Here is a 54,238-nt window from a genome sequence, read left to right as displayed (position 1 = left end):
ACAGAAGTGACGGATACGTTGATTTTTCGTTCGTTGTATCCGAGCCGACACGTTTGCCGATTTTCTCTTCACTGCCTTCTACATCTAAAATGTCGTCTCTGATTTGAAAACCGATTCCAATGTGGCTGCTGAAGGCGCGCAATGTTTCAATTTCTTCCTCAGGCGCATCCGCCAAAATAGCGCCGGCGATGACGCCAAAACCGAGCAGTTTGGCTGTTTTCCGTTCATGAATAGATTCAAGTTCTTCAAGCGTGACCTGACGGTTTTCTGCTTCCATATCAGCGATCTGCCCCCCGACCATGCCCTCGGTTCCCGCTGCTGAAATCAGTTCATTCACAAGACGAAGTCGCTTCTCTGCAGATACCTCGTCTGATACATGGGACGTAATCAGCTTAAAGCTTTCCGTAAGCAGCCCGTCTCCCGCTAAAACAGCCGTGGCTTCACCAAATACTTTATGGTTTGTCGGTTTTCCGCGGCGCAGATCATCATCGTCCATGCAAGGCAGATCATCATGAATTAAGGAATACGTGTGAATCATTTCAACAGCGCACCCGACTGGGATACCGTCTTTTTCACTTTTTCCGTATGCATTCAAAACCGCCAGCACGATGAGAGGCCGCAGCCGCTTTCCTCCGGCCTCAAGGGAATACAGCATAGATTTCTTTAATGAATCCGGGATATTAAGGTTTTCTGTATATACAAAGAGCTGCTCTTCAACCGCTTTTTTACGCTCCGCCAGAAAGCTAGCTAATTTATTTGTCACCTTCGTCTTCCTCCTGAACACTAAAAGGTGCCAGTTCGCCGTCTTCTTTTAAAATGAAGTCCATTTGCTTCTCTACTTTTTGAAGCTTTTCATGGCACATTTTTGAAAGGGCCATTCCTTCTTGAAAGTAGTTAATTGCTTGCTCCAGAGGCACATCGCCTTCTTCAAGCTTTGATACAATGCTTTCTAAGCCTTTCATCGCTTCTTCAAACGTCATGTTTTCATTTTTTTTCATGTCTGTCATTATTCTTCCCCTCTCTTATTTAATACTTCACAGGTCAGCACGCCATCCTTCAGCTTTACCTCCAGCTGGTCTTTCTCTTCTACCTGACTGACGCTTTTTATGAGTTCATCTTCCTTATAAGCCAAGCTGTATCCTCTTTCCATAATTTGAAGGGGACTTAACGCGTTCAGCTTGCCCAGAACGGTTTGAAACTGAGAATGCAGCTGCTTCATTTGGATATTCATATTTTTTTTAAGCTGATTCGTTTGATCCTCATACCGCTTTCTGGCCTGCTTCAGCTGTTCATGGGGATGCAGCGCCTCTAATCTGTAAGTTTCTCGCTCAAGCTGTCTGCTTTTCCGGTCCAAAAGAGCGGTAAGCTGAGCTTGAAACTGCTGGTAAGCAAGGTCAAACTGCTGCTCTTTTTGCTCAAACAGCCGCTTAGGAAAGCGAAATGCATATGAGGATTGAAGTGTTTGAACCCGTTCTTTTTTTCGGTTGAGATGCAGCTGCATCGCTCTTGACATCCTGACTTCCGCCGTTTTCGCCCGTTCCATTAAATCAGTTGTATGCGGCACTGCAATCTCAGCTGCCCCTGTAGGTGTCGCCGCTCTGATATCCGCAACAAAATCACTGATGGTAAAATCCGTCTCATGGCCGACAGCTGATATGATCGGTATGTTGGAAGCAAAGATCGCACGCGCTACGATTTCTTCGTTAAACGCCCACAGTTCTTCAATTGATCCGCCGCCTCTTCCGACAATTAATACGTCGCACATCTGTTTTTCATTCGCCTCTTCAATGCGCCTAACGATGGATCTGCTCGCATGTTCGCCCTGAACGAGCGCTGGAAGTACAATGACTTTTACAAGGGGATATCTTCTTTTTAGAGTTGTAATGACATCTCTGACAGCAGCACCTGTGGGTGATGTCACAACCCCGATTGTGGCTGGAAATGCGGGGATTTGTTTTTTGTAGCGTTCGTCAAATAAACCTTCTCCGGCTAGCTTCTTTTTTAATTCTTCATACGCTAAATAAAGCGCTCCGACCCCGTCAGGCTGCATTTCTTTTGCATATAATTGATAGTTTCCGCTCGGTTCGTATACGGAAATTCCGCCTCTCACCAGCACTTTCATCCCATTTTCCGGTTTAAAAGGAAGACGCTCGCTCTGTCTGGCGAACATGACCGACTGCATCCGGGCGTTTTCATCTTTTAATGTGAAATAAATATGGCCTCTCGTGTGTATTTTTACATTCGATAATTCGCCTTTAATCCAAATATTTTCAAGGTGAGGATCTACATCGAATTTTCGTTTTATATACTTTGTCAGCGCTGAGACAGTAACATACGCTGTTTCACCCATGTCTCAAACTCCTCTCGTAAGCATTCCTGCACCATAACTAAAGAAAACCCGCCCTGGCTTAAGGAGCCTGAAGAAGCGGGTATCGTGCTCATTATCCAGAGGCAGTGCTTTGTTCCATCTCTGAATATCTCCAAAGATCTATAATAACGTACGTTTCGCAGATTTAACAGTATTATGCGCAAGCATCGTGATGGTCATAGGACCGACTCCGCCTGGAACAGGTGTAATAAAGGATGCTTTTTCCTTCGCTCCTTCAAACTCTACGTCTCCGCAAAGCTTTCCGCTTTCCAAACGGTTAACGCCGACGTCAATTACGATGGCGCCTTCTTTTATCTGGTCAGCAGTGATAAAGTTGGCTTTACCGACCGCCACCACCAGGATGTCCGCTTTTTTCGTATGTTCAGATATATCTTTTGTTCTTGAATGACAGTATGTCACTGTCGCGTTTTCATTTAATAAAAGCTGGCCGACAGGTTTACCGACAATATTGCTTCGGCCGACTACAACAACCTCTTTACCGGAAAGGTCAATATTGGTTTTCTTCAAAAGCTCAACAATTCCGTGCGGCGTGCAAGGAAGAAATGTATCTTCACCTAATAGCATTTTCCCTACATTTAACGGATGAAAACCGTCTACATCCTTATCAGGAGAAATACGTTCAATCACCGCTTTTTCAGAAATATGGTCTGGAAGCGGAAGCTGTACGAGAATTCCGTGAAACTCAGGGTCTTCATTGTATTTGTCAATAATCGAAAGCAGCTCAGCTTCTGTGAGGCTGCTGTCGAATTGATCAAGCTTAAAATTCATGCCCATTGTTTCTGCCGCTTTTTTCTTTCCCCGCACGTAAGAATGAGAAGCTGGGTCATCTCCAATCAGAATAACCGCCAGGCCGGGAGTGACGCCTTGCTTTTTAAGCTCTTCTACCTCTTTTGCCAATTGTTCGCGTTTTTCTTTTGCCGTTTCTTTTCCGTCGATGATTGTTGCAGTCATTTTCTTTCCTCCTATGATTGTTCAATATCAGATTTAATGTTAGAAAGAACCCCGTTTACAAATTTTGTCGCTTTGTCATCACCAAACCGTTTCGCCAGCTCAATCGCTTCGTTCATGGAGACATTTACCGGAATGTCTTCGGCATATGCCATTTCGTATGCTGCCAGACGCAAAATCGCACGGTCAACATTGGCAATCCGATCAAGCTTCCAATTTACCAGATGTTTCGAAATCATTTCATCCAGCTGAATCTGGTGTTCCAATACCCCGTGTACAAGCTGTTCAAAGAAAGGATCTGTCTTTTCTTCATCTAATGCGTGTTCAATGGCTTCATTCACTGCAATATCGCTGACATCAATTTGAAATAGTGCCTGCAAAGCTTTTTCTCTTGCTGTTCTTCTTTTCATTTTCTTTCTCCTTTGATCCTCTTTATCTGCTTGTCGTTAAGCCATAAAGAGATCATAACATATTTTTTTCGTATCCGCATATTGAAATCAAGGTTTTTTGACCCTATTACCGAATATTTTTACAAACCTTTATATGATCATTCGGATTTCACGATCATGAAGAAACTCGGCTGACTTGAGCCGGCTTTCTTCATGCTTTGAAATAAAGGGTAACGTGTAAAAAAACCAAAGGGCCGCCCTCCCCTTGGTTTCTTGTTAAGCCATTTTACATTTCTTCGTCGATTTCGACTTCCTGGGCTTTTGTGTCAAATTGAATGCCGACGATGTGAATATTGATCTCGTTAATTGAAAGAGACGTCATATTTAATAAGGTTTGACGAATGTTTTCCTGAACGGCCGCTGCGACTTTCGGAATAGAAACGCCGAATGCGACAACACAGTAGACATCAATCGTAATTCCGTCATCCGCCAAGTCGACTTTTACACCTTTGCCATGGTTTACTTTGCCGAAGCGCTCGACGACGCCTGTCGCAAAGTTTCCGCGCATTTCAGCAACGCCGTCAACTTCAGAAGCCGCAATACCGGCAATCACCTCAATGACTTCCGGCGCGATCTCAACCTTACCTAAATGCGTGTCTTCATGATCCATCTTAAGCAAGCTGTTGTCTTTCATTCAATTCACCTCCGTAAAAATTATGAGCCCATTACATCATATGTTTCTAAAAATTTCGTATTAAACTCTCCACTAACAAATGTTTCGTGTTCAAGCAGTTTGATGTGGAACGGGATTGTTGTTTCTATGCCTTCGATGACGAATTCGCTTAGTGCGCGCTTCATACGGGCAACCGCTTCATCTCTGGTTTTTCCATATGTGATTACTTTCGCAATCATGCTGTCGTAGTACGGAGGGATGGTATAGCCCGGATACGCGGCTGAATCTACACGGACACCTAAACCGCCCGGCGGCAGATACATTTTAATTTCACCAGGTGACGGCATGAAGTTTTTGCTTGGGTTTTCCGCATTAATTCGGCATTCGATGGCCCAGCCTTCAAATACAACATCTTCTTGCTTGAGGCTGAGTTCCATTCCTGATGCGACTCTGATTTGTTCCTTAATCAGGTCTGTTCCTGTCACCATTTCTGTAACTGGGTGCTCTACTTGAATTCTTGTGTTCATTTCCATGAAGTAGTAGCGCTGTTCTCTGTAGTCATAAATAAATTCAACTGTTCCCGCGCCTGTGTAGCCAACTGCTTTTGCAGCCTTAACCGCCGCTTCACCCATCTGCTCTCTGATTTCTGAATCAAGCGCAGGAGATGGTGATTCTTCCAAAAGCTTTTGAAGGCGTCTTTGAATCGAGCAGTCACGTTCGCCCAAATGAATGGTATTTCCATAATTATCGGCAAGCACTTGGATCTCAACATGACGAAAATCCTCTATGTATTTTTCGATGTAAACACCAGGATTTCCAAATGCAGTTGCAGCTTCCTGCTGAGTAATCTTAATGCCGTTAATCAGTTCCTCTTCGGTGCGCGCAACCCTGATTCCTTTTCCGCCTCCGCCTGCGGTGGCTTTTATAATTACAGGATACCCAATTTCATTAGCTAGCGAAACCGCTTCTTCCACATTTTCTATAATTCCTTGTGAACCTGGAACAATCGGCACGCCCGCCTGTTTCATCGTCTCCCGCGCAACGTCTTTTGTTCCCATTTTTGAAATGGCCTCAGCGCTAGGTCCGACAAACGTGACATTCACTTCTTCACATAATTCCGCGAAGTCGGCGTTTTCAGCTAGAAAACCGTAGCCCGGGTGAATAGCGTCTGTACCAGTCAGCTTGGCGACACTTACGATATTTGTAACGTTTAGATAGCTGTCTTTTGAAGCTTTCGGTCCGATACAAAAAGCCTCATCAGCCATTTGTACATGCAGGGCATCTTTATCAGCTTCTGAATAAACGGCGACAGTCTCAATACCGAGCTCTTTGCAGGCTCTAATGATTCTGACAGCAATTTCTCCTCTGTTGGCGATCAATAGCTTTTTTATCATGTTAAGTCTCCTTACTCTGCTTTTACAAGAAATAGAGGTTGTCCATACTCAACCAGCTGGCCGTTTTCAACTAACACTTCAACGATTTCGCCTTTTACTTCCGCTTCGATTTCGTTAAATAGCTTCATTGCTTCTACAATGCAGACAACAGTGTTTTCATTTACTTTAGAGCCTGCTGTTACATAAGGACCGGCTTCCGGTGATGAAGAAGCATAAAATGTTCCCACCATCGGTGATTTGATTTGATGCAGGTTTTCATCTTGTTTCGGCGCCTCTTGTGCAGGTGCCGGCGCTGCTTGCTGCGCTTGCGGAGCTGCTGCTTGTACAGGTGCTGACGGCGCTTGCTGCATCACTTGTACAGTACCCGCTTCGTGTTTTTTCAGTTTTAGGGAAACACCTTCATTTTCATATACGAATTCATCAATTGAAGATTCGTCAATTGTTTTAATCAGTTCGTGGATTTCTTTAATATTTAACATTCAATCGCACTCCTATGTATGAAATTTCTTTTTTATAGGTTACTACTAAAAGTACATACTATGTTTATCTTACAGGAGCGGACTTTTGAATTCAACTCTAATATGACTGGCATGCAAAAAGCCCGCGTTTCGGCGGGCGGTTGTTCATTACCTATTTGGAAGGCTCAAATGTGACTGCAACGTCTTTCATCGTTTTAATTTCTTTGGCAACAAGGTCTATGATGGCTGTAGCTTTAGATTTAGAGTGTTTGTCAGATTTGACCGTGATGTTAATTTTGTCTCCTTCCGCATTTACGAGGGCATCTTCATAGCCTTGTGTTTTAATTAGTGTTTCAAGCTGTTTTTCTGTTCCTTCCGCTTCACTGAGGGCTGTCATTTTATCATATGCTTCGCTCTTTTCCTTTGCTGTTGCATCGTCGCTGGATACGATCGCATTCAGTTCTTCCCGTTCTTTGCTTCTGGCATCTTCCAAATCAAGGCGGTATGTTGTGAAAAGATCATCGTCGGCGGTTTCGGTCACAACCGTTCCTTTTTCACTCGCTTCAGCGGAAGTTTCTTTGTCTGAAGAAGAATCTTTCGTACCCTTAGTTCCGTCTTCTTTTTCTGTTTCAGTACCATTTTTTTCCTTTGCGTCTTCCTTGGCAGGTGTTTTTTCAGTTGCTACTTCACCGCTGTCTGACGGGCTTTTTTCACTTTGCATCTGCACCGCGTTTTTACTTTCAGGCGACATGATATAATAAACACTTAACACCACAACAAGACTGAGCATTGTTAACAGCCAAACAGTTTGTTTTTTGAGCATTTATGAATCCTCCTTTATTTTTTTAGGGGCAACCGCAACCCGGTGGCTTGGAACATCCAGGACCCGTGTCACCGCTTCAATAATGGTTTGTTTTATTTGAACGTTGTCCACTCCTTGAGCAACAACGAGTACACCGCGTATATCCGGTTTTTTCGTTTGAACGACAACAGGTGTTTCTTTATCCCCATTCCTGATCATAACGATTTCTTCCTCTGATGTTTGATCCGTCACGCTTCTAGTTCCGCCTTCTTTGTCTGTTTCTTCAGTTGTTGTATTTTTGCTTGATTTGTTTTTTTCATACACCTTCAGTGACGTTGCGTCCACATTAACCACAACCGAGACATCCTCCACGCCGATAATGGTTTCAAGAATTTCCTTCAGCTGATTTTCATATTCTTTTTCATAATCGCCAATAGAGTTTTTAGGATCATCAGATTTTGAGGCCTTAAACACTTCAGCTGTTTTCTCTTTGCTGTCCGCCGAATCAGCTGATGCCGGTGCTGTTATGGTCTGGGCGTTTTCCGTTTTCTCCGGTGAAGAAAAGAGCTGGCTGACAAGCATAAAGGAGACGCCGAGAACAAAAACGAACAGAAAGTAATGATATTTGGTCAGCTTCGGTTTTTCGCCGTCCTTCGATTGCCCCGGAAGAAACTGCTTTTTCAATACGTTCCATAATCCGTTTTTATTCATTGCCGATCCTCTCCCCGCCTTCCATATGAACCGTAATTTTCTCACTGCCGATTTCCCAGATGTCTGCAAGCTTTCCCTGAATCTGTTTAGCTTCTTTTTGTGCCGCTGTATCTTTTGTGACGTATGCATGATCCGTATTAATGTCGACCGGCGCGACCGTTTGGACCGTTTTTTCAGAAGACGGGGCCATATACACGCTGATTGTTTTGATATCCTCTTCTGAATCTACTTTTTCTCCTGCCGTGATCTTGATTTGGTCTACTTTATATTCGTCATGACTGAACATCTCCTCCGCTTTCTTTTTTAGTTGGACAGCCATTTCTTCTAAAATATATGCGCGCTGGGAAGCTTGTATTTCTATTTTTTTTGAATTGATCTGATTTTTTATTTCGGCAGATTCCGATTGCCCGTTTTTGGTTAGGTATTCAAAGATGACTTCGGGGTCTGCTTTGAAAAGCTTAAAAATTGGAGTAAGCATGACGACGATCAGCAGCAGGCTGATGACCATTTTTGCGTACTTTTGCATGCTGGAGCTCGGCAGCAGCATATCAATGACGATTGCAAATAGGATAAATAAGACGATGCTGGTAAGCCATTCAGTTAGAAAACTCATCCGTCGGCCTCCTTTACTTCATCATCATCGTGAGGTTTCCGGCTGTAATAATGACGGTAAGGCTTAAAAAAAACATGAGAGACACAATGGCGAGAGCCGCAAAAATATAAATGACGCTTTTGCTGATGACATCGAGACAGGTAATGACCGGACCGCCGCCGAGCGGCTGGAGAATCGCTGCTGCCAGCTTGTAAATAAAAGCGAGAGAAAGCACTTTGATTGCCGGGAAAGCCGCAATACAAATCAAAATGGCGACACCTAGGATTCCTACCGTATTTTTCAGCAATAAGGAAGCGCTGATCACTGTATCCGTTGCGTCAGTAAACATTCTTCCAAGAACAGGGATGAAGTTGCCGGTAATAAACTTAGCCGTCCTGAGCGTAATGCCGTCTGTCACTGCCGCCGAGGCCCCCTGCACAGAAATGACGCCGAGAAACACAGTGAGAAAGACTGCCAGCGCTCCGATGGCGATATTCCTGAGAAGGTTGGCCAGCTGCGTCACTTTGTACTGTTCTGTCATTGTACTGACAATGCTCAGAATCGCTGATAAGAAAATCAGCGGCATGACGATGTTTTGAATCAGCAGACCGCTCGTATTCATAAGAAAGAGTATAACAGGATGAAAGAAGGCCGCAGATACAGCTCCTCCAGAGGAAGCCAAAAGCGCCAGCAGGAGAGGAATGAGAGCCAAAATAAAACTGGTCATCGTCTGAATCGCCTCTGTCGCATAATTGATCGCTACATGAAAGCTGTTCAGCGCGAGGATAATCAGCACCATATAGACAATTGCGTAGGCAACCTTGCTGACTGTGCTTTGCTGAAAAGCATTTTGCAGAAGCTGAAGAATGACGCAGAAAATCGTCAGCAAAATCAACGTGCCGAGAAGCTTTCCATTGGCAAGCACTTCATGAAACAAATAAGAAAAGAGAGCCTTCAGCCATTCTTGCGGTGAAAAGGATTTATCGCCGTTTATAAACTCAAGCAAACTTCCTTTTTGACTTTCCGGCAGCAGGCCGCCGTATTCCGTCATTATGTCATTCCAAAATTCACCGATCTTGTCTGTTTCAAGCGACTCTGCCGTTTTTTCAGCCAATTGCTTCGGCGTTTCGGTATGTTCTTCTGTTTGGACCGAATCGTCTGCTGCTTGTACAGTTTCTGCGCACCCTAATACGAGCAGCACCGCAAGAACCAACGCCCATTGAAAACGCTTCAATCTGCCGCCTCCTTTCGGTTATGACATGGAAGGTATAAGTCCGAGAATCGTTTCAATAATCACGGTTAAAATAGGAACAGCCATAACGAGAATCAGAATTTTTCCCGCCAATTCTATTTTCGAGGCAATGGCTCCTTGACCGGCATCCTTGGTGAGCTGCGCCCCGAATTCAGCAATATAGGCGATTCCGATAATCTTTAAAATCGTTTCAACATATACCATGTTGACATTGGCGTTGACGGCTATTTTTTCAATCATTCTGATAATGTCGTAGATTTGATCTACCAGATAAAGAAAAATAACACATCCGGCAAATACGATAATTAAAAAGGCAAATGTCGGCTTTTGTTCTTTCACGATCAAAGAAAGGAAGGTGGCGATCAGCCCTAAACCTACAATTTGAACAATGTCAATCTGCAAGCCCCCCTATCCTTGAAATAAAAACACAGCTTTTATCTTTTTAAAGAGGTCATCCACAATGGTGGCGACCATAAATAAAATATAGATAAAACCTAACAGCGTCACCCACTGGGCGTACTCTTTTTTTCCCATCTGATCCAAAATCGTGTGTAAAAACGCGACCACGATTCCCACTCCGGCGATTTGAAAAATGACATTCACGTCTACTCCCATTTTATTTTTGCTCCCCTCACGTTTACATCAATAGAAGAATGAGTAACAAGCCCGCTAAAAAGCCTAAACTTTTTATCATCTTTTCATTTTTCGCTTGTGCCTGCGCAGCATCCGCTTCCGAGGCCTCTAAGTGTGTAAGTGCCAGCTTGATATGTTTTTGTTGTGAGATTCGATCGTGAATCCCAAGCGTCTCGCCGAATTGCTTCAGCACATCATATTCAGCTTTTTTCAGTGACATGTTGTCCCACACTTTCTTTAAGCTTTGCTCCCATGCCGTTTTAGCGGAATCACTGCCTTTTTCCAGCTGTTCGCTAAAACTGAGAAATAGAGCCGAAACAGGCTGCGCAAGCTGTTTTGCGATCTGCTGCGAAGCTGTATGAAGCGGTGTATGGCCGTACATGATTTCTGCCTCAAGGGATTGGAGCGCCGCACGCAGCTGACGGATTTGCCTCGGCCGTTCTGTATAAATTTTCGCCGTCTCGAAACCTGTCCATGTTGTCGCAGCTACTATGAATACAGCGCCTAACAGCTTCAGCATGTCTTCACGTCCCTCGTTCCCGAAAGCACGTTTCCATCTTTGTCATAAATACGGCTTATCGTGCCCGGCCCCTTCGTTCTGGATAATTCCAAATAGCGGTCAAAGGCTTTTTCTTCCCACAGACGCTTTAATGAAGGCCGCTTCATTAGATCAGAAATACTCCAGCCATGCGCGGATACGATGACCGAGACACCGGCATGCAGCGCCTCGAGAAGTGCGTCTGTATCCTCCGCTCTTCCGATTTCATCGACAATTATCACCTCGGGACTCATGGAACGGATCATCATCATCAGCCCCTCTGCCTTCGGGCAGGCATCTAACACGTCAATTCTCTGTCCGAATTGATGCTGCGGAATGCCGCGCAGGCACCCGGCAATTTCTGAGCGTTCATCGACGATGCCAGTCTTTACGGGCGCAATGCGGTTCTTGCCGCTGCTCGCAAGTCTGGCAAGATCCCGAAGCAGGGTTGTTTTACCGGTTTGCGGCGGACCGATAATCAATGTATTCAACCAGCCGTTTTGATGCAGATAAGGCAGCAGCGGCTCTGCAATTCCGAGCTTTTGCCGGGCAATTCTTATATTAAAAGACGCAATGTCACGGAGACCCTTCACTCCTCCGTTTTCTGTAATGACTCTGCCTGCAAGTCCGACTCTGTGACCGCCCCTAATGGTGACATACCCTTTCTTCAGCTCTTCTTCGAGCGTATACATACTATAATTGCTCAGCCGGCTAAGGATCAGATGGGCATCCTCGGCCGTACACGCATAGGACAAAAAAAGAGGTTGTCCTTTTCGTATCAGTTCAACAGGGCGGTTAACCCGAATTCTGATTTCTTCGATTTCCAGCCATTGATGTTCCGGTATTTCAGAAAGGGCGTTTTTCATGGATTCAGGGAGAACGTCAGCAATTTCATTCAACAGAGTCTCCTCCTTTCTACCGATCGGCTTCTTTAAAATGTATGATGTGAGGCAGACTTTATGACAAGCCTCTCTTTATTTATGGACACCCGCTAAAATCAACACGACACCCGTAAAAATCAAGATCAGCTTTGCGTATGACAGCTGCCCGGCAATTTGGTAGATTCCCACAGTCATGGTAATGATAAAAATCAGCGGACCGACAATAGCAAGAATGCTGTTGACCACAACCGCTTTGCGGACATCATTTGTCACAAGCATCACAATCGCGGCCGTCAGCTCAATCATGGAGGATAAAACTCGCAATCCAGCCATTGTCAAAACAGTAGAATTGATATTTCCAAGAAAAAATTTCATAGCACTCTCCCAACCTCCCATTTTTTTATATGATATGCTCTAGCTTGTGGAAGTAGTCTTGCCATTTTCGTATAAAAGAAAGATTCTGTTTTTGCGTACAAAAAAAGCCTGCTCCCAATTGGGAACAGGCCTCTTTTTTCTCCTTACGCTCTTGAAACGTAAGAACCATCTGATGTGTTGACTACAAGTGTGTCGCCTTCATTGACAAAGAACGGCACGTTTACAACAAGACCAGTTTCGGTTTTCGCTGGTTTTGTACCGCCTGATGCTGTATCACCTTTAATACCAGGTTCAGTCTCTACCACTTTCAGCTCAACCGTGTTCGGTAGTTCGATACCGAGTGTTTCATCTTGGTACATCATGATGTGTACAGACATATTTTCAAGCAGATATTTTAATTCCTCTTCAATTTGAGTTTCACTCAGTTCAAGCTGTTCATAAGAACTTGTATCCATGAACACGTGCTGGTCTCCGTTCGCATATAAGTATTGCATTGTTTTTGTTTCGATTTGCGCTTTTGCCACTTTTTCACCAGCACGGAATGTTTTTTCCTGAATGGCACCGGTACGCAGGTTGCGAAGTTTAGAACGAACAAATGCCGCGCCTTTACCCGGTTTTACGTGCTGGAAGTCAACAACGCGCCAAATGCCGCCATCCACTTCAATTGTTAATCCTGTACGGAAATCGTTTACTGAAATCATGTTTAATGTCCTCCTATATTCCAATCACAAAATAATGAGTTCTTTTGGGGAATGGGTAATTGTCCGGTTGCCGTTTTCTGTAATTACGATGTCATCTTCAATTCGGACACCGCCTGTTTCTGGTATGTAAATGCCCGGCTCCACTGTAACCACCATGCCCGGTTCAAGGATAGCTGAAGATCTGACGGACAGCCCCGGCGACTCATGAACTTCCATGCCGAGCCCATGCCCGGTTGAATGGCCGAAGTACTCACCGTAGCCTTTTGCAGCGATATGATCCCTTGTCAGGGCGTCAGCCTCTTTGCCTGTCATGCCCGGCTTAATTTGTTCGACGCCACGTGCCTGAGCATCAAATACGACCTGATAAATTTCTTTCAATTGATCACTTGGCTGGCCTACAGCGACCGTACGGGTAATGTCAGAACAATATCCTTTATAGTAAGCGCCAAAATCCAGCGTAACAAGATCCCCGCTTTCAATCAGTTTGTCACTCGCCACCCCATGGGGAAGGCTTGACCGAAGGCCTGAGGCAACAATCATATCAAAAGAAGAGCTGTCCGCTCCTTGGTTTCTCATATAAAATTCCAATTCATTGGCAACAGCTATTTCAGAAATGCCGGGTTTCATAAACGTCAAGATATGGCTGAAAGCATCATCTGCAATCTTCGCAGCTTCCTCTAATATCTTAATCTCTTCATTAGACTTAATCAAGCGCAACTTTTCCACGGATTCAGCTACAGGCACTAATTCAGCCTCACTGATAACCGCGTTATATGACGCGTATGTACCGTAGGTCATACTGTTTTGTTCAAAACCAAGGCGTTTGATGCCGAATTTTTCAATTGTGTCGGCAGTTGTTTGAATCAGGCTGCCGCCGTGCTCGATGATTTCAAAGCCCTTTACCTGAACCTTCGCCTGCTCCGTATAACGGAAATCTGTAATAAACGCAGCCCTGTCCCCGGATATGACAGCTAAGCCCGCTGACCCTGTAAAACCGGTCATATAGCGCAAATTGATGCTGCTTGTAATCAGCATTCCGTCTATCCCCAGCTGTTCGAACAAGTTTCTTAATTTCTCAAGTTTCATCTTTATTCTCCCCCTTGCTGGCTTAATAAATAGCGAACAGCAAGCTTGTAGCCTTCAGATCCAAGGCCGACAATCTGCCCTTTCGCAACAGGAGCGATCACTGACTGATGTCTGAATTCTTCTCTGGCGTATAAGTTTGATAAATGCACCTCTACCACAGGAAGACTGATGCTTGAAACAGCATCCCTGATGGCATAGCTGTAATGGCTCAGCGCGCCCGGGTTCAAAACAATTCCATCATATTGTTCCTCAGCCTCGTGTATGGCGTCTATCAAATCGCCTTCATGATTAGACTGGAAGAAAGTAAGCTGAATATGTAAGGCTTCAGCAAATTGAAAAAGATCTGTTTCAATATCTGTCAGGGTGTGACGGCCAAATACATCCGGCTCACGCTTCCCCAGCCGATTGACATTCGGGCCGTTCAAAATCAAAAAATGAGGCACACGGCTCTCTCCTTTTCGCTAGGGTTTCTCATGTAAAAAATGTTCACTTCTCGTGAACATTTTATCATAACAGAAAAGGATAATACACTATTCTCTCTGTGTTCCCAGCGCACGTGCCAGCTTTTCCGAGTTCAGCTCATTGTATTCAAATGAAATGGAATAGCCGACAAACAGCCCGTAAAGCAGATAGATGCAAATCGTTGTAATAATCGTATCTGATTTCAATTCAGTTACGGCACGCACATCTTGGAAAATCGGGTTAAACACAAAAAACACGAGCAGCCAAAGCAGCAAGCCGTATAAAATACCAGGCCACATCGTTTTCAGGCGTTTCAAGAGAAGATAATAAAGAAACGCCCCGCCAATCGAAATGATGCCAATCACAATAATGCTGATAATCGTTCCTAAACCATGTTTTTTCCACTCTCCGAGCACGAACGGCTGCAATATCATATTGGGGCTGATTTCGGAAAAATGAAATAAGTAGGCGATATAACCGACGAAACTCCATAATACGCCTCCGCAAAAACCCGTCGCCGCTACCCTGCCGCCCATTGGCACAGGCGGTCCCTGATCCTCTTTTGTTTGTTTGTTTTGATCTGTATTTTTTTCACTTGTCATAACGGCACCTCCTTGTTAAAGTGTGCCCAAAAAATGAAATGTCAATAAAAAAGCTCACACATTTTGACAGAAGCGAGTAAAATTTGAAATTAACGGGTATACTGCATGTAGAAAAAGCTAGGCGCTGGTAAATTTTGAGCCTGTCAATCTAGAGGTTTAGCGCTGTTTCCTGTACAATAGAGTGAAAGGAAATGGTTAGCAATCCTAAAGAAATAGGCAGGTTGATGAATATGTCAAAACATAAAATCCCGCCCGCTTACGGCGGGCAGGCGGTTGTGGAAGGCGTTATGTTTGGCGGAAAACACCATTACGTTACGGCCATCAGAAGAACAGACGGAAGCATTGATTTCTTCAAGCTTCCCCGGAAACACAATCCGAAGCTGAACATGGTAAAAAAAATACCATTTATAAGAGGGATCGCAGCTATTATTGAAGCGAGCGCTAACGGCACAAAGCATTTGAATTTTTCGAGTGAGCGCTACGGACTTGATCCGTCTGAGGACGAGACGCTTAAGGAAGAAAAAAAATCCTCGGGACTGTCAATGTATCTCAGCCTCGCAGTGATCGGCGTCTTATCATTTTTGTTCAGTAAATTCGTATTTACATTGGTTCCTGTTTTCTTAGCTGAACTGACAAGACCGGTTTTTCCATCGGACACAGCGCAAATCGCAGTTGAAAGTCTGTTCAAATTGATTTTGCTGCTCGGTTATATTTATTTTTTATCCCTGACACCGCTGATTAAAAGAGTGTTTCAATATCATGGAGCCGAACATAAGGTCATAAACTGTTACGAACAGAATTTGCCAATTACTGTAGAGAACGTTCAAAATCAATCACGGCTTCATTACCGCTGCGGGTCCAGCTTTATTTTATTTACCATTATTGTCGGTATGTTTGTATACTTGCTTGTTCCGACAGATCCGCTTTGGTTGCGTGTTATAGATCGTGTCGCGCTCATACCGGTTGTACTTGGGATTTCCTTTGAAGTTCTGCAGCTGACAAATAAAGTGCGTGATATACCCGGTTTGAAATGTCTCGGATACCCGGGCCTCTGGCTTCAGCTGTTAACGACTAAAGAACCTAAGGATGACCAAGTTGAAGTTGCAATCGAAAGCTTTAACGAGCTTCTCAGACTCGAAGAAAGATCTGAACAAAAAAAGCAGCCTTCTCACAACGTCATCTAATATCCGTTGCCCTGCTATTACTTTCGGAGGTGGACAGTTATGAATCATCGTGTACAACCTATTATTGCTGTATTAATTGCGCTGGGAGCGTTCGGTTTTCTCTATGTGCTGGTAACCAATCCCGGAGAAATGGCCAAAATGGCGATAACCGTCATCCTGGCAGGTATCATTATTTATTTTATTGTGAAATATGTAATGAATCGAAATACTGGCAGTGAAGGAGCGGCTTTTAAAAAAGCGGCCAAACAATCGCAGCGTCGGCTGAAAGAACAAAAAGCAAAGCACCGCGCCGGGCATAAGGGACGGGTGAGCCACCTGCGAAGCGTTCCAAGCGCCAGCAAGCCTAAGCCGATGATTCTCAAGAAAAAAAGCCAGACGCAGCTGACTGTCATAGAAGGGAAAAAAAATAAAAAGAAAAACAGAGCGCTTTTTTAATAGGTCCACTGCTTTAAAAACTGCTCTGTCCGACTTTTACCTAGCTCAATCAGGGCTAGTTTTTTTTGTTGTGTTAAATGAAATTCGGTCGCCATCACGTTGTCAACGGGAAGAAAAATGATATTTTGCTCATAGCGTGACGCGATGTGTCTTGCGTCATGCGCATCCTTCATCGTTTCAAACAGTGCGCCAAACAGTTCAAAAGCGTTCCGGATATTTTTTTTCGGCCGTTCCCTTTCATTCGGCGCTAGCGTCACCCCGATGACAGGTCGTTTTCTTTCTTTGGAAAACAGCCATATGGGAAAATTGCTTAAAACGCCCCCATCCACAACTGTGGCGATTCCTGTATCTGTTTTTAATTTTATTGGTTCAAAAAAATAGGGAATGCTGCAGCTCATTCTTACCGCTCTGGCAACCGGAAACATATCCGGATTTAACCCGTAGCGGACCAAGTCGTCGGGCAGCACGATCATTGTGCCGTTAGTCAGATCCGAAGCGATGAGACGCAAAGAGCCTTTTTTCAAATCGCCAAAAACCCGCACGCCTTTCACTCTTAAAAGGTCAGCAATCCACTTTTCTAACATGTCTCCTTTAAACAAGCCCAGACGCCAATAAATGGACACCCATTGAAGCATTTTTAAGGGGAGAAATGAGTATCGCTGGTCCAGCAGGCTCTCTCCGTCCGCTTCTTCAATCAAAGCGTGAATTTCCTTACTTGAATAACCTGATGCAATAAAAGCGGCAATAACGGCGCCGGCGCTTGTGCCGGCAAGCCGTGCAAAGCGGAAGCCTTTTTCTTCAAGCGCTTCATACGCGCCGGCAAGCGCCACGCCTTTTACCCCTCCGCCAGAAAACACACCGTCAATATACATCCCATACCCTCCCCCTCCATCCGATGGTTTACTATCATTTTAAGAAAAAACACGAAGAAATAGACCAATGAATGAAGCAGGGCGCATTTCATCAAAAAAAGGCGGCCTCCTTTGAGACCCGCCTTTTTACTGATTATGATGTTCTGTTTTCTTTTGAATTGATTTTAGCTCTTTTTTACGCGCATCGTCTTCTTCAAAATATTGAACAAGATCACCGATGCGATCAATGCTGTTCCAGCTTAAATGATGCTCAATTCCTTCAACATCGTTATATATTTTCTCTTCATCAACACCAATGATTCTTAAAAACTGCTCAAGCAATTCATGTCTGTATACTAACCGTTTGCCTATTTTCTTTCCTTTAGACGTTAGCACGAGACCGCGATATTTTTCATAAATTAAATATTCGTCTTTATCTAGTTTTTGAACCATTTTTGTTACAGAGGAGGGATGGACTGCCAATGCTTCCGCGATATCAGAAACCCTTGCATATCCTTTTTCTTCAATCAGCATATAAATCTGTTCAATGTAATCTTCCATACTTGGTGTCGTCATCGAAACCCTCCCAAAAAGCACCTTAACTTTATAAATCATTACAAGTTTACACTAATGAACTTGAAAAAACAAGGATGCTCTGCAGGCCCAAAAGCCCTTTTTACCGCTTATAATTCCATTCATCAGAAGCATATTTTGTTTCTGCCAAGTCCTGAACAAAATCAAGTTCTTCTTGAGATAGTTCGTATGGCTCCAAGTGAATATTCAAACCTTTTTCAAATCCGGATTTAAAAGCCTTGCGTGCATCGTCCATCGTCACCGGGTGATCGGTGAGTTCATTAATCGCAACCGCTTTATTTTTAAAATTGCGCTGCATCCGCTCTCTGACTCTTTCACTCGGATACAAAAATAGATCGAACAGCTTATCCTCATCCAAATCAAGCAGAATGGATCCGTGCTGAAGGATGACGCCTTTTTGTCTCGTTTGCGCGCTTCCCGCCACCTTACGTCCCTCGACAACGAGCTCATACCAGGACGGCGCATCAAAACAAACGGATGACCGCGGGTTCTTTAAGCTTTCTTTTTCTTTTTCGGTTCTCGGAATGGCAAAATAAGCGTCAAGACCAAGATTTCTAAAGCCTTGAAGTATGCCTTCCGAAATAACCCGATATGCCTCGGTTACAGTCGCCGGCATTTCCGGATGATCCTCAGAAACGATTACACTGTATGTCAATTCCTGATCGTGGAGCACCCCTCTTCCTCCGGTCGGGCGTCTGACAAATCCAAGATTATACTTATGTACTGCTTCAAAATTGATTTCCTTTTTAATATTTTGAAAATATCCCACAGAAAGTGTCGCCGGATTCCAGCCGTAAAAACGGATGACCGGAGGAATTTTCTTCTCACTGTGCCAATATAAAAGCGCTTCATCAAGCGCCATATTGAAAGCCGGGCTTGCATTTCCTGAGTCTATAAACCGCCAAGTTTCTTTTTCCATTTTGAGACCTTCCTTACCGTTTTAATAGAATCAGTTTAACAAACTGCCGGGAAAATGAAAATATTTTAATTCCATTATGGATGACAATCGCGCCGGGCTTTACTATAATAGTATTTGTCGAAAACGTCTCTATGCCTTGTTTAAAGAAGCAGGGTTTTGATTTTATACGTTAAAGGAGTAGAATCACATTGTCTAATATGATCGTTTTAATTATTTTTGCTGCGTTTATCGTCTATATGATTGCTTCATATGTCTATCAGCAGCGAATTATGAAAACACTTACGGAAGAAGAATTCCGCGCAGGTTACCGCAAAGCGCAGCTTATCGACGTTCGTGAACCGAATGAATTTGATGGCGGACATATTTTAGGCGCCCGTAACATCCCGCTTTCTCAGCTGAAACAGAGAAAAAATGAAATCCGTCCGGACAAGCCTGTCTATCTGTACTGCCAGAACAGTGTCCGCAGCGGACGCGCGGCACAAACCCTGCGCAAAAACGGCTGCACTGAGATTTATAATCTTAAGGGCGGCTTTAAAAAATGGGGCGGAAAAATTAAAGCCAAAAATTAAAAAAACAGCTGTCTGATATCAGACAGCTGTTTTTTAATTTACAAGTTCACTGCTTACGTTTTTCTCATATCTGAGTACAGGCTGCCTGGCTGCTTTCGTTTCATCCATTCTTTTGACGATTGTTGTATGCGGTGCCTCCTGTACGAGCTCCGGAGTTTCCTCTGCTTCTTTCGCAATTTGGATCATAGCATCAATAAACGCATCCAGCGTTTCCTTGGATTCTGTCTCTGTCGGCTCAATCATGATGCATTCCTCAACATTCAGCGGGAAATAAATCGTAGGCGGATGATACCCAAAATCGAGCAGCCGTTTTGCAATATCCAGCGTGCGCACCCCAAGCTTTTTCTGGCGTTTCCCTGACAAAACAAATTCGTGCTTACAATGGCGGTCAAACGGCAGATCGTAATAAGGGGCAAGCTTTCTCATCATATAGTTGGCGTTCAGCACCGCGTTTTCAGTAACGGCTTTTAATCCGTCTGGGCCCATAGAACGGATATACGTATACGCTCTGACATTGATGCCGAAGTTGCCGTAGTAAGGCTTAACACGGCCGATCGCATGAGGGCGGTCATAATCAAAAGTAAACCGGCCTTCTTTTTTGATTAAAACAGGTTTTGGCAGATAAGGAATCAGATCTTCTTTTACGCCAACCGGACCTGAACCCGGACCGCCTCCGCCGTGAGGCCCTGTGAAGGTTTTATGCAAATTAAGATGCACCACATCAAATCCCATATCACCGGGTCTCGCTTTACTTAACACGGCATTTAAATTAGCACCGTCATAATACAGCTTTCCTCCGGCTTGGTGAACGATCTCCGCCATCTCAGTGATCTGCTCCTCAAATAATCCGAGTGTATTCGGATTCGTCAGCATAAGAGCTGCGGTTTCTTCATTCACCGCTCTTTTTAAATCCTCTAAATCAACAAGTCCGTTTTCATTCGATTTCACCGTAACCGTTTCAAAACCGGCAACTGTTGCAGAAGCAGGATTTGTCCCATGAGCTGAATCGGGGACAATGACCTTTGTCCGTTTCATATCTCCGCGCGCCTCATGATAAGCGCGGATCATCATCAGTCCCGTCCATTCACCATGCGCACCCGCCGCGGGCTGAAGCGTGACCTCATCCATTCCCGTAATTTCTTCGAGATGCTTGCTTAAGTCATATAAAAGCTCCAAAGCGCCTTGCACTGTGTCTTCGTCCTGAAGAGGATGAATCGCGGCAAAACCGGAAATCCGCGCGATTTTTTCATTCAGTTTCGGATTGTATTTCATTGTACAGGAACCGAGCGGATAAAAGCCCGAATCAACCCCGTGGTTCCGTCTGGACAACGCTGTGTAATGCCGCATAATATCCAGCTCAGAAACCTCCGGCAGCTCTGCGTCCTCATCACGGATATAGCTGTCTGACAAGAGGTCCTCCACTTTCATTTCCGGTACGTCAAGCTCCGGCAGACTGTAGCCGACACGGCCTTCTCTTGAAAGCTCAAAAATAAGTGCCTGATCCTGATTATTCATGGCGATCCCCCAATTCCTGAATGAGTGCGTCAATTTCTTCTTTTGTTCTCAGCTCTGTTACGGCAATAAGCATATGGCGGTCAAGCTCCGGATACGTCAGACCCAAATCGTAGCCGCCGATGATCCCATTTGTCAGCAATCTTTGGTTTACCGATTTCACAGGTTCATCAAGTTTGATGACGAATTCGTTAAACATGGGCCCATCAAACATTACGGTGAGCCCTGCTTTTTTCGCTTCTTGCTTAGCATAATTGGCTTTGAAGAGATTTTGGCGGGCGATTTCTTTTACGCCGTTTTTCCCGAGAGCCGTCATGGCGACGGAAGCAGCCAGTGCGTTTAATGCCTGGTTCGAGCAGATGTTTGAGGTCGCCTTATCCCTGCGAATATGCTGCTCTCTGGCTTGCAAGGTAAGCACAAAACCTCTTTTTCCGTTTTCATCCTCCGTTTGTCCGACGAGGCGGCCCGGCACCTTTCTCATTAATTTTTTCGTGACGGCAAAAAATCCGCAATGGGGTCCGCCGTATGCTGAAGGAATCCCGAATGGCTGTGCGTCGCCAACCACAATATCAGCCTGAAAAGCGCCCGGCGGGGTCAGAAGTCCCAATGCAAGCGGATTGGCTGAGACAATAAACATGGATTTCCCCTGATGAGCGATCGGCTCAATATCCTTCAACGGCTCAACCCGCCCAAAAAAGTTTGGGTACTGCACAATGACTGCTGCCGTATCGTCACAAACAGTTTCGCGTAAAGCATCAAGATTAGTCACTCCATTGGCAGCAGGGACTTCAACAACTTCAATATATTGTCCTTTTGCATAGGTTTTCAGCACTTCTCTCGATTCAGGGTGCACGGTTGTGGACACCACGATTTTTTTCTTTTTCGTATGTCCGGAGGCAAGCATCGCAGCTTCCGCCAAAGCTGTGCCACCATCATACATAGAAGAGTTGCTGATATCCATTCCTGTTAATTCACAAATCATCGTTTGAAACTCGAAAATTGCCTGAAGCTCCCCTTGAGAAATTTCCGGCTGATATGGCGTATATGCTGTATAAAACTCAGACCTTGAAATGACATGATCCACAATAATCGGCTGATAATGATCATATACACCGGCGCCTAAGAAAGATGCGTATTGAACGGTATCACAGTTTTTAGATGCCAGCTTTGTCAGTTCTTTTGTTAATTCCGTTTCTGATTTTGCCTTTTTGATTTGATACTCTTTTTTAAATCTGACGTTCTCCGGTATATCAGCGAATAAATCATCGATCGTGTTTGCGCCGATGGCATCAAGCATTTCCTGTTTATCATTTTCTGTCGCGGGCAAATAGCGGTGCTTCATGTGTTGACCCCTCTCCAAAGAAAAATTTTAGCGTTTATAAAAAGGTGTTTTAACTACCTTTGCTTTTACTAATTTTTTGCGAATCTCCACTTCTACAACAGTTCCGATCTCACTCGCTTCAGCATCCACCAAGGCAAGGCCGACGTTTTTCCCCAATGTCGGTGACTGGGTGCCTGTGGTTACCTTTCCGACGGACTTGCCGCTTTGAAACACTTCATATCCGTGTCTCGGTATTCCTTTTTCAATCATTTCAAGACCCACGAGCTTTCGTTTCGCCCCATTTTCTTTCTGTTCACTCAATACAGACTTACCGAAAAAATCAGACTCTTTTTTGTGTTTTACGGCAAAGCCTATACCTGCTTCAACCGGCGTGATGTCCCGAGTCAGCTCCTGGCCATAGAGCGGGAGCTTCGCTTCAAATCTGAGTGTATCACGTGCGCCTAGACCGCATGGCACAAGCCCGTGTTCTTCACCTGCTTCAATGATTTGTTTCCAAATTCGGACGGCGTCATCAGCGCGGCAGTAAATTTCAAACCCGTCTTCACCCGTATAGCCGGTGCGCGAAATCAGTGCTTTGCAACCGCTGATATCAGCTTCATCAATAAATGCAAATGGTTTTAAAGCAGACACTTCTGCAGCTGTCATATGTTTCAAGATTGTTTCTGCTTTCGGACCCTGCACGGCCAGAAGCGCGATCTGATCTGACAAATTGTCAATCTGGACATCTCCTGCTGCGTGTTCTTTGAGCCAAGCAAGATCTTTATCTATATTAGAAGCATTTATGACAAGCAAATAGCGGTTTTCAGATTTTTGATAGATGAGTAAATCATCAACGGTGCCGCCATCCGGGTAGCACATCGCGGTATATTGCGCACGGCCGGTTTTTAACGCGGATACATCATTTGTCATCAGCTTTTGTAAAAAAGACAGACTGTCATTCCCTTTGATTTCGACTTCACCCATATGAGAAACATCAAACAGCCCGGCTGCTGTTCGGACAGCCTCGTGTTCTTTTTTGATAGAAGAAAATTGAACGGGAAGCTCCCAGCCTCCAAAATCAATCGTCTTCCCTCCATATTCCTTATACAATTCAAATAACGGCGTTCTTTTCAGCATCAAATTCCTCCCCTTTTTCAACGGCGCAGCTAAAAACACATACAAAAAAGGACAGAGAAACACCTCATATTAAATGAAGGTTCTCTGTCCTGGCACCTGAAAGTTTACTTTGCAATAGCAAAGACGTCCCCTTTGGTGGCTTGCGCATTTCACACAAACACTCTCCAGAGTTGCGTCGAGCAAGAGTTCTTTTGCCTGAGAGATTCACTCCGCAGCTTGCTCCTTCGGCGCCTGTATCCCGGTTTTCTCGGTCAGGTCTCTCCCCTTGCTGTCATTCGCTCATATTTTCATGCTGTTATGGACATACTATAGCAATATCTTACATCAAATACATACTCATATCCTACCATCATCACTATATGCGGGGCAACAGCAATTTGGGCGGATTTTTCTTATATTGTACATTTTAAAAATTGAAGAATATGAAAGGCGGTTTCACAGCAATGAATGCAGAAATAACATATGATACAAAATGGCCTGAAGAATTTGCCGATAGACTGAATAACGACGGTCCGTGGTCAAACTGGGAGCTGTACAAGCTTTCATCAGAAATTCAGAAAACATTGGCGATTCCTGAATTTGAAGGCTTGCGGGCTCCATTATATCTCCCTTCCTTTACGCCGCTTCCCCATCAGCTTGAGGTTGCGCAGAAGGTCGTTGAAAAAATGAACGGAAAAGCGATTTTAGCAGATGAAGTGGGGCTCGGCAAAACTGTTGAGGCTGGACTGATTCTAAAAGAATATATGATTCGCGGCTTAGCCAAAAAAATTCTGATCCTTGTGCCAGCTTCTCTTGTTTCGCAATGGGTAAATGAGCTTCAGGAAAAATTTTTGATCCCGGCTGTTGAGCAAAAGAAAAGCTATGTGTGGGAGCAGTGCGATATCGTCGTGTCCTCCATCGATACTGCAAAGCGTTCGCCCCACCGGGAAATTGTGCTGTCAATCCCATATGATCTCGTCATTATTGATGAGGCCCACAAGCTGAAAAATAGCAAAACCAAGAACTATGAATTTGTCCGGAATCTTGTAAAAAAATACTGCCTGTTGCTGACCGCGACGCCAATCCAAAACCGTGTTGAAGAAATTTTCAATTTGGTTTCCTTATTAAAGCCTGGTCATTTAGGCAATCAGAATCACTTTCAAGAAATGTTTTCTAAAAAGAAATCCAGCTTAGAAGCGCATGATCACTTAAAAGACCTAGTGAATAAAGTCATGATTCGCAACAGGCGGCATGACACCGGGCTGAATTGGAAGCAGCGCCGCGTCGAAACAGTGCCGATTGAATTTTCTCCATCAGAGCAGGCGCTTTACGATGAAATTTCCCGTCTGAAAGAAAGCATTAACAAACCGGCCAGCATGTTCTCCATTATGACACTCCAAAGAGAATGCTGTTCAAGCAGGGAAGCTGTGTACATGACACTGAAAAAAATGCTCGACCAAAAAGATAAACAGGCACCAGCCATTGATGAACACACCATTTCTATATTAATGGACCGCATCAATCAAGTGACGCAAAATTCGAAAGCCAATCAAGTCGTTGATCTGATTAAAAAGATAGACGATAAAGTCATTATTTTTACAGAATACCGTGCCACTCAAATTTATCTGCAGTGGTTTCTTCAGCAACACGGCATCAGCTCTGTGCCGTTCAGAGGCGGATTTAAACGCGGAAAAAAAGACTGGATGAAGGATCTTTTCCGCGGGAAAATTCAAGTGCTGATTGCAACTGAAGCAGGCGGCGAAGGGATCAACCTGCAGTTTTGCAATCACATGATTAACTATGACCTGCCATGGAATCCGATGCGGCTTGAACAAAGAATCGGAAGAATCCACAGGCTCGGGCAGGAGCGTGATGTTCATATTTATAACATGGCTACCAAACATACAGTTGAAGAGCATATTTTAAAGCTTTTATATGAAAAAATTCATTTATTTGAAAAAGTGGTCGGCGAGCTTGATGACATTTTAACAAAAATTCAAGTCAACAATTTTGAAGAGCACCTGCATGATATTTTGTACCATTCGGCAACCGAAGAAGAAATGAAAATTAAAATGGACAACTTAACCTCATTTTTGTCATATAAAAAACAGCAGCCCGCTGAAAAAAGAGGTTCTTAGCCGAAAAGGAGGTTTTACAAGTGAGACAGCAAGAGGTTCATCAATTTCTGCTTCGTTTTTTCCAGGCAAACAGCTGTCCGATCATCGACCAAGGCCCCGGTTACATGACGGTGCAGCTTACCGTTGAAATGGACAAACAGATCATGAATCGGCCTTTTTACTGGCACTGGCGCGAGAAGACCGGGGGTGACCCGAATCCGATGAAAATAACGTTCATTACAGATAAAGAGACTGCTCCAAAAGACCTAGATGGCGAATTTATTTATTTCGGGGCGCCACGTCTATTTCAAATATTTAAAGCTGTTAAACAAAATGGGAGATTTACCAGAATGTATGAGAAAATTGAATCAGGCGGAGCGAAAATTCCGCTTCAGCCTTGGCTTGGTATAAATGTCATGATTTCATACCAGTCCGACATGAAAAAGGATAAGCTATTGTCACTAGGTCTTCACCTTGTCTCTGGAACCATGATTGAAGATTTTCAAAGCAAGCTCATACAGCTTTCATTGACATCACAAATATGTGACTATTGTTTCACCATATCGCCTATGATTAAACCTGAAAGCGGTCTTAAGCGGATGGAGAGCTATATTACCCAGGCCGCTATGCAAGAACCGTCAGACTGGGCAGAGCAGGCGGTAAACAGGTGGCAAAACGATATGAAATTGCTTGATCAGTTTTATGAGCATACAGAAGAAAAACCAGAAGAGTACCACCTTGAAAAACAGGCGTTAAAAGCCTTGTATCAACCAAAGATATCAGTTCAGATCGAGAATGGCGGATTATTTTTTCTGCAAAATAATATTTCGAGCTAACTTTTTTCATATTCGACATCGTTCTCGTTTTTTTTGGAAAAATGCTATTATAATAAAGGTATATTGGAAAAAAATTCTGGCTATACAATTGGAAAATGACTTCCAGAGATCACAGAAGGCGTACATCATGGCCGGACTGGCTGAAATACATAAACAAGTATTTTAGGAGGAGAAACTGCATGAAAAATGCAAAACAAGAGCACTTCGAATTGGATCAAGAATGGGTTGAATTAATGATGGAAGCCAGAGAAGCAAATATCAGCCCTGAGGAAATACGCAAATATTTACTTTTAAACAAAAAGTCTGCTTATCCTGGTCCGGCAGCCAGAAGTCATACCGTAAATCCTTTCTGAATGTGCTATAATATCACAAGGAAGGTGATGACATTGATTGGCCAGCGTATTAAACAATACCGTAAAGAAAAAGGCTACTCACTATCAGAACTAGCAGAAAAAGCTGGGGTAGCGAAGTCTTATTTAAGCTCAATAGAACGAAATCTACAAACGAACCCCTCCATTCAATTTCTCGAAAAAGTCTCCGCTGTTCTGGACGTCTCGGTTCATACTTTGCTCGATGAAAAACATGAAACCGAATACGATGGTCAATTAGATAGTGAATGGGAGAAATTGGTTCGCGATGCAATGACATCTGGGGTATCGAAAAAACAATTTCGTGAATTTTTAGATTATCAAAAATGGAGAAAATCTCAAAAAGAGGAGTAGTGTCTGAGAAGAGGCACTTACTCCTCTTTTGTCAATGAACATAAGGAATGGCTCAGTACGCATGTACTGAGCCACCTCTTTTTTCTATTAATGTTTATCCTCGCTATGCGCTTTTTCATTTTCTTTAATGTAACCGTCTTTATCAGTATGTTCCTTTTTGATTGTCAAGCCATTCCACTGTGTAGCTTCGAATGAGAATTGAAGCTGTAAAGAGTTGCCTTGATATTTATTTTGAACCATTTGTCCCTTTTCATCTTTTGTTTTATCGTCTTTAAATTGAATTTCCATTTTAACCTGGTCAAAATCGGTTGGTGTTTTTGGAACACCATCATATTCAGGAGCGGTTTTACCGTCAATTGTCGCTATATTGACTTTTCCGCTTGCGTTTAAGAATTTAGGATCAATTTGTTTTTTAATTTTTTCAGTCGCCGTAGCATCATGCTTAGAGGACATTAAATATAAGTCTTTGAGGTTGGCATCATCCAAAATGATGTTTTTCGGATAGCCGTTGCCTCCCTCTTTGCCGACTGTCAATAATGTAACCTCAAACTGGCTGAGAAAATCTTCTGGAGATGTATTACTTCCGCCGTTGGCTTTAAATTCCCCATAATTCAGGGCCATTAATACCTCTTTGATCGCAAGTGAGCCGTTATTTTCAAATTGGAAATCTTTCGTCAATTTGTCTCCCGGCTTTAGATTTGATAAGTTGACACTTGCAGAATTTTCTTTAGCTGCTAAGTCAAGCGTACCAGATGCAAATGTAGCATCTGTTGATTTAATATCGTTAAATGCTGCCCATGTTCCTCCTCCTACTAATGCTAATCCTAGTGCTGCTGATGCAACTCCTAAACTTAATTTCTTTTTCATACCCATGGTAAACTCCCCTTTTATTGAATGATTATATTATCGAAACCTGTTGCCAGGTTTACAACTGATGTTAAGTGGACATCGTATTGTCCTTTGTCTCTGTTTCCAATGCTTTCGTCTTTCTTTCAATCTCTCTGATCGCACTGCTGATTGTCACAAAGGAGTAGATCAGCAGCATAACGCCTGGAACAATCAGTAAAATAGCAGTGCCGATCGGCTGACTGGCAAAATGAAGCATGTAGCCGGCATAAGGAAGCTGAAAACCTGTATATTGCGCGCGGACATTCTCATCCGACACAGGCGCAGAATCCGCTGCAGCATTATTATCCCCTTTTGTTTGGAATAACAAATGATCGCCTTGCTTTGTAATATCAATAATTCTATGGGTTACCGCAGTGTCTGCATCCTGCATAAATGTGATTACGTCTCCCTTTTGGAGCTTTTTCACATCTGTGATTTCTTTCACGAGAATTAATGAGCCTGTTTTAAATTCAGGGTCCATTGAGCCAGACAGTACTGATTTCAGCGTGTATCCGAATACTGCCGGCTCTCCCCCGGATGAACGTGTTGATATCACAACAAGCGTTAGCACAATAATCAGAGTAAAGATGATAACGTAAAGGATATTACTGATCAGCTTTAATGCTTTTTTCATCCTCTTCCCCGCTTTCCTTCTGAACTTGTTGATTTTCTTTGTCTTCAGTTACGTCTTTGTCAGCTGTTTTTTCTTTATCTGCTTCTTCTCTTCTGTCACTTTCTGCTTGATTGTGCTGAGTTTTCGCAGCCTGCTGACTTTCCTTTTTCGGTGCTGTCGGTTTTTCGTCACACTTCCCAATTGTCATTGGTTCAGACCACTCATACTTGCTGCCGTCCGCCGGATAGCCGGCCGGTTTATATACTTTAAACGCATAAATGCCAGATTTCACTTTTTTCTTTGTTTCAATGTTGTAAAGTGATTCGCCTATTTGGTTGGAAACGTATCCTTTATCTATTACGTTCCCGTCTTTTAGCGGTTTGCTGGTGTTTGCCAGTTTATGAAGCTCCCACTTCCATTTCGATTTCTTAAGTTTCTCGCCTCTGTTTTCCAGCTCGGCAAATAGACTGACAGGTGAACAGACAGTACCTTTTGTATCTGTTTGATTCACCACGTGTAAATCACTTTGGTCCCACCGTTTATCATAATGACAGTTTTTATCTGTATGCTGAAAGTTCTCACACGTTTGAAGCGAAACATCCAAGTTTTCAATATCATGAAAAGCAGCGCTTGTATCTCCGGTAAATTGTAAGCATATCGCGGCTGTCAGACTGAATATGGCTGAAAGCTGAAAAACAAGCAGCAATCTCAGTTTCATCTTAGCCTTATGCTGATTGCGGAACAATCGAAACATACCTTACCTCCTGTAAAACACTGTAACTAGATGTGACAATCGTTCTCTTTTAAGAACCGCACAAATTGAGTATAATCAACGAGTGACGGATTGAAAAACACCAAAATCCGCCATTTTGTTCGTTTAAGAGAATGTTTTCATCATATTGCATAGCCTTACTCAATATTGCTCACATTTTTAATTTTTTTGAATTTTTTGGGATTGTTATGTGAGAAATTAAACGCATATCAGGTTAACAATTGGCAATAATAAACAACAAAGAAAGGGTGACGGCTTATGATCAAACAATGTGTAATTTGTCTGTCTCTTCTAGGTTTCAGCACCGCTGCCGCTCAAGCAGAAGAAGGGCCGCTTGTATCCGCCCGCCACATGTCAAAATGGGAAGAGCTTGCTGTAAAAGAAGCAAAAAAAAGGTACCCGCTCGCACAGGTACTGGTTAAACAAAAAGTTTGGGACCGCAAAAGAAAAGACGAAGCTGTGAAGCAATATCATTTAACCCTGAGAGAAGGCTCAAAGGAATTCGGCGTGTTTGTCACGATTTCATTCGATCCTTATAGTCAAAAGGTGAATAAAATTGCAATTTTAGAAGAATATCAATAAGGTCCTCCATGTGAAGGACCTTGTTCGTTATATTGGTGCAATTTATTTTTTTCTTTTCAGCCATAGCCTAAAACCATAAGGCAAAATTCCAAACCAATGCTGAGAAGCCGGCGTTTTTGTTTCTTTTCGAACCTCTTTTCGTTCTTTTCGCTCATCTTTCGGAGTGTCTATATATTTTACAAATTGCTGAGTCATATATTTGACATAATCATTCGTTTTCACGTGATCACCTCATCATTCAGTTATTATGAAGTGTTGGCTCACACGACTTTTTTTATACACATCCCCCTGGTTTATTCTGTCCAGCTCAGCAGTTTTTTCTGATTTTGATCGAACAGCAGCTTGGCGCTTTTTTCTGTTCCCGACTCTGTGATGGCTTTGAGGGTGATTTCTTGCTGTTCTTTTATGGTTGTTTCGCGAATGTCATAAGAAACCTGTCCATATGGAAGCTGCTGTGAACCCTTTTGGCCTTGTCTGTGCTCAAGAATATGCCTGATGGATAGAAGCGCACCATTTTGCAGCAGATTTTCTCCTGTGTAATACTCTTTTGTTTCCTTCTCAAACATATGGCGGGAAACAAATTGAGAGGCGGTGTAATTCACAACCAGCATCACAAGGGCAAATGTAAAAAGAACGGCTGGATAGATAAACCCTTTTGAGCAGTGCATTCACCCACCACCTAATGACGTATATACCGGAACAGCGGTTTGATACTCTTTATCATTCTCACTCTTGACTTTCAGCCAAAGCATCCCTTTTCTAACCTCTGCTTTCATTGTTTTAATATGGCCAAGAATCGGAACATGCCCTTTCCCGTCTACTCTTTTCCTGATCATTGAATAGTAGATTTCAAAACGGACCTCTTGCCCAGACAGATTTCTGCAGATTAAGACGCTGCCATGCTCAGCTGTCTGCACAGTCTGCGACTGCTTGCACTCATTCATGATCTGCTCTACCGAAATGATCCATTCTCGCTGCATGAAGCCCTCATTCTCCTGTTGACGTGCCAAAAATAGATGAAAGAACATCGCTAACGATCCTGATATGAGCAAATAAGCAGAAAGCGAAAATAGCACATTAAGAAGCGTATAGCCAGTCTGTCCGCAAAATGCTGAGGCAAAATGGCTTGTCTTTATAGGCGTCTGATGAGATACATACGTTTTGATATTCTCCCTCCTCCTCCCATGTCATCGAGTATTTGTTATTGTTCATTGAAACAGTCTTTGATGAATTTCCTGCCCCTGTCAGCATATATTGGCCTATGCTTTCATTGACAAGCTGATAACCAATTTCTCTCGACTCCGCTATATGTTCATCAGCTATCAGCTTATCCCACATCGGCACAATTGTCAGAAGCATAAACAGCCATATGCTGAGGGCAGACATTGTTTCAATTGTAGAAAAGCCTTTATTTTCTCTCCACATTGACTCTTCCGCTCCCTAAATAAACTGTAATGTCATAGGCGGCATGCCCTTTTATACGTATTTTTCCGCCTATATTCGGGTGCCCTTTCTCATTAAATTCCAATCGGTCTTTTAGTGTCAGTGTCTCTGCTAAAAGACCATTATCATAAATACGGTCTATAACAGTGTCACCTATGATTACTTGATATTTTTTCTCTTGAAAAAGAATTTTTGTTCTTTGATGATTGGAAATTGCAGTCTGCTGCGCAAGTAAAATATCGTTTTTCAACTGTGATACTGTCTGCTGTAAAGCTGTATTTTCATAAACAGGAGGAAGCGTGGTAAACACCGCAATCAGCATAATAGAGGCGAGGCTTAAAACAAGCAGGCTTTCTAAAAGGGTGAAGCCAGCTTCTCCTTTTAATTTAATGTTCAACCTTAACCTCCCCGCCGGTAATGATAATTTGCTTTCCATTTGGACAAACCGCATCCTTTTTCACATAGCCTTCTGCCTGTAAATCGCCGAGGCTTGGTGTCTTCCCGTCATGATCGAGTTCATATGCTGTTACCTGCGCCTTTATCATGTTTTGCAGGCCTTCACAGCCTTTTTTCTGAATGGTTTGATTATGTTTTGTTACATTCGGTATGGTGATCAATAGCAAAATAGAAATAATAAAGAGCACGATTAGCATCTCCACAAGTGTAAACCCTTTCTCATTCATCAGCCTCTTCCTTTCACATTTGATTCATCATCTGATACATAGGCAGGAGCATCGATAAATACACAATTAAAATCATCGCTGCTACAAATCCATAAATAATGGGCTGAAGAATGCCTGTCCATTTTTGTGACTTGTCCTCAAGCCGCTGCAATATAAACTGACTGTACGTGAAGAGTTCCCGGTCCAAACGGCCGCTTAGCTGGCCATGAGATATTACTTTTGAAAAATCACTTTCGTAAAAAGGGTGTTTGTCTAAAGCAGTTTCAATGGTTTCACCGGCTTTTAACTGTTCAATCATTTGTTCAGCTTCGTGGCGGTAGAAAGGAAGAAACGTTTGATGTCTAAATGCTTTCAAACTGTCATAAATAGAAAGTCCTGATGCCAGAAGACTGCTCAGCTGTAAAGAAAAAAAGTAGCTGTTAAACAGCCTGACCAGCTTTCCAAACAGAGGAATACTTACGCAAATGTGCATTTGGCGGTCAGGGGATTTTTTCTTAAACACAAACCAATAATAAAGACCTATCCCTGCGGCCAAAATGGCCATTAATATGAAGACGGCATCAAGGTGCTGAAAAAACGCAAAAATGATGCCTGTTGTGCGTGAAGTTTCTACATTCATCGATTGATAAATACCGGAAAACTGAGGGATGATGATGTTTTGCAGCATATAGAGCATGACACCAACGGTAAAGATGAGAAAAAGAGGATATCTCAGCACCCTTTTAATATGCTCTGCCTGCGCTGTTTTTCGTTCCAGCAGCTCTCCGCTCTGAATCATGGAAGCCGGCAATTCTCCATGTGTTTCAGCAAAATAACAAATACCAATGGCTTCCTTATGAAATGACAAGCTCTTTAATACATGGTAAAACGATTCTCCTTCTCTCAGCCGTCTTATTGCGGCAGCCAAGTCCGCCAGCTGCCTTTTATTCATTTGCAGCTGCATTAGGCGCAACCCGTCTAAAAGACTGTATCCGCCCGCTGTCATTTCCCCCAGCCTTTTCAGTAAATAGGCTTGATCCTTTAACGGCCAAACTTTTCTAATCTGTTTCATGATAAACCCACCGGTCATAGTTATTTGTCGTTAAATAGCCGAGCGCAATCCCTTTTCTTATAATTTGACGCAGCGTTTGATATTGGTAATTTGCATTGTCCCCTTTTGCTTCCTGAATACACTGCTGAAGGTTTTTCCCGTATAGCAGCTCGTATACGCTTGCTCTCCTTATGTTTCGTGACAGTCGGCAATACACTGAAGAACATCCGTTTTCACAATACGGGCAAGCCAAATCAACTAAACGCTGAGCCGCTATCGCAATAACTGTCTGCTCGATTTCATTCATATTAATGCCAAATTCAAGCAGCCTGTAAATCGCGCCCTTGGCATCTCTCGTATGAAGGCTCGTCAGCACTAAATGACCAGTCATCGCTGCCCGCACCGCGATTTGGGCTGTTTCAGCATCTCTAATCTCACCTAAGATGATCATATCGGGGTCATGGCGCAAAATAGCCTTCAGCCCTGTGGAGTATGTGACACCGGCTTTTTCATTCACCTGCACCTGAAGAACATCTTCATCCCTCGTTTCCACTGGATCTTCAAGTGTGACAATGTTTCGATTAAAATGTTTTTTTGCATATTGAATCAGAGAATATAACGTTGTTGTTTTCCCAGAGCCTGTTGGTCCGGTAAAAATCAGCATGCCGTGGGAGTGTTTTAAAAATGAAAGCAAGGTGGCTCCTGTCTGTGGGAATAAAGACAGTTTATCAATCGAAGGGATATTATACTGAGGCATCACTCTGATGACGAGGCTTTCTTCGTTAATTGTCGGGAGCGTTGACATCCTTAAGTGAACGTCACCCTCTTTTAATTTTAGAGTAAGCGATCCACTTTGCGGCTTTCTTCTCTCCCCAATGTCCATAGCTGAGAGAAACTTAAAATGAGAAATGAGCCTTACACACTCTTCTTTTTTCATGTTTCGCTTTTTCAGCAATGCATTGTCAACCCGAAAATGGATGATCGCGTCCCGTTCCCTTGGCACAATGTGAATGTCAGAGGCCTTCGTCTTATACGCCTCTTCAATTAAGGTTCTACTTATGTTTTCTATCGAATCCAATTTGATTCCCTCTCCTTTCAAAGCGTATTGTAGAAAAAAGAAGACATAGTAATCAAACAAAGAAAATGTGATTTTCTGATCTATTTACAACCTAAAAAAATCATTTATCCCTATCAAAATAGAAATTCAGCTTTATTTAACACATGATTTTCGATTTTAATAAGGATATGAAAAGAGATTAAATGGACAGTGTACGCAGTCCGGCTCTGGCATCTAAGGAGGGAATGATAAAATCGGAGTTTGACGCTTACTAAAAACGGCGGATCAGTTTAGCGTATACAAAATAAAAAGGAAGAGGCAGCTACCTCTTCCCGACTGTTTGTTATGCTGATTTAGAAATGTCACTTAATGGTTAGGCTTTCTGGTCTGTGTCTTTCTTAACGGAAGGGTCGCCTAACGCAACAATACCCGTTAAACGTTCATTTTCAAGAATCGGTAAACGGGGGATTTGATGCTCTGCCATAAGCTGACTCGCTCCATCGTCAGACCTATCCAGATGACCGGCAACGATTTCTGTGCTCATGGATGTCATTAGCTTGACGCTTCTATTTGATCTTCAGCTAATGTTCTGGTGACAATGTCCCGATCAGAAACGAGCCTTGAAGTCTGATGATTCCACAAATTGGAATAGGACCGAGGTTGGAGTCTTTCATCTTTTTGGCTAGGTCAGTGACTGCTGCGGTCGGTTCGCAGCAGTCAAAGCTCTTTTCCCGAGTGCTATTTATTCTTTATCCGTGCACAAAAAATGAAATACCTACTGCCTGTGCCTTTTTCGTGAATTTTTTCTCTTCCTTTCTTGCAGCATATCTCCCGTCCAGCCTTTTTTCTTCAGATACAGGTAAATCAGAATTGTTGAACTGAAAATTAAAAATAGAGAAAAAAGATATCCGTATTTCCAATTCAGCTCCGGCATCACCGAAAAATTCATTCCCCAAAGGGCGCCAAGTGCTGTAATCGGCGTAAAAAGCGTCGTGAAAATAGTAAGGGCTTTTACGATTTCATTTCCCCTATGAGAAGTAATGACCTCTTCTGAATGCAAAAGGTTGTTAAGCTCCCCCTCAAATTCACTGATGTATGTGAAACCTCTGTCAATCTTCAGATGCGTGCGCCGATAATCCTTTTTCCCTTCATTTTGAGGCAAGAAGGTTTCTTTTAACGCCATCTCAAGTTTTTTGGCGCTTAAGATCAAGTTTTTCCAAATCATCAGCTCATGGCGCAGTAAATGAACGCGGTTTAAAATACTTTTGCTGTTATCATCCTTGATTTGCCACCTAAGCTCTCTCAATCTCACTTCAAATTTGTCGACACCGATTAAATAAGCATTCATTAATTCCCCTAGAAGTATTAAGAACCCCTCTATGGCATTGTCCGCTCTTTTCATTTGCTGGACAACTTGTTTCCCCTTAATCCCTTCTAATATAGAGAAATCAAAATTGATGGTGAAAAAATATTTCCGTGTGATATAAAAGTGAAATACGGTGTGATCCTGTTCTTCGTTCAACCCTTGATCATATACGATCGATCCGAATACCGCTTCATTCTCCGCTTCTGTTGTATCCACGCGCAAAAAGTTAATATGATGATTATTTTCAAACCATTTTTCACATTGCGGCCAATGAGAAAAATGGATCAGATCTCTTGCCTTATCTCTTTCCTGAGGCCCCATTTGGTACCAAAACCAATCTTCACCTGTATGTACCTTCATGTTACGATCCTCCAGACTTTTATTCTTTTGTTCTTTAATTGCCCAATGAAAAGCATTCCTAAACCATTTAGGCACTTTATCACATGTTTTGTGAGCTATTCCCGGTGGTATGGAATGTAGAAAGACATCGGAAAGGGAGGTGCATGCCTTCCTTGGAGAAGGCAGTTTATTTTGGAATTTATCAATTTATTAGCAGTCGCGTTTTTAATTTTGTTGACGGGATTTTTTGTCGCCGTAGAATTCTCGATCGTAAAAGTAAGACGATCCAGAATTGATCAGCTTGTCGCAAAAGGAAGAAAAGGGGCTAAAGCGGCAAAACATGTGGTCACTCATCTTGACGAATATTTATCAGCCTGCCAGCTGGGCATCACTGTCGCAGCTTTAGGACTCGGCTGGCTGGGTGAACCGACCGTACAGACTCTGCTTCGTCCGCTCTTTCATAAAGCAGGCTTAAACGAGTCGCTTACCCATCTTCTTTCTCTTATTATCGCCTTTTTAGTGGTAACGTATTTAAATGTCGTCATTGGGGAGCTGGCACCGAAGAGCTTCGCGATTCAAAAAGCAGAAAGCATTACGCTGATGCTCGCGAAACCATTAATCTGGTTTTATAAAATCATGTTTCCGTTCATTTGGCTCCTTAACCAGTCTGCCCGATTAATCACGGGGCTTTTTGGGCTGAAGCCGGCATCAGAGCATGAACTGGCTTATACGGAGGAAGAGCTTAGAGTACTGTTGACCGAAAGCTATAAAAGCGGAGAAATCAGAAAAAGCGAATTAAAATATATGAATAATATATTTACATTTGATAAACGAATGGCAAAGGAAATTATGGTGCCGCGAAACGAAATGGTCAGTTTGTCAATTGAGGATGACTCAATCCCAAGCATGCGGGAAACGGTTAAGCAGACCAAATATACCCGGTACCCGATTGTTAAGGAAGATAAAGATAACGTCATCGGTGTGATCAATATGAAAGAAGTGCTGTTTTCATTGCTGACGAAAGACTTTTCTTTTCAGAAGCACAAAATTGAACCCTTCATACAGCCTGTCATTCATGTCATTGAGACCATTCCGATTTACAAATTACTCATCAAAATGCAAAAGGAACGCACCCATATGGCGATTCTCATTGATGAATATGGCGGAACTTCAGGTTTGATCACCGTCGAGGATATTATCGAAGAAATTGTAGGAGAAATACGTGATGAATTCGATTCAGATGAAGTGCCTCATGTTCGTGAGCTGGGAAAAAATCATTATTTATTAAATGCGAAATTATTAATCAGTGACGTAAATAACCTGCTTGGAACTGATTTATCAGATGCTGAAGTTGATACGCTCGGAGGCTGGTTTCTCACACAGAACATAGACGCCGAGCCCGAAAGTGTCATTGAATATGATGGCTACTCATTCAAGGTTAAAGAAATTGACAGTCACCATATTTTGTTTATCGAAGTAAAAAAAGCTGAATAGCCCTAGCACAGGCTGTTCAGCTGTTGCTTCTCTTGCGTGTTGAACGCGCTTCAAAAAAACACATCAAGCAAGAAACATCTTAAGATTCTTGTATCTTAAATCCTTTATTGGCTAAAGCTTTAGCAAGACTTTGCTCTGTTTTCACCTTCGAAAAATCTAATCCGAGCTTCACAACAGTCTGGGCGATTTCAGGCCTGATTCCTGAAATAATCGTCTCAATGCCCAGCAGTTTAGTGCTGTCAATCACTTTAAAGATTTGAAAGGCAACCATCGTATCAACGATGGGAACACCGGATATATCTAAAAATAAATATGAAATCTTTAACGCCGAGCATTGGGCCAAAACGGATTCCAAAATGGTTCTCGCTCTGTACGTGTCAATTTCACCGACAAGGGGAAGAATTCCAATCTCTTTAGAAATCGGCATAATCGGTGCGCTCAATTCATTGATCATTTCTTTTTGCGCATTTAATTGGATCACCGTGACCTGGTGATATTCTTCTGTAAATACTTCGATAATCTCATCAATCGTTTGATTCAAAATCTTGCTCCACTCACATACATCCTGAATGCCGATTTCTTGGGAAGGAGCAGCTTCACTGAAATCCTGAATCCATTGCCACATAATGTGCCTAAACGCGTTAAACTGACCGACACTTTCCGTCACAGTCACCTCATGAACAGCACGGTCTCGGGCACATTGAAGTGACCATTGCTTAAGCTCATCCTTCACATCTTCTTTTCTAATGGATTTTGCTACAATCGCTACCAATGATTCATGCTGCTCTTTTAACTTTTGTTCTAATTTTTGCTGATCTTTAGCAGAATACAGTAAAGTTCCTTTTAACGTGCATGTTTCCAGCCATTGAAGTGTAATATCTTCTTTGTGCTCTGTTAAATACTGATCTAGAGCTTTCATTTCAATCGGTTACCTCCTGACCATGTTTATCTTTCAAAAAATTTATGATTGATTTGTATAACTTGTCTCACGTTACACATACTATTTTTACATACAGTGGGCTATAGCCAAGCGGTAAGGCAATGGACTTTGACTCCGTGATCGTTGGTTCGAATCCAGCTAGCCCAGTTTCTGAACCGTGAAAAACCGAAGATAAGCTGATTCAAGCAAATCAGCGGATCTTCGGTTTTTCATCATGCAGATTGATGAACCGTTTTCTTCTTCGATAGCTTTAACAGTTCTCCCGGATTGTATCCGATAACAAGCTTCCTGTTGTCCACGAGAATCGGACGGCGCAAAAGCTTCGGTTTCTCAATTAAAAGTTCAAGCACTTCGTTTACAGTCATATCTTCAATGTTTAAATTTAAATTTTTGAAGGTTTGGCTTCTTGTTGCTAAAATTTCGTCAATTCCTTCTGTCGTTAAAGATAAAATATACTTTAATTCATCCATCGTTGGTGTTTCTCTGAATAAGTGCCGTTCGTTAAATTCAATCTGGTGCGCTTTGAGCCAATGTTTTGTTTTTCGGCATGACGTGCAGCTTGGGTATGAGTAAAATGTTAATTGTTCCATTATGTTTTTTCCTCCTCCAGTTAACCATCTCTTTGTAGAATAACTACCCGTATCAATTTTTCTTTAAACCATTTATTGAACTTTTTTTCGGGTTATTTCTAAAAAACCGTACATATAATAGAAAACGCAATCAAAGGGTTAAATACCATTTTTCATATTAATAATGAAAATGTTTACATTTTTGTCCGTGATCTATTATAATAACAGTCAGAGGGACTCTCGGGAGGGGATAAAAAATGAATCGCATGTTCCGGGTGTTAGGATTTTGGACGGGAATATTTGCAGTCATGTTTTATTTAGGTGATATGAAAGATGCTTCCCTTTTATTTTTTGGACAGACGATCTTATTTGTGTTTCTATCGTATTTGAATTTAACAGAACGGATGTACATTTATATCTTTGGCGCTTATTTAACCATCTTCTTTGCCGGCTTCACATACTATTCCATTTTTATTATGGTACCAGGCGGCGGAGGACATTAAATGCAAAAAGAGACAAACCTCACCGGTTTGTCTCTTTTTCTATAATGAAAAACCATTTAAAAACGGATTTTGATCCTGCTCAGTCTGCACGTCAGTTTCAGGGCCATGTCCGCTTAACACCAATGTGTGCTCAGGCAGCGTAAGCAATTTTTCATGGATAGACGTAAGCAGCGTTTCTTGGTCGCCTCCATGTAAATCTGTACGGCCTATCCCGCCTTGAAACAGGACATCACCGGAAATTACCAGGTCGGCATCCTTCACGTAGTATGAAACGCTTCCTGGGGAATGTCCCGGTGTAAATAGCGTCTCCAGATGGAAAGGCCCGATATTCAGCTCACCGTCCCCTTCAATCAAATGATCTGCCGGCTTAGCTGTCACTTCTATCCCTCTCAGCATTCCTGAGCCGTTCAATGAGGCATCTGTAAGCCAATTCTTTTCATTTTGATGCAGATAGACAGGAATGTCCCATCTGTCTCTCACGTTATCCAGCGCCCCAATATGGTCAAAATGGGCGTGTGTCAGTAAAATGGCTAAAGGCGTTAATCCTTTTTCTTTTATGTATTGATTGATTTTATCTCCTTCGCCGCCCGGATCAAAAATCAGGCATTGATCATCACTGATTAAAAAATATGCATTCGCTTGAATCGGCCCTACAGGCATTCTTCTCCATTTCACTTTTCTCACCTCTTTCCTTTTTATGCTCCTATTATGAGGGTTTTTGAAAAAAGATTCAAACAATCGCTATGAAAACGCTATCGACAAACACACTGAAAACGGGTAGAATAAAAATGGAAAGAATTGCAGGTTTTTCAATGTAAAGGGGGCTGCGTAATGTTACTTGTCGTGATTTTCGGCCTTGTCGCTCTTTTCGCTTTATGGGGAGTCTTGCGTTCTGTGAAAAACAAAAATATACTTGGATTTTTATTAGCCGGAGCCACCTTGTGTGTGTTTGGCTGGTTTACAGTGATGACGGTGATAAACAGCGGTTATCCTACTGCACATTAAAACCTGTATCCAGTGGGATACAGGTTTATTTTTTATTGCTGTAAATGTTTATTCACGCTTTCTATTTTACTTTCAAGCGTCGTTTTTTTGTCCCGTCTGTCATCGATGCGAATGTTGGTCGCCACTCTGTGAAGCCCTTTTTGAAACGGCGCTTCGTGAATCGCCTGAATCACAGTGAAAAGGTCGCTGAGCTCGCCTTCAATCAATGTGTTCATCGGTGTCAGCTGATATTTGATTTTCCCTTCGGCTTTATAGCCCTCTAAAATTTTCTGCACATCCGCCACATAGGCGCTTACACTAGGTGTTTCTGTTCCGATTGGGATAATGGTTACATCTGCGATAGCCATTAATTATTCCATCTCCTTTTTATCAATGATGATTGGCTTCATTTCATGTGATATTAATGAAATTATGCGCTCAAAATGAAACCCGTACAACGCATATTTTCCGTTCGGGGATACTTGTATCGGCTCCATTTCAGGCAAAGTAAAAAGATCCTGCGCCTTTCCCGAGTTCATATCGATCGCTGACAGCTTATATGCATCCCCGCTTTCTTTAAACGTATAAAACAGTCCGCCACCCTCATCATAATCATACTCCATCGGAGCCAGGCTTGTATATTTGGTTTGGAGCGGCCATTCCGCTGTAACTGCTTCACCATTCGATTGCGGTGATGTAAACTCATACAAGCCGTTCTCTCCGGAATCTGCTTTGACGGTAAAGCTCATATCATGAAAAGAATCAAAGTAAAGGACATCCTCCTCCAGCTTTTTCTCCTTTTCAGAAGCAATATCATACGTATACAAAGAGCCTTCTTTATCGTTTCTTCCCTCTTTTAGATAGTCAAATGTGTTTTTTGAGGTCCAATGGACAAACGGAACCTGTATTGGACTTAAAGCAGATTTGTCTTTTTTGGCATCCACGTAATATGTATTGAAGTCCCAGTTTTCAGTGAATACCGTAACCATCATTTGATACGGATCATACTGATTCCATGCTGCCTCCAGCTCATACGTTTCGTATTCTTTCTGATACAGCGTCTCCCCTTTGTGATTCAGCAAAACTACTGTTGTCTGTTGGCTATGCGTGATCTGCAGCAGAATCATCTGTTTCTTGGGATTGATTTGAACATCAACGATTTGACCATCCGTCTGATAGAGCTTTTCCGTTTTGCCATTAAAGATTTGATATGCAAGAAGCTCTGTTTTTGTCGGATCTGAGGCTGTATACAGAATTGTGTTGTTATTGAGCCAACCTTCCGCTCCGTCCGCTTTTCCTGCTGGCAGCGGAACAATCTCTTTTTCCTCACTTTTTGCCGTCGCTGCCTGTTTTTGCTGCTGATGAGACGGTTCGCATGCCGATAAACAAACTAACAATGCTGACAGCAGAATCAAACAAACTGATCTCATCAGCCTCCCCCTCCGATCATATTTATTGTCCCATATTTGATACGGCACGAAAAAGAAAAAGTTTCAGTTAGTCAAGAAAAAATAACGACCTCCATAAGATCCCGCTTGTCGCCTGATAAATCTGTGTAAACTGCTCAAACGGCAAGGGATTTTGACCTTTTCCGAGTTCCACCGTATAACCTTCTTTAAAATAGTGATGAATAAACCAGTCGCGGAATCCCGCATAGCTGTCAATATCCTTGACACCTTTATAAATGTTTCCGCTTATCGTCTCAAAATCCTTTATTACAGAAGCCGATTCTTCAGGCTCAAGGCCTTTATATCCCCAATAGATTTCTTCTCCCTGAGTGTGAAGGGCCAGCAGCCTGTCAGGCGGATCCGCCGTTATCAGCTGCTGCATCGCAATGGATTCCGGCTCCGTGAGCGGAGAAGTTCCAGGAAAATCTCGGTAGCTGGGCATTTTCGGTTTTCGGTATTTTTCAATTTCCCATAAAGACGGGAATTGTTTATTTAAATCAACGCCGTTAATATTTGCCTTCCATTCATTAAAATCCGGACGATGGCAGTTTAGTCTTTCAAGTTCATCTCTCCTGTCCCCCATGCCCGCTGATCCGTGTAAGACAAGATCAACACCATCCGGATTCACAAGAGGAACAAGAGACAGAGAGGTTCGGCTGAACAGCTCCAAAGGAGTAAAGCCAAAGAAATTCGTATTATGACATAAAGAGAGGCAATATTCCTTCAGCCATTTCAGCAGTACAGATGTGGTAATCCACTCATTCGCATGAAACGATGCATTCATGTGAACTTTTTTGGAGGTATGCTCGCCACCAACTGTCAGCTCCCAGATCGGCCTGCCCAAAACGGAACGTCCGATTTCCCGGCATGAAACAAACGGAAACACATTGACTATTTTTTTTATTTCCTCTTCGACAGCAAAAAAGTCATAGATTTTTTCCTGCTCCAGCCAGTTATCAGCAGGCTGCAGCTGCAGCGGGTGTAAAAAGCGCTTTACTTCCTGAATGGATTGAAGCTCCTTATCATTGCCTTCTTCAATCTTATAACCAGGACAGTACAATTGATGTTTCTGTGCTGTTTGATTGGCACTTCTAAGCAATGTCTCATCTATCTTCAGTTCTCTTGCCACTAAAGCCAAATTGTGTTTGATCTCAGGTTTTATCGTAATAAACGCCATCATCATCCCCCTTTTTGTTACTATATGACGGCGTTTTTTAAAAAAGAAAGCCTCCCGCGTTTTTTGATACGGGAGACTTTATGATCATGAAGCCTGATCAAGAATTTGTTTTTCTTTTCTTTTTGACGAATTGTCCAGCCTTTCCTGATCATAAAATCGCAACAAATCTCCGTAAATGATTTCATCGGAAAGTGAAAGCTCCTGCTTCGCTTTATCTGCAAATGTTTCACATTGCTTTGCCTCTTTCAAAGGCTTTCCTGTCGCTTTGTCATAACATAGACCGTCAGTATACACGATCTGGTCTGTGATAAAGCTTCCATCACGCAGCACTGTAAAGTCCAGTTTATCGTCAGAAAGCAGATCGTTGCCGAATTGAATGAGGTTCTTTGTATCAATACCTAACAGATTCATCAGCGTCGGCCGGATATCGATTTGTCCGCCTACCTTGTCAATCGTTTTCGGCTTCTTGTCTGTAATTCCAGGAATATGAACGACAAACGGCACTTTTTGGAGTTGCACTTCTTCAAATGGTGTAATTTCTTTCCCTAAGTATTGTCCCATCGCTTCATTATGGTTTTCCGATATCCCGTAATGGTCACCGTATAAAACAATAATGGAGTTATCATATAAGCCGTCTTCCTTCAGCTTTTCGATAAACCGTTTCAGCGCCTCATCCTGATAACGCACAGTCGGGAAATACTTGTTTAACGTTTGGCTGTTTGAATCATATTCCTCAATCAATTTGTCCTCTTCATCAAGATCAAACGGAAAGTGGTTCGTGAGTGTGATCAGCCTAGAGTAAAACGGCTGAGGCAGGTTTTTCATCAGCTCTGAAGACTGTTCAAAAAATTCTTTATCCTTCAGCCCCCAGCCGACTGAATTATCGTCAGTAACATCATACGATTCAATATCAAAAAATGAATCATACCCAAATGAATCGTACATTAAATCGCGATTCCAAAAGCTTTTATTATTGGCATGGAGCACCGCTGAATAATACCCGTTATTTTTGAGAATCTCAGGCGCGGCCATGTATTGATTGCCCGCATTTGTAAAGAACACAGCGCCTCGCCCAAGCGGATAAAGTGAATTGTCCACGATAAATTCAGAATCAGAGGTTTTCCCCTGCCCGGTTTGGTGGTAAACATTACTAAAGTGATAGCTTTCTTTTATAAAATCATTCAAAAACGGGGTGATTTCTTTTCCGTTCACCTTTTCATTGATCACAAAGCTTTGCGTCGACTCTAGAGATACAAGTATGACGTTTCTGCCTTTTGCGGCGCCAAATAAGTTCTTATTGGCATCTTTCGCATTGGCTGTGACATAGTTTTCGATTTCCGTCAGGCTGTTGCTGTCAGCCAGCGCTCTTTGCGCGGATTGCTTCGACTGAAGTACTCCGTCATAAATATGAAAATTAAACAGGCTGATATTTTTAACGAGCATTTCTCTGTCAAATGAGCGTGTCAATAGCTGCGGCCGTTCTGCCTCAGACAGACCTAAGTTGAAGAAATAAACGGAAGCCACAAACAAAAAATATGCCGCCCGTTCATTTTTCGTGGAGGGGATGTCTGATTGAAAGGCTTTTTGACGCATATGAAGCCATATTAAAATCACGATATCTACAGCCAAAAGGAGGTCTGTCGGCTCAAGAAGCGTTCCGATGCTGCTTCCCAGATCACCCATATTGCTCGTTTGAAAAAGAACCGGAATCGTTAGGAAATCATTGTAAAAACGATAAAAAACCATATTCGCCAGCAAAACAAACGTGACAATACAACTCATGGCAATAATGTAACGATTTCTGTTTCTTCCCTTTAAAAACAGGCTGAAGCCAAAAATAAGCAGCAAAAAGCTCAATGGGTTGATAAACAGAATAAATTCCTGCGTAAGATTGTCAATTTTAATATGAAAACTGGTTTTGTAAACAACATACGTTTTCAGCCACATCATTAAAATGGCAATCAGCATAAATGAAATCATCGAAAAAAACGTTTTTCGCATTTCAACCTCCTATGCAGCACGCTCAAAAAAATCAGTCTATTCTCAACATTCTCATTAACATATCAAATTAAATCTTAACCTGAACATAACAAAAAATCAATTTCATTTTCACAAATTTAACAATTTTGGTGTTTCAGCCATTCATTCTTAGCGATCCAAGCTCCTCCGATAACGCCCGCATCATTTCCAAGCGCCGCAATAGATATATCAGCCGCTTCCGCAGCGCGCGGAAAGGCACATATACGGAATGTTTTTTCGACTTTGGATCTCAGCAATTCTCCGGCTTTTGAAACGCCGCCGCCGAGAACAATTTTTGACGGATTAAGCGAGCTGGCCAGATTGCCAAGCACCAGGCCGAGATGCTTTGCTACATAATCGACAACTTCGAGAGCTAATTCATCATTTTCATTTGCAGCTTCAAATACATCTCGAGCCGTTAAATGCTCAGATGCTTTTAATTGTGTCGGCTTTTTAGCTTCTGCAATTTTCTCTTTTGCAATTCTAACAATGCCAGTTGCCGACGCGATGGTTTCAATACAGCCTGTTTTACCGCAGTTGCACGGCGCCCCGCCTTCAGGGATGCTGCAAATATGGCCGATTTCTCCGCCAGCGCCATTTATTCCGTGCACAATCTCCCCATTCACAATAATACCGCCGCCAACTCCAGTACCTAGCGTAACGAGAATGACGTCTTTTGCGCCGTCACCCGCCCCCTTCCACATTTCTCCGAGCGCGGCAATATTCGCATCATTTTCTATAACCGCAGGGATGCCTGTTTCCGTTTCCAGATGATTTTTTAAAGCATAGTTTTTCCAGCCAAGATTCACTGTTTCATAAACGACCCCAGTTGCCATATCTACTGGCCCTGGTGCGCCCATTCCTATATATTTGACGATGTGCTTTGGTTTATGAAGCTCATCCAGCTTGCTGTCAATCGCTTTTGCTATTGTCACGGTAATGGTATCACCGGACTTATCGGTCGGCACTTCCCATTTATGCTGAATCTCTCCATATTGATTAATAAATGCGAGTTTTATCGTCGTTCCTCCAAGATCAATGCCCGCAAACCATACCTCGTCCATTTTTATCACCTTAACCTTTACGTAAATCTCTTTCGTTTCTTTGTTTGTTCCAGCTCTTTATGAAGGACAGCTGCGGCTTTAGCCCACTGCTCCTTCTCAATCATATGATTTATATATAGTTCCTTTAATTCATCGAGCATAAACTCAATTTCAAGCTCTCTGTCACCAAAGTAAACAATGTGTCCAAATGTTTTTAATAGCTGCTGTACATCATAAAATGTATTCATATTCCTCACCATTCTTGATCTTAACTATCAATAGCGTAGTCATAAAGAACCCGCCAGTCAAGAAGAAAACGCTGACAAAAATACCCGGAATTCATTCCTTGGCAAATTCAACGCTTTCTCATCTAGTCATTTATTCTTGTTTATTTTCAATTTCCTGCTGCAGTTTTTTGTAATACTCTTCCTTCGGCTCCAGCTTTACAGCGGTCCTGATTGCCTTGTCAGCTTGACCAAGTTCATTTTTTTCCGCATACAGCAATGCTAAATAGTAATAGGACGTATGGTTTTTAGGCTCTTTTTGCACAGCTCTTTCTAAAAGAGAAATCGCCTGATCATATTCGCCGATTTGAATATCAGAAACGGCCAGGATTTTCAGAAGATCAGCTGAAGCGTCTTTCTGCTCAGCTTCACCGTTCAGCAGTTCGGTTACTTCTTTATATTTTCCTTCCTGGTAAAGCTCACCTGCCTGCTGAATCAGCGCTGTCTCCTGATGGGACGGTGAATGTAATCCGTAATAGAGAAACCCGCCGGCCAGGGCAACCAGCAGAATCGCTGACACCAATTTTTTGCCCAAGGCTTTTGTTTTTGGCAAACCAAGTGCTGCCGCAGCAAGAAAACCGCCGACCAAGCCGCCAATATGCCCTGAATTATCAATATGCGAAACCGCAAAGCCAAAACCCAGGTTTATCAGGATAATAACAATAATATTTGTGCCTATTGTTTTTAGAAACATTTTTCGATTTGACACAGCTACATACAGCAATGCGCCTAAGCAGCCGAATATGGCGCCTGAAGCACCGGCTGAAGGATAAGGACTGAACACGAAGCTGGCGATCGATCCCGTGATACCCGCCGCCAAATAAATCAGCAAGAATCTTCCTGATCCATACATGCGCTCAACAGCGGTTCCGACCGACCATAAAGCCAGCGTGTTAAAGGCTAAATGCACAAGGCCGATGTGAAGCACAATCGGCGTCAGCAGGCGCCACCATTCTCCGTCTGCAATCAGGCCGTTTTCCTTAGCGCCGAAAGCAACAAGCGTCTCCGTATTGGTGCTTCCGCCGTTTATTTCGAGCAGGAAAAACATCACGAGCTGCAGCGCGATGAACAAATATGTAAAGATCGGCTTTCCGTTCTGGAAAAACGCCGCTTCTTTTTTCCGCTGTTCTTCTTGTTTCTGCACTAGTGAAAAAAAGCGTTCTTTTGCCATTTGGGCGTGTTCCAATGAGTCTCGGTCTTCTGTCCATTCAACAGCTTCAAATGATGGAAAAATGGCTTGCAGATCTTCATGAAGTGACGTACCAGTCACAAGTGCAGTTTCAACGGATACCTGTCCTTTTTCAAAAGGCTTGTCGGCGATTTCCTGCCAGTCATCGACAGGTGCTTCCGCTGAGATCAGCACATTCAGCAGCTTCAAATGCCGCTTGCCGATAGACTTCCTGACATGCTCTATTCGCTCCGCCTGCACTTCTATGTCCCTTGCAATTTCTTGGCGAAAATCAATATTCTGTTTAAAGAGGCGAACCAGATCATGAGAGGATTTGTCCGGTGCTTCCAGCCATATTTCACCAGATTCACCCGATTGTATGACGCCATACCCTCTCCTTACTAAATGCGCCGCGACATTCCAATATGTATACTCCAACAAATACATGTTTACCGCTCCAATGGTTTTTTTTCATTATAACAGCTGGTGCTCTTGACGCCTACTAAAAGCAAAAAATCCCGTGAAAACGGGATTTTTAAAAAGCTTGCTGTATAAACTTATTGCGGATAAACGGAATTTTTAAAAAAAGATGAATAAAGGACCGTCTGATCCCAGGCTGGCTGAGTACGGTATTCATGAGACGGTAACGGTTTTGGTAAAACATCACGGCAGAAACAGCGCAAATGGCATAGATCATAAATTTTTTCATTATATCCCTCCTGCCATTAGGGTTTGTTATTCTTTCTTATTTATTCTTGACGGAGGGACGAGAAAGCTATGAAAAGCAAGAAATGATTCGATCCTCAGTAACCAGCATTTGAACCGGGATATCATGTGACAGATGCGGCACGTGATCATACAGCTGGCATTCTAAAAGCAAAGAAACTGTGTTCCCTTTATAATCACTTAAATAACGATCATAATAACCGCCGCCAAAGCCAATCCTATAGCCGTCAGGATCAAAACATACGCCAGGCACGATTATCAAATCAATCTGTGATTGGACCACTTCATGCGTTTTCTCAATGATCGGCTCCTGAAGTCCGGCGTAAACCGTTTCAAGCTGATCATCCGCTTGAAATGTGCGGAACTGCATCCTTTTCGTATCAGGATCACACTTTGGAATACAAACTTCTTTCCCTTCCCCCCAGGCTTTTTCGATGATCGGCCGTGTCGGTACCTCCAGCCCTCTTGAAATGGTGACGGCTATGGTGCGGGCATTCTGCCATTCTGGGAGAGAAAATAAACGCTCGTTGATACACGCAGTTTTCTTAGACCATTCTTTACTTGTTATCGCTGATACATTTTCCATTGTCTTTTTTCTTAATTGTGATTTCATTTTTATCCCCCTCGGAATAGAAAAAAGCCAGAACCTTTTTCAAAGCTCTGGCTTTTTTCTTACACCTCAAACAGCTATGCTGTTATTTTGTTTCACGGTGTAACGTAGATTTTTTATCACGTGGGCAATATTTTTTAAATTCAACGCGGTCTGGATTGTTGCGTTTGTTCTTTTTAGAAATATAGTTACGCTCACCACATTCTGTGCAAGCCAAAGTAATATTAACGCGCATTGTTTTCCCTCCAAACTAAATATCATTTACTTATTCAGACTTATATATAATACCACTATAATGGACGGAATGCTAGGATGTTTTTCAATGAAATCATGAATTATTGGATAGACGCTGATAAAGCTGTAAATAGGATGCTGTGATGATCTGTGGATGATGCAGTTTCATCACCCGTTCTCGGCCCGCTTCTTTTATCCGGCAGGCGTTTTCTTCATCTATTAATACGTTGTGAAGCCTATCCGCCGCTCCCCGTTCTTGCGAAAAATCAGCTGCAATTGCAGTTTTGTTATGAACGGCAAAGTCACAAAAACCGCCCGACTGCGGTACGGCTGTCAGCACGCCTTGTTCCATGCTTTCTTGTGCAGCGAGCCCAAAGGGTTCATAAAAGCTTGGGAAAACAGCCATTTCACATTGAGACAGAAACGTCACGATTTCTCTTCTATTTAAAAAAGGATAAAACATTACACTTTCCTTTATGCTCAACTGCTCAGCCAGTTTCTTATAGGATGCCAATAACGGCCCTTGTCCGGCTAGCACCAACTGAAGGTCAGGCCGGCATTTGTTCAGAATAGAAAATACCTTCAACAGCTGTGAAAACCCTTTTTCCGGAACAAACCTTCCAAACGAAAACAAGTATCTTTTATGTATCAACCTTTCAGCTAGACCTATTTTCGCCTCCAGTGACAGAGGGCTTGGGATGACGGTTATTTTTTCACGAAACGGATACGCCTTACTAATCGATCTCTTCATAAAAGTGCTTAACACAATCAATTCATCGGAAATGTCGATGAGGAGCCGCTCCGTCAGCAGCCTGTACGGATGAGGCATTTCTTTGCACACCTGCTTCCTTCCGCTTTCAAGCCCGTGGATCGTTGCAGCAAGCGGAATGCTGAGCTGCTTTTTCAAATAATGAGCCGCAGGGGCCGTCATGTCATCATGGGCATGAATCAGATCAAAGCGTTTATTGCATGACAACACTTGCTGAACCATTCTAACATTGACATCAGCTATAAAGTCTTCAACATTCGCATAGGAACATAGCTTCCTGCTTGGAACGCAGACTGTTATGTTGATATGCGGATTTAAATAGGATATAAGACGGCTTAAATGAACACCAAGCCCGCTTTTCGGTTTATAAGGATGCTCGAATGAAAGCATAAGGATATTCATTTCTCTCTTCCCTCACTGCGATAGCAGGTGTAAGCAGAAAATTGCTCCTCCCACCTGGTATGTGCTTCTGCATTGCGAAAACTGTTTATGTCGCTGACACCGTTTTCTGCAAGTAAGGTGTCCTCTGTTTCAGCTAGTTTGAGAGAAACATTCATCGAATTCAGTATTCTGTATTCAGCACGATACAAAGCATGACCAGGCACCTGAACAATGATCCATTTCCCTTTATCCCGTTTTATGCGTTTCGTCCTGACAGCTTCTATACCGTTTCTTTTCATAAAAATACGGATTTCTTTTATCATGTCGGGCGTTTTTTCGAAAAGTACGGTTTCTGCCAGTTTCATCGTCTCAACTGACAGATTCCATCGGACTGTCAATGTGTTAGAGTTTTGGATATTCATGTCGAATACGTCCCTAAAAAAAGGAAGCCCCCTTCGAATGTTATAAGGAAATGAGTGTTGGTCCATAGGCTTCTCACAATCTCCTTTCCTTCCATTGGCTCGGTGATCCTATTAAACCATTACACATAAAGGAAGAAAAGAAAGATTTCTCGACAAAAACTCGTTTTTTTCGCGAATTCCTTTAGAATCCACTTGTTTTATGGTATAAAAAAGAAGGATAAAAAAAGAATAGAAGGTGATGAAACGTGGAAATTGCTATTATTGCGTTGTTTATCGTCAGTATAGCGCTAATTGCATTCTCATATTCTCAACGAGATCCGATGAAAGATGTCGAGCAGGAGCTTGAAACATTGCAGCTTTCTGCTATGCAGGAAATTTATAAGCTCAAAAAGAAAATGACGGTGCTTGAGGAAGAATTACTTGAAACAAACCTTGTGATCCGCAAAGCAAAGAACAGCGGCATCAATCAAAAGATCGCCAAGCAAATACTTTCTAAATATAATAATGGCATGTCAGCTGAAGCAATTGCTAAAGCTGAGCATGTATCAGTAGAAGACGTGAATACGATTATAAAAGATAATGAGAAGGTGCTCGTATGACAAAACGAGGCATTCAGGCATTTGCCGGCGGTATCATATTAGCGACAGCCGTTCTCGCAAGTGTTTTTTATCTGACAGATGAAGATCAAGCAGCTGCTGTAAAAGAACAAAAAACAGTAACCGAGCAAGACGTAAACAATTATCTCGATTCTAAAAAAATGGTTTCTGTTAACCGTGATGAATATCAAAAGCTTCTCGACTCAAAAGAGAAATCTCTGAGCGATGACAGCAGCTCAGACTCGAAAACAGGCAAAGTAAAAACGTACAAGCTTATCATTAAAGACGGCATGAGCACCGCAGATGTATCAGCTATTCTTGAAAAAGAAGGCATTATTGCTTCAGCTGAAGACTTTAATGACTACGTGATAGACGCGGGGTATCACAAGGAGATCCGTGCCGGTGAATTTAAAGTAAAATCAGATATGAGCTTCAAAAAAATCGTTAAAACATTAACACGATAAAAAAACAGGCTATGTTAACAGCCTGTTTTTTTTATCCGAATTTCCCTGTAATATAATCGAGTGTTCTTTGATCTCTCGGCTGAGAGAACATTTTATTTGTATTGTCGCATTCAACAAGCTCACCCATGTAGAAAAATGCAGTTTGATCAGAAACCCTCGCTGCCTGCTGCATGTTGTGCGTCACGATAACGATGGTGTATTTATTTTTCAGCTGAAGAATGAGCTCTTCAATTTTTCTTGTCGAAATTGGATCTAACGCAGATGTCGGCTCATCCATCAGCAAAATATCAGGGTTTGTCGCAAGAGCTCTGGCGATACAGAGACGCTGCTGCTGACCGCCTGATAATGAGAGTGCAGATGAATGCAAACGATCCTTCACCTCATCCCACAGCGCCACGTCTTTTAATGACTTTTCTACAATATCTTGCAGCTTCTTTTTATTTTTGATGCCGTGGACTCTCGGTCCGTAAGCGACATTATCAAAAATTGATTGCGGAAACGGGTTTCCTTTCTGAAATACCATGCCGATGTTTTTTCTCAAATCTACGATATCGACTTTATCTTTTAAGATGTTGCTGCCCTTATAGTTCAGCTCACCTGCAAGCTTTACATTCGGCGTCATCTGAATCATTAAATTCAATGTTTTAATAAATGTTGATTTGCCGCATCCTGACGGCCCGATAATCGCCGTAACTTCGTTTTGATTAATGCTCAAATTGATATTTTTTAAGGCATGGTTTTCTCCATACCATAAATTCATTCCGTTGACTTGATAAACTTCCTGTTTCTTTACAGCTTCGGTAGCAATACTCATTGCCGCCCTCCTATCCGAATTTCCCGTTAATGTAATCCTCTGTTTTTTGCTGCTTCGGACTTGTAAAAATTTGTTCGGTCTGTCCGTATTCAACGATTTCACCGTTTAAAAAGAAAGCCGTCCGGTCAGACACCCGCAGAGCCTGCTGCATATTATGAGTGACAATGATAATTGAGTATTCGCTTTTCAATTCCGTAATCAATTCTTCTATTTTCGCATTTGAAATCGGATCAAGCGCTGAAGCAGGTTCATCAAGAAGAAGAACGGCCGGCTTCATTGCAAGCGTTCTGGCAATACATAAACGCTGCTGCTGACCGCCTGATAACGAAAGGGCGGATGAATGCAAACGGTCCTTTACTTCATCCCAGAGCGCCGCTTTTGTTAAGCTTTCTTCCACGATGTCGTCTAGCACTGCTTTGTTCCGCTCACCTGCATATTTTAGTGCATGCGTGATATTATGGTAGATCGATTTCGGAAATGGATTCGGCTTTTGGAAGACCATTCCGATTTCTCTTCTTAAGCTGACAACGTTTATATTGCTTCCCAGTATATTTAATCCTTCATACAAAATTTCACCATCGCTTCTTGCAGAAGGAATTAAGTCATTCATTCGGTTAATATTTCTTAGAAAAGTAGATTTGCCGCATCCTGACGGCCCGATCAAAGCGGTTACCGCATTTTTTTCAATCTGCATATTCACATCACGAACAGCCTGTTTGTTTCCGTAGAAAATAGACAGATCCTTCACCTCGAGCACATTTTGCTGCTGAGGAATCATTCCCACTCTCTCAGGCTTTTCTTTTACCATTTGTTCAGACATTGTTTTCGCCTCTTTCCGGTCTAATTTGCCGTAAGCTTTTTATAGATTATTGTTCCAAGCCATCTCGCTGCGAGATTGAAGACAAGAACTGAAATCACCAGCACTGCAGAACCGCCGTTGGCAATCGCTTCAGCATCCGGAATCATCCCTTGCGTATTTACGTTCCAAATGTGGACCGCAAGTGTTTCAGCGGGTCTGAAAATATTAAGCGGCGATGTTTCAGAAAACGGATTCCACTCTGCAAAATTGAGGCGCGGCGTTGTAAGTCCTGCTGTAAATAATAAAGCCGCTGCTTCTCCGAACACCCTCCCTGACGCTAAAATGGCACCTGTGATGATGGAAGGGATTGCGCTTGGTATTAATACGGTTTTTACGGTATGCCAGCGAGAAACACCTAGAGCGAGCGATGCTTCCTTCAAATCTGTAGGGACTGAACGGACCGCGTCTTCTGTCACACGCACCATAACTGGAAGGTTAAATACTGTTAATGCCAGCGCTCCGCCTATGATCGTATATCCCCAGCCTGTCAGGTTAACAAACATCAGTAATCCGAACATTCCAATGACAATGGACGGAAGAGATGAAAGGACCTCAATACATGTTCTGATAAAATCTGTCACTTTGTTGTTAGGCGCGTATTCCGCCATGAACACGCCGCCGCCCACTCCGAGCGGGATGGTAATCAGCATCGTGATAAACAAAATATAGAAGGAGTTAAACAGCTGGTCTCGTATTCCGCCTCCTGCGGCGATGGCGCTGGATTTTGTCGTAATAAAGTCTAAGCTGAGCTGAGAAACACCGTTAATAATAATATAGGAAAACAAACCGACTAGAATCGCGGCGATAATGGCTGCGCATAAACCGAACATTCCAGTCGCCAGTTTATTTGTTAATTTGCGGTTCATTACACTTTCCTCCTAGATGACAAGTAGCGAATA

Annotated in this window: 70 protein-coding genes, 1 tRNA gene, 2 pseudogenes and 1 riboswitch (2 of these 74 running past the window's edge); of the genes and pseudogenes, 14 read left to right on the top strand and 59 right to left on the bottom strand. The window is 42.7% G+C overall.

Going from position 1 to position 54,238, the window contains the following annotated elements; genetic code table 11:
* The 21 genes from LJF29_RS03070 to LJF29_RS02970 form a co-directional block, all read right to left on the bottom strand.
* Positions 1-763, bottom strand: the 5' portion of a protein-coding gene (locus LJF29_RS03070; RefSeq protein WP_010334886.1) for a polyprenyl synthetase family protein. The gene continues 128 nt to the left of window position 1, outside the view; 763 of the gene's 891 nt are visible here — the first part of the coding sequence; its start codon is at positions 761-763; its stop codon lies off the left edge, out of view.
* Positions 753-1,007, bottom strand: coding sequence for an exodeoxyribonuclease VII small subunit (locus LJF29_RS03065; RefSeq protein WP_010334887.1), 255 nt, complete (start codon positions 1,005-1,007; stop codon positions 753-755). Before LJF29_RS03065 ends, LJF29_RS03070 begins: the two co-directional genes overlap by 11 nt.
* Positions 1,007-2,350, bottom strand: coding sequence for an exodeoxyribonuclease VII large subunit (gene xseA / locus LJF29_RS03060; protein WP_229146892.1), 1,344 nt, complete (start codon positions 2,348-2,350; stop codon positions 1,007-1,009). The genes LJF29_RS03065 and xseA overlap by 1 nt, the downstream gene beginning before the upstream one ends.
* A gap of 138 nt (positions 2,351-2,488) precedes the next feature.
* Positions 2,489-3,340, bottom strand: coding sequence for a bifunctional methylenetetrahydrofolate dehydrogenase/methenyltetrahydrofolate cyclohydrolase FolD (folD, locus tag LJF29_RS03055; protein ID WP_010334889.1), 852 nt, complete (start codon positions 3,338-3,340; stop codon positions 2,489-2,491).
* Between the two features lie 11 nt (positions 3,341-3,351).
* Complete coding sequence (nusB, locus tag LJF29_RS03050; protein ID WP_010334890.1) at positions 3,352-3,747, bottom strand: transcription antitermination factor NusB; 396 nt, start codon at positions 3,745-3,747, stop codon at positions 3,352-3,354.
* Positions 3,748-4,012: 265 nt separating this feature from the next.
* Positions 4,013-4,420 (bottom strand): fatty acid biosynthesis protein YqhY, encoded by a 408-nt coding sequence (gene yqhY / locus LJF29_RS03045; RefSeq protein WP_010334891.1) that lies wholly within the window; start codon positions 4,418-4,420, stop codon positions 4,013-4,015.
* 20 nt (positions 4,421-4,440) lie between these two features.
* Positions 4,441-5,793 carry an acetyl-CoA carboxylase biotin carboxylase subunit gene (gene accC, locus LJF29_RS03040; protein WP_010334892.1) on the bottom strand — a complete coding sequence of 451 codons (1,353 nt, stop codon included), beginning with the start codon at positions 5,791-5,793 and terminating at the stop codon, positions 4,441-4,443.
* An 11-nt stretch (positions 5,794-5,804) separates the two neighbouring features.
* Entirely contained in the window at positions 5,805-6,272 is a 468-nt protein-coding gene (gene accB, locus LJF29_RS03035) for an acetyl-CoA carboxylase biotin carboxyl carrier protein (RefSeq protein WP_010334893.1), read from the bottom strand.
* 151 nt (positions 6,273-6,423) lie between these two features.
* Positions 6,424-7,074: a stage III sporulation ratchet engulfment protein SpoIIIAH gene (gene spoIIIAH, locus LJF29_RS03030; protein WP_229146891.1), complete on the bottom strand. Its 651-nt coding sequence runs from the start codon at positions 7,072-7,074 to the stop codon at positions 6,424-6,426.
* On the bottom strand, positions 7,075-7,764 hold the full coding sequence (spoIIIAG, locus tag LJF29_RS03025) for a stage III sporulation protein AG (protein ID WP_010334895.1): 690 nt from the start codon (positions 7,762-7,764) through the stop codon (positions 7,075-7,077).
* Positions 7,757-8,377, bottom strand: a complete 621-nt coding sequence (gene spoIIIAF, locus LJF29_RS03020; protein ID WP_229146889.1) for a stage III sporulation protein AF — start codon at positions 8,375-8,377, stop codon at positions 7,757-7,759. Before spoIIIAF ends, spoIIIAG begins: the two co-directional genes overlap by 8 nt.
* Before the next feature lie 13 nt (positions 8,378-8,390).
* A complete protein-coding gene (gene spoIIIAE / locus LJF29_RS03015; RefSeq protein ID WP_010334897.1) occupies positions 8,391-9,590 on the bottom strand; it encodes a stage III sporulation protein AE in 1,200 nt (399 codons plus the stop codon).
* Positions 9,591-9,608: 18 nt separating this feature from the next.
* On the bottom strand, positions 9,609-10,010 hold the full coding sequence (gene spoIIIAD, locus LJF29_RS03010) for a stage III sporulation protein AD (protein WP_010334898.1): 402 nt from the start codon (positions 10,008-10,010) through the stop codon (positions 9,609-9,611).
* A 6-nt stretch (positions 10,011-10,016) separates the two neighbouring features.
* A complete protein-coding gene (gene spoIIIAC / locus LJF29_RS03005; protein WP_003153142.1) occupies positions 10,017-10,223 on the bottom strand; it encodes a stage III sporulation protein AC in 207 nt (68 codons plus the stop codon).
* Positions 10,224-10,245: 22 nt separating this feature from the next.
* Positions 10,246-10,761, bottom strand: coding sequence for a stage III sporulation protein SpoIIIAB (spoIIIAB, locus tag LJF29_RS03000; RefSeq protein WP_229146887.1), 516 nt, complete (start codon positions 10,759-10,761; stop codon positions 10,246-10,248).
* Positions 10,755-11,678 carry a stage III sporulation protein AA gene (gene spoIIIAA, locus LJF29_RS02995; protein WP_229146886.1) on the bottom strand — a complete coding sequence of 308 codons (924 nt, stop codon included), beginning with the start codon at positions 11,676-11,678 and terminating at the stop codon, positions 10,755-10,757. The genes spoIIIAB and spoIIIAA overlap by 7 nt, the downstream gene beginning before the upstream one ends.
* 75 nt (positions 11,679-11,753) lie before the next feature.
* Complete coding sequence (locus LJF29_RS02990) at positions 11,754-12,035, bottom strand: YqhV family protein (protein WP_010334901.1); 282 nt, start codon at positions 12,033-12,035, stop codon at positions 11,754-11,756.
* A 143-nt stretch (positions 12,036-12,178) separates the two neighbouring features.
* The gene (gene efp / locus LJF29_RS02985) at positions 12,179-12,736 is read right to left on the bottom strand and encodes an elongation factor P (protein ID WP_024122022.1); all 558 of its coding nucleotides are present in this window, start codon (positions 12,734-12,736) and stop codon (positions 12,179-12,181) included.
* Positions 12,737-12,760: 24 nt separating this feature from the next.
* Complete coding sequence (papA, locus tag LJF29_RS02980) at positions 12,761-13,822, bottom strand: aminopeptidase PapA (RefSeq protein ID WP_229146884.1); 1,062 nt, start codon at positions 13,820-13,822, stop codon at positions 12,761-12,763.
* 2 nt (positions 13,823-13,824) lie between these two features.
* Positions 13,825-14,265, bottom strand: coding sequence for a type II 3-dehydroquinate dehydratase (gene aroQ, locus LJF29_RS02975; protein WP_010334903.1), 441 nt, complete (start codon positions 14,263-14,265; stop codon positions 13,825-13,827).
* 87 nt (positions 14,266-14,352) lie between these two features.
* Positions 14,353-14,886 carry a YqhR family membrane protein gene (locus tag LJF29_RS02970; RefSeq protein WP_229146883.1) on the bottom strand — a complete coding sequence of 178 codons (534 nt, stop codon included), beginning with the start codon at positions 14,884-14,886 and terminating at the stop codon, positions 14,353-14,355.
* A gap of 230 nt (positions 14,887-15,116) precedes the next feature.
* Here LJF29_RS02970 and LJF29_RS02965 point away from each other — a divergent pair, with 230 nt between their 5' ends.
* Both LJF29_RS02965 and LJF29_RS02960 read left to right on the top strand, forming a co-directional pair.
* Complete coding sequence (locus LJF29_RS02965; protein ID WP_229146881.1) at positions 15,117-16,070, top strand: DUF1385 domain-containing protein; 954 nt, start codon at positions 15,117-15,119, stop codon at positions 16,068-16,070.
* A gap of 39 nt (positions 16,071-16,109) precedes the next feature.
* Positions 16,110-16,505, top strand: coding sequence for an SA1362 family protein (locus tag LJF29_RS02960; RefSeq protein WP_229146880.1), 396 nt, complete (start codon positions 16,110-16,112; stop codon positions 16,503-16,505).
* Here the strand turns inward: LJF29_RS02960 and LJF29_RS02955 are convergent.
* The 3 genes from LJF29_RS02955 to lipM all read right to left on the bottom strand — a co-directional run bounded on the left by LJF29_RS02955 (position 16,502) and on the right by lipM (position 18,869).
* On the bottom strand, positions 16,502-17,377 hold the full coding sequence (locus LJF29_RS02955; RefSeq protein ID WP_010334907.1) for a patatin-like phospholipase family protein: 876 nt from the start codon (positions 17,375-17,377) through the stop codon (positions 16,502-16,504). The genes LJF29_RS02960 and LJF29_RS02955 overlap by 4 nt on opposite strands.
* A 126-nt stretch (positions 17,378-17,503) precedes the next feature.
* On the bottom strand, positions 17,504-17,932 hold the full coding sequence (mntR, locus tag LJF29_RS02950; protein ID WP_010334908.1) for a transcriptional regulator MntR: 429 nt from the start codon (positions 17,930-17,932) through the stop codon (positions 17,504-17,506).
* Between the two features lie 100 nt (positions 17,933-18,032).
* Positions 18,033-18,869 (bottom strand): lipoate--protein ligase family protein, encoded by an 837-nt coding sequence (lipM, locus tag LJF29_RS02945; RefSeq protein WP_229146878.1) that lies wholly within the window; start codon positions 18,867-18,869, stop codon positions 18,033-18,035.
* A gap of 188 nt (positions 18,870-19,057) precedes the next feature.
* On the opposite strand from lipM, the gene LJF29_RS02940 reads away from it, so the two are divergent.
* Positions 19,058-19,438: a rhodanese-like domain-containing protein gene (locus LJF29_RS02940; RefSeq protein ID WP_010334910.1), complete on the top strand. Its 381-nt coding sequence runs from the start codon at positions 19,058-19,060 to the stop codon at positions 19,436-19,438.
* Positions 19,439-19,471: 33 nt separating this feature from the next.
* Here the strand turns inward: LJF29_RS02940 and gcvPB are convergent, their stop codons facing one another.
* Genes gcvPB through gcvT form a run of 3 tightly spaced genes read right to left on the bottom strand, consistent with a single transcriptional unit; the run spans position 19,472 to position 23,408 of the window.
* Positions 19,472-20,953: an aminomethyl-transferring glycine dehydrogenase subunit GcvPB gene (gene gcvPB, locus LJF29_RS02935; RefSeq protein ID WP_229146871.1), complete on the bottom strand. Its 1,482-nt coding sequence runs from the start codon at positions 20,951-20,953 to the stop codon at positions 19,472-19,474.
* Positions 20,946-22,292: an aminomethyl-transferring glycine dehydrogenase subunit GcvPA gene (gene gcvPA / locus LJF29_RS02930; protein ID WP_229146870.1), complete on the bottom strand. Its 1,347-nt coding sequence runs from the start codon at positions 22,290-22,292 to the stop codon at positions 20,946-20,948. The genes gcvPB and gcvPA overlap by 8 nt, the downstream gene beginning before the upstream one ends.
* Before the next feature lie 27 nt (positions 22,293-22,319).
* Complete coding sequence (gene gcvT, locus LJF29_RS02925; protein ID WP_229146868.1) at positions 22,320-23,408, bottom strand: glycine cleavage system aminomethyltransferase GcvT; 1,089 nt, start codon at positions 23,406-23,408, stop codon at positions 22,320-22,322.
* Positions 23,409-23,581: 173 nt separating this feature from the next.
* A riboswitch (glycine riboswitch) is annotated at positions 23,582-23,683 on the bottom strand.
* 168 nt (positions 23,684-23,851) lie between these two features.
* On the opposite strand from gcvT, the gene LJF29_RS02920 reads away from it, so the two are divergent.
* From LJF29_RS02920 to sinR, 4 genes are all read left to right on the top strand, one after another.
* Entirely contained in the window at positions 23,852-25,525 is a 1,674-nt protein-coding gene (locus LJF29_RS02920; RefSeq protein WP_229146866.1) for a DEAD/DEAH box helicase, read from the top strand.
* 20 nt (positions 25,526-25,545) lie between these two features.
* Positions 25,546-26,340: a YqhG family protein gene (locus tag LJF29_RS02915; protein WP_229146865.1), complete on the top strand. Its 795-nt coding sequence runs from the start codon at positions 25,546-25,548 to the stop codon at positions 26,338-26,340.
* Between the two features lie 179 nt (positions 26,341-26,519).
* Positions 26,520-26,693 (top strand): anti-repressor SinI, encoded by a 174-nt coding sequence (sinI, locus tag LJF29_RS02910; protein WP_010334916.1) that lies wholly within the window; start codon positions 26,520-26,522, stop codon positions 26,691-26,693.
* A 33-nt stretch (positions 26,694-26,726) separates the two neighbouring features.
* Positions 26,727-27,062: a transcriptional regulator SinR gene (sinR, locus tag LJF29_RS02905; protein ID WP_003226345.1), complete on the top strand. Its 336-nt coding sequence runs from the start codon at positions 26,727-26,729 to the stop codon at positions 27,060-27,062.
* Between the two features lie 87 nt (positions 27,063-27,149).
* On the opposite strand, the gene tasA is transcribed toward sinR, so the two are convergent.
* From tasA to tapA, 3 genes are all read right to left on the bottom strand, one after another.
* Entirely contained in the window at positions 27,150-27,935 is a 786-nt protein-coding gene (gene tasA, locus LJF29_RS02900; RefSeq protein WP_010334917.1) for a biofilm matrix protein TasA, read from the bottom strand.
* A 64-nt stretch (positions 27,936-27,999) separates the two neighbouring features.
* Positions 28,000-28,584 (bottom strand): signal peptidase I SipW, encoded by a 585-nt coding sequence (sipW, locus tag LJF29_RS02895; protein ID WP_168748228.1) that lies wholly within the window; start codon positions 28,582-28,584, stop codon positions 28,000-28,002.
* On the bottom strand, positions 28,556-29,317 hold the full coding sequence (tapA, locus tag LJF29_RS02890; RefSeq protein WP_229146863.1) for an amyloid fiber anchoring/assembly protein TapA: 762 nt from the start codon (positions 29,315-29,317) through the stop codon (positions 28,556-28,558). Before tapA ends, sipW begins: the two co-directional genes overlap by 29 nt.
* A 276-nt stretch (positions 29,318-29,593) precedes the next feature.
* Here tapA and LJF29_RS02885 point away from each other — a divergent pair, with 276 nt between their 5' ends.
* Entirely contained in the window at positions 29,594-29,917 is a 324-nt protein-coding gene (locus LJF29_RS02885) for a YqzG/YhdC family protein (protein ID WP_229146862.1), read from the top strand.
* 42 nt (positions 29,918-29,959) lie between these two features.
* Here the strand turns inward: LJF29_RS02885 and LJF29_RS02880 are convergent, their stop codons facing one another.
* The 10 genes from LJF29_RS02880 to LJF29_RS02835 all read right to left on the bottom strand — a co-directional run bounded on the left by LJF29_RS02880 (position 29,960) and on the right by LJF29_RS02835 (position 35,856).
* A complete protein-coding gene (locus LJF29_RS02880) occupies positions 29,960-30,139 on the bottom strand; it encodes a YqzE family protein (protein ID WP_003236949.1) in 180 nt (59 codons plus the stop codon).
* Between the two features lie 71 nt (positions 30,140-30,210).
* A complete protein-coding gene (gene comGG, locus LJF29_RS02875; protein ID WP_229146861.1) occupies positions 30,211-30,585 on the bottom strand; it encodes a competence type IV pilus minor pilin ComGG in 375 nt (124 codons plus the stop codon).
* A complete protein-coding gene (gene comGF, locus LJF29_RS02870; protein WP_324255106.1) occupies positions 30,586-30,993 on the bottom strand; it encodes a competence type IV pilus minor pilin ComGF in 408 nt (135 codons plus the stop codon).
* Between the two features lies 1 nt (position 30,994).
* Entirely contained in the window at positions 30,995-31,342 is a 348-nt protein-coding gene (gene comGE / locus LJF29_RS02865) for a competence type IV pilus minor pilin ComGE (RefSeq protein ID WP_229146860.1), read from the bottom strand.
* Entirely contained in the window at positions 31,326-31,757 is a 432-nt protein-coding gene (gene comGD / locus LJF29_RS02860; RefSeq protein WP_229146859.1) for a competence type IV pilus minor pilin ComGD, read from the bottom strand. The genes comGE and comGD overlap by 17 nt, the downstream gene beginning before the upstream one ends.
* Positions 31,747-32,043: a competence type IV pilus major pilin ComGC gene (comGC, locus tag LJF29_RS02855; protein ID WP_010334925.1), complete on the bottom strand. Its 297-nt coding sequence runs from the start codon at positions 32,041-32,043 to the stop codon at positions 31,747-31,749. Before comGC ends, comGD begins: the two co-directional genes overlap by 11 nt.
* 13 nt (positions 32,044-32,056) lie before the next feature.
* Positions 32,057-33,094 carry a competence type IV pilus assembly protein ComGB gene (comGB, locus tag LJF29_RS02850; RefSeq protein WP_267495948.1) on the bottom strand — a complete coding sequence of 346 codons (1,038 nt, stop codon included), beginning with the start codon at positions 33,092-33,094 and terminating at the stop codon, positions 32,057-32,059.
* The gene (comGA, locus tag LJF29_RS02845; protein WP_168748237.1) at positions 33,081-34,151 is read right to left on the bottom strand and encodes a competence protein ComGA; all 1,071 of its coding nucleotides are present in this window, start codon (positions 34,149-34,151) and stop codon (positions 33,081-33,083) included. The genes comGB and comGA overlap by 14 nt, the downstream gene beginning before the upstream one ends.
* 352 nt (positions 34,152-34,503) lie before the next feature.
* Positions 34,504-34,683 carry a hypothetical protein gene (locus tag LJF29_RS02840; protein ID WP_229146858.1) on the bottom strand — a complete coding sequence of 60 codons (180 nt, stop codon included), beginning with the start codon at positions 34,681-34,683 and terminating at the stop codon, positions 34,504-34,506.
* Between the two features lie 222 nt (positions 34,684-34,905).
* Positions 34,906-35,856 (bottom strand): magnesium transporter CorA family protein, encoded by a 951-nt coding sequence (locus LJF29_RS02835; protein WP_229146857.1) that lies wholly within the window; start codon positions 35,854-35,856, stop codon positions 34,906-34,908.
* A 143-nt stretch (positions 35,857-35,999) separates the two neighbouring features.
* On the opposite strand from LJF29_RS02835, the pseudogene LJF29_RS02830 reads away from it, so the two are divergent.
* Positions 36,000-37,329: pseudogene (locus LJF29_RS02830) on the top strand (hemolysin family protein).
* Positions 37,330-37,408: 79 nt separating this feature from the next.
* Here LJF29_RS02830 and LJF29_RS02825 read toward each other — a convergent pair.
* A complete protein-coding gene (locus LJF29_RS02825) occupies positions 37,409-38,248 on the bottom strand; it encodes an STAS domain-containing protein (protein ID WP_229146856.1) in 840 nt (279 codons plus the stop codon).
* Positions 38,249-38,345: 97 nt separating this feature from the next.
* Here LJF29_RS02825 and LJF29_RS02820 point away from each other — a divergent pair.
* A tRNA-Gln gene (locus LJF29_RS02820) sits at positions 38,346-38,416 on the top strand.
* A 65-nt stretch (positions 38,417-38,481) separates the two neighbouring features.
* Here the strand turns inward: LJF29_RS02820 and mgsR are convergent.
* On the bottom strand, positions 38,482-38,862 hold the full coding sequence (gene mgsR / locus LJF29_RS02815) for a transcriptional regulator MgsR (protein ID WP_026014741.1): 381 nt from the start codon (positions 38,860-38,862) through the stop codon (positions 38,482-38,484).
* 233 nt (positions 38,863-39,095) lie between these two features.
* Between mgsR and LJF29_RS02810 the strand changes: the two genes are divergently transcribed.
* Positions 39,096-39,341 carry a DUF2626 domain-containing protein gene (locus tag LJF29_RS02810; protein WP_003226300.1) on the top strand — a complete coding sequence of 82 codons (246 nt, stop codon included), beginning with the start codon at positions 39,096-39,098 and terminating at the stop codon, positions 39,339-39,341.
* A gap of 39 nt (positions 39,342-39,380) precedes the next feature.
* Here the strand turns inward: LJF29_RS02810 and LJF29_RS02805 are convergent, their stop codons facing one another.
* The gene (locus LJF29_RS02805; RefSeq protein WP_229146855.1) at positions 39,381-40,016 is read right to left on the bottom strand and encodes an MBL fold metallo-hydrolase; all 636 of its coding nucleotides are present in this window, start codon (positions 40,014-40,016) and stop codon (positions 39,381-39,383) included.
* A gap of 156 nt (positions 40,017-40,172) precedes the next feature.
* Here LJF29_RS02805 and LJF29_RS02800 point away from each other — a divergent pair, with 156 nt between their 5' ends.
* Positions 40,173-40,346, top strand: coding sequence for a DUF2759 domain-containing protein (locus LJF29_RS02800; protein ID WP_010334935.1), 174 nt, complete (start codon positions 40,173-40,175; stop codon positions 40,344-40,346).
* Between the two features lie 32 nt (positions 40,347-40,378).
* Here LJF29_RS02800 and LJF29_RS02795 read toward each other — a convergent pair whose 3' ends face one another.
* The 12 genes and pseudogenes from LJF29_RS02795 to LJF29_RS02740 all read right to left on the bottom strand — a co-directional run bounded on the left by LJF29_RS02795 (position 40,379) and on the right by LJF29_RS02740 (position 50,672).
* Positions 40,379-40,693: an MTH1187 family thiamine-binding protein gene (locus LJF29_RS02795; RefSeq protein ID WP_010334936.1), complete on the bottom strand. Its 315-nt coding sequence runs from the start codon at positions 40,691-40,693 to the stop codon at positions 40,379-40,381.
* Positions 40,694-40,696: 3 nt separating this feature from the next.
* On the bottom strand, positions 40,697-41,755 hold the full coding sequence (locus tag LJF29_RS02790) for a hypothetical protein (protein ID WP_229146854.1): 1,059 nt from the start codon (positions 41,753-41,755) through the stop codon (positions 40,697-40,699).
* Positions 41,756-41,822: 67 nt separating this feature from the next.
* Positions 41,823-42,953 carry a M14 family metallopeptidase gene (locus LJF29_RS02785; protein ID WP_229146853.1) on the bottom strand — a complete coding sequence of 377 codons (1,131 nt, stop codon included), beginning with the start codon at positions 42,951-42,953 and terminating at the stop codon, positions 41,823-41,825.
* An 81-nt stretch (positions 42,954-43,034) separates the two neighbouring features.
* Entirely contained in the window at positions 43,035-44,951 is a 1,917-nt protein-coding gene (locus LJF29_RS02780) for an LTA synthase family protein (protein ID WP_229146852.1), read from the bottom strand.
* Between the two features lie 116 nt (positions 44,952-45,067).
* Positions 45,068-46,033 (bottom strand): glucose kinase GlcK, encoded by a 966-nt coding sequence (gene glcK / locus LJF29_RS02775; RefSeq protein ID WP_229146851.1) that lies wholly within the window; start codon positions 46,031-46,033, stop codon positions 45,068-45,070.
* Positions 46,034-46,043: 10 nt separating this feature from the next.
* A pseudogene (locus tag LJF29_RS02770) lies at positions 46,044-46,260 on the bottom strand (YqgQ family protein).
* Between the two features lie 130 nt (positions 46,261-46,390).
* Positions 46,391-47,911: a rhomboid protease YqgP gene (yqgP, locus tag LJF29_RS02765; protein ID WP_229146850.1), complete on the bottom strand. Its 1,521-nt coding sequence runs from the start codon at positions 47,909-47,911 to the stop codon at positions 46,391-46,393.
* Between the two features lie 88 nt (positions 47,912-47,999).
* Positions 48,000-48,173, bottom strand: a complete 174-nt coding sequence (locus LJF29_RS02760; protein WP_032731265.1) for a hypothetical protein — start codon at positions 48,171-48,173, stop codon at positions 48,000-48,002.
* A 66-nt stretch (positions 48,174-48,239) separates the two neighbouring features.
* Complete coding sequence (locus tag LJF29_RS02755) at positions 48,240-48,803, bottom strand: 5-formyltetrahydrofolate cyclo-ligase (RefSeq protein ID WP_229146849.1); 564 nt, start codon at positions 48,801-48,803, stop codon at positions 48,240-48,242.
* 82 nt (positions 48,804-48,885) lie between these two features.
* Entirely contained in the window at positions 48,886-49,035 is a 150-nt protein-coding gene (rpmG, locus tag LJF29_RS02750; protein ID WP_003153056.1) for a 50S ribosomal protein L33, read from the bottom strand.
* 93 nt (positions 49,036-49,128) lie between these two features.
* Complete coding sequence (locus tag LJF29_RS02745; protein ID WP_229146848.1) at positions 49,129-50,205, bottom strand: glycosyltransferase family 4 protein; 1,077 nt, start codon at positions 50,203-50,205, stop codon at positions 49,129-49,131.
* Positions 50,202-50,672 carry a hypothetical protein gene (locus tag LJF29_RS02740; protein ID WP_229146847.1) on the bottom strand — a complete coding sequence of 157 codons (471 nt, stop codon included), beginning with the start codon at positions 50,670-50,672 and terminating at the stop codon, positions 50,202-50,204. Before LJF29_RS02740 ends, LJF29_RS02745 begins: the two co-directional genes overlap by 4 nt.
* 179 nt (positions 50,673-50,851) lie before the next feature.
* On the opposite strand from LJF29_RS02740, the gene LJF29_RS02735 reads away from it, so the two are divergent.
* The gene (locus LJF29_RS02735) at positions 50,852-51,205 is read left to right on the top strand and encodes a hypothetical protein (RefSeq protein ID WP_010334943.1); all 354 of its coding nucleotides are present in this window, start codon (positions 50,852-50,854) and stop codon (positions 51,203-51,205) included.
* The gene (locus LJF29_RS02730) at positions 51,202-51,666 is read left to right on the top strand and encodes an endolytic transglycosylase MltG (RefSeq protein ID WP_010334944.1); all 465 of its coding nucleotides are present in this window, start codon (positions 51,202-51,204) and stop codon (positions 51,664-51,666) included. Before LJF29_RS02735 ends, LJF29_RS02730 begins: the two co-directional genes overlap by 4 nt.
* Positions 51,667-51,697: 31 nt before the next feature.
* Here LJF29_RS02730 and pstB (LJF29_RS02725) read toward each other — a convergent pair whose 3' ends face one another.
* The 4 genes in view from pstB (LJF29_RS02725) to pstC are tightly spaced (at most 20 nt apart) and all read right to left on the bottom strand, a layout consistent with a single transcriptional unit that may run on beyond the window.
* Complete coding sequence (gene pstB, locus LJF29_RS02725; protein ID WP_229146846.1) at positions 51,698-52,480, bottom strand: phosphate ABC transporter ATP-binding protein PstB; 783 nt, start codon at positions 52,478-52,480, stop codon at positions 51,698-51,700.
* A gap of 10 nt (positions 52,481-52,490) precedes the next feature.
* Entirely contained in the window at positions 52,491-53,300 is an 810-nt protein-coding gene (gene pstB, locus LJF29_RS02720; protein ID WP_229146845.1) for a phosphate ABC transporter ATP-binding protein PstB, read from the bottom strand.
* Between the two features lie 20 nt (positions 53,301-53,320).
* Positions 53,321-54,205, bottom strand: a complete 885-nt coding sequence (pstA, locus tag LJF29_RS02715; RefSeq protein ID WP_168748249.1) for a phosphate ABC transporter permease PstA — start codon at positions 54,203-54,205, stop codon at positions 53,321-53,323.
* Positions 54,205-54,238 carry the 3' end of a phosphate ABC transporter permease subunit PstC gene (gene pstC, locus LJF29_RS02710; protein ID WP_229146844.1) on the bottom strand. The gene runs 896 nt beyond the window's last position, so 34 of the gene's 930 nt are visible here — the last part of the coding sequence; the start codon falls outside the window, past its right edge; its stop codon occupies positions 54,205-54,207. The genes pstA and pstC overlap by 1 nt, the downstream gene beginning before the upstream one ends.

Origin of the sequence: Bacillus sp. LBG-1-113 (assembly GCF_020708615.1) — a bacterium.
Taxonomy (GTDB): domain Bacteria; phylum Bacillota; class Bacilli; order Bacillales; family Bacillaceae; genus Bacillus; species Bacillus mojavensis.
The sequence above is the reverse complement of the archived record's forward strand: the minus strand, read 5'-3'. Positions and strand labels throughout refer to the sequence as shown.

What these genes read in the sequence shown, in the direction of transcription:
- LJF29_RS03065 (WP_010334887.1), bottom strand. Translation starts at nt 1,007, where the DNA reads ATGACAGACATGAAAAAAAATGAAAACATGACGTTTGAAGAAGCGATG.
- xseA (WP_229146892.1), bottom strand. Translation starts at nt 2,350, where the DNA reads ATGGGTGAAACAGCGTATGTTACTGTCTCAGCGCTGACAAAGTATATA.
- folD (WP_010334889.1), bottom strand. Translation starts at nt 3,340, where the DNA reads ATGACTGCAACAATCATCGACGGAAAAGAAACGGCAAAAGAAAAACGC.
- nusB (WP_010334890.1), bottom strand. Translation starts at nt 3,747, where the DNA reads ATGAAAAGAAGAACAGCAAGAGAAAAAGCTTTGCAGGCACTATTTCAA.
- yqhY (WP_010334891.1), bottom strand. Translation starts at nt 4,420, where the DNA reads ATGAAAGACAACAGCTTGCTTAAGATGGATCATGAAGACACGCATTTA.
- accC (WP_010334892.1), bottom strand. Translation starts at nt 5,793, where the DNA reads ATGATAAAAAAGCTATTGATCGCCAACAGAGGAGAAATTGCTGTCAGA.
- accB (WP_010334893.1), bottom strand. Translation starts at nt 6,272, where the DNA reads ATGTTAAATATTAAAGAAATCCACGAACTGATTAAAACAATTGACGAA.
- spoIIIAH (WP_229146891.1), bottom strand. Translation starts at nt 7,074, where the DNA reads ATGCTCAAAAAACAAACTGTTTGGCTGTTAACAATGCTCAGTCTTGTT.
- spoIIIAG (WP_010334895.1), bottom strand. Translation starts at nt 7,764, where the DNA reads ATGAATAAAAACGGATTATGGAACGTATTGAAAAAGCAGTTTCTTCCG.
- spoIIIAF (WP_229146889.1), bottom strand. Translation starts at nt 8,377, where the DNA reads ATGAGTTTTCTAACTGAATGGCTTACCAGCATCGTCTTATTTATCCTA.
- spoIIIAC (WP_003153142.1), bottom strand. Translation starts at nt 10,223, where the DNA reads ATGGGAGTAGACGTGAATGTCATTTTTCAAATCGCCGGAGTGGGAATC.
- spoIIIAB (WP_229146887.1), bottom strand. Translation starts at nt 10,761, where the DNA reads ATGCTGAAGCTGTTAGGCGCTGTATTCATAGTAGCTGCGACAACATGG.
- LJF29_RS02990 (WP_010334901.1), bottom strand. Translation starts at nt 12,035, where the DNA reads ATGAAATTTTTTCTTGGAAATATCAATTCTACTGTTTTGACAATGGCT.
- efp (WP_024122022.1), bottom strand. Translation starts at nt 12,736, where the DNA reads ATGATTTCAGTAAACGATTTCCGTACAGGATTAACAATTGAAGTGGAT.
- papA (WP_229146884.1), bottom strand. Translation starts at nt 13,822, where the DNA reads ATGAAACTTGAGAAATTAAGAAACTTGTTCGAACAGCTGGGGATAGAC.
- LJF29_RS02970 (WP_229146883.1), bottom strand. Translation starts at nt 14,886, where the DNA reads ATGACAAGTGAAAAAAATACAGATCAAAACAAACAAACAAAAGAGGAT.
- LJF29_RS02965 (WP_229146881.1), top strand. Translation starts at nt 15,117, where the DNA reads ATGTCAAAACATAAAATCCCGCCCGCTTACGGCGGGCAGGCGGTTGTG.
- LJF29_RS02960 (WP_229146880.1), top strand. Translation starts at nt 16,110, where the DNA reads ATGAATCATCGTGTACAACCTATTATTGCTGTATTAATTGCGCTGGGA.
- LJF29_RS02955 (WP_010334907.1), bottom strand. Translation starts at nt 17,377, where the DNA reads ATGTATATTGACGGTGTGTTTTCTGGCGGAGGGGTAAAAGGCGTGGCG.
- mntR (WP_010334908.1), bottom strand. Translation starts at nt 17,932, where the DNA reads ATGACGACACCAAGTATGGAAGATTACATTGAACAGATTTATATGCTG.
- lipM (WP_229146878.1), bottom strand. Translation starts at nt 18,869, where the DNA reads ATGGAAAAAGAAACTTGGCGGTTTATAGACTCAGGAAATGCAAGCCCG.
- gcvPB (WP_229146871.1), bottom strand. Translation starts at nt 20,953, where the DNA reads ATGAATAATCAGGATCAGGCACTTATTTTTGAGCTTTCAAGAGAAGGC.
- gcvPA (WP_229146870.1), bottom strand. Translation starts at nt 22,292, where the DNA reads ATGAAGCACCGCTATTTGCCCGCGACAGAAAATGATAAACAGGAAATG.
- gcvT (WP_229146868.1), bottom strand. Translation starts at nt 23,408, where the DNA reads ATGCTGAAAAGAACGCCGTTATTTGAATTGTATAAGGAATATGGAGGG.
- LJF29_RS02920 (WP_229146866.1), top strand. Translation starts at nt 23,852, where the DNA reads ATGAATGCAGAAATAACATATGATACAAAATGGCCTGAAGAATTTGCC.
- sinI (WP_010334916.1), top strand. Translation starts at nt 26,520, where the DNA reads ATGAAAAATGCAAAACAAGAGCACTTCGAATTGGATCAAGAATGGGTT.
- tasA (WP_010334917.1), bottom strand. Translation starts at nt 27,935, where the DNA reads ATGGGTATGAAAAAGAAATTAAGTTTAGGAGTTGCATCAGCAGCACTA.
- sipW (WP_168748228.1), bottom strand. Translation starts at nt 28,584, where the DNA reads ATGAAAAAAGCATTAAAGCTGATCAGTAATATCCTTTACGTTATCATC.
- tapA (WP_229146863.1), bottom strand. Translation starts at nt 29,317, where the DNA reads ATGTTTCGATTGTTCCGCAATCAGCATAAGGCTAAGATGAAACTGAGA.
- LJF29_RS02885 (WP_229146862.1), top strand. Translation starts at nt 29,594, where the DNA reads ATGATCAAACAATGTGTAATTTGTCTGTCTCTTCTAGGTTTCAGCACC.
- comGG (WP_229146861.1), bottom strand. Translation starts at nt 30,585, where the DNA reads ATGCACTGCTCAAAAGGGTTTATCTATCCAGCCGTTCTTTTTACATTT.
- comGE (WP_229146860.1), bottom strand. Translation starts at nt 31,342, where the DNA reads ATGTGGAGAGAAAATAAAGGCTTTTCTACAATTGAAACAATGTCTGCC.
- comGC (WP_010334925.1), bottom strand. Translation starts at nt 32,043, where the DNA reads ATGAATGAGAAAGGGTTTACACTTGTGGAGATGCTAATCGTGCTCTTT.
- comGB (WP_267495948.1), bottom strand. Translation starts at nt 33,094, where the DNA reads ATGAAACAGATTAGAAAAGTTTGGCCGTTAAAGGATCAAGCCTATTTA.
- LJF29_RS02840 (WP_229146858.1), bottom strand. Translation starts at nt 34,683, where the DNA reads ATGACATCCATGAGCACAGAAATCGTTGCCGGTCATCTGGATAGGTCT.
- LJF29_RS02835 (WP_229146857.1), bottom strand. Translation starts at nt 35,856, where the DNA reads ATGAAGGTACATACAGGTGAAGATTGGTTTTGGTACCAAATGGGGCCT.
- LJF29_RS02825 (WP_229146856.1), bottom strand. Translation starts at nt 38,248, where the DNA reads ATGAAAGCTCTAGATCAGTATTTAACAGAGCACAAAGAAGATATTACA.
- LJF29_RS02810 (WP_003226300.1), top strand. Translation starts at nt 39,096, where the DNA reads ATGAATCGCATGTTCCGGGTGTTAGGATTTTGGACGGGAATATTTGCA.
- LJF29_RS02800 (WP_010334935.1), top strand. Translation starts at nt 40,173, where the DNA reads ATGTTACTTGTCGTGATTTTCGGCCTTGTCGCTCTTTTCGCTTTATGG.
- LJF29_RS02795 (WP_010334936.1), bottom strand. Translation starts at nt 40,693, where the DNA reads ATGGCTATCGCAGATGTAACCATTATCCCAATCGGAACAGAAACACCT.
- LJF29_RS02790 (WP_229146854.1), bottom strand. Translation starts at nt 41,755, where the DNA reads ATGAGATCAGTTTGTTTGATTCTGCTGTCAGCATTGTTAGTTTGTTTA.
- LJF29_RS02785 (WP_229146853.1), bottom strand. Translation starts at nt 42,953, where the DNA reads ATGATGGCGTTTATTACGATAAAACCTGAGATCAAACACAATTTGGCT.
- LJF29_RS02780 (WP_229146852.1), bottom strand. Translation starts at nt 44,951, where the DNA reads ATGCGAAAAACGTTTTTTTCGATGATTTCATTTATGCTGATTGCCATT.
- glcK (WP_229146851.1), bottom strand. Translation starts at nt 46,033, where the DNA reads ATGGACGAGGTATGGTTTGCGGGCATTGATCTTGGAGGAACGACGATA.
- yqgP (WP_229146850.1), bottom strand. Translation starts at nt 47,911, where the DNA reads ATGTATTTGTTGGAGTATACATATTGGAATGTCGCGGCGCATTTAGTA.
- LJF29_RS02760 (WP_032731265.1), bottom strand. Translation starts at nt 48,173, where the DNA reads ATGAAAAAATTTATGATCTATGCCATTTGCGCTGTTTCTGCCGTGATG.
- LJF29_RS02755 (WP_229146849.1), bottom strand. Translation starts at nt 48,803, where the DNA reads ATGAAATCACAATTAAGAAAAAAGACAATGGAAAATGTATCAGCGATA.
- rpmG (WP_003153056.1), bottom strand. Translation starts at nt 49,035, where the DNA reads ATGCGCGTTAATATTACTTTGGCTTGCACAGAATGTGGTGAGCGTAAC.
- LJF29_RS02745 (WP_229146848.1), bottom strand. Translation starts at nt 50,205, where the DNA reads ATGAATATCCTTATGCTTTCATTCGAGCATCCTTATAAACCGAAAAGC.
- LJF29_RS02740 (WP_229146847.1), bottom strand. Translation starts at nt 50,672, where the DNA reads ATGGACCAACACTCATTTCCTTATAACATTCGAAGGGGGCTTCCTTTT.
- LJF29_RS02730 (WP_010334944.1), top strand. Translation starts at nt 51,202, where the DNA reads ATGACAAAACGAGGCATTCAGGCATTTGCCGGCGGTATCATATTAGCG.
- pstB (WP_229146846.1), bottom strand. Translation starts at nt 52,480, where the DNA reads ATGAGTATTGCTACCGAAGCTGTAAAGAAACAGGAAGTTTATCAAGTC.
- pstB (WP_229146845.1), bottom strand. Translation starts at nt 53,300, where the DNA reads ATGTCTGAACAAATGGTAAAAGAAAAGCCTGAGAGAGTGGGAATGATT.
- pstA (WP_168748249.1), bottom strand. Translation starts at nt 54,205, where the DNA reads ATGAACCGCAAATTAACAAATAAACTGGCGACTGGAATGTTCGGTTTA.